General features: G+C 68.7%; 50 protein-coding genes, 2 pseudogenes and 1 other annotated feature. Of the genes and pseudogenes, 18 read left to right on the forward strand and 34 right to left on the reverse strand.

From position 1 onward, the window contains the following. The first annotated feature begins 24 nt into the window (after window positions 1–24). A protein-coding gene (locus QOZ89_RS40155; RefSeq protein ID WP_312629388.1) for an IS3 family transposase occupies window positions 25–1,283 on the forward strand; the annotation gives its coding sequence in 2 pieces (ribosomal slippage) (window positions 25–307 and window positions 307–1,283; 1,260 coding nt in all). Then, window positions 306–434, forward strand: a sequence feature (AL1L pseudoknot). It overlaps the preceding gene by 129 nt. A 922-nt stretch (window positions 1,284–2,205) precedes the next feature. On the opposite strand, the gene QOZ89_RS40160 is transcribed toward QOZ89_RS40155, so the two are convergent. From QOZ89_RS40160 to QOZ89_RS40210, 11 genes and pseudogenes are all read right to left on the reverse strand, one after another. Beyond that, a complete protein-coding gene (locus QOZ89_RS40160) occupies window positions 2,206–2,835 on the reverse strand; it encodes a hypothetical protein (RefSeq protein WP_071048121.1) in 630 nt (209 codons plus the stop codon). A 104-nt stretch (window positions 2,836–2,939) separates the two neighbouring features. Next, a pseudogene (locus QOZ89_RS40165) lies at window positions 2,940–3,104 on the reverse strand (IS6 family transposase); the annotation flags it as partial. 338 nt (window positions 3,105–3,442) lie between these two features. After that, window positions 3,443–4,216 carry an alpha/beta fold hydrolase gene (locus QOZ89_RS40170; RefSeq protein WP_241841636.1) on the reverse strand — a complete coding sequence of 258 codons (774 nt, stop codon included), beginning with the start codon at window positions 4,214–4,216 and terminating at the stop codon, window positions 3,443–3,445. Window positions 4,217–4,301: 85 nt separating this feature from the next. Next, a complete protein-coding gene (locus QOZ89_RS40175; protein ID WP_071048123.1) occupies window positions 4,302–4,877 on the reverse strand; it encodes a hypothetical protein in 576 nt (191 codons plus the stop codon). A 137-nt stretch (window positions 4,878–5,014) separates the two neighbouring features. Next, window positions 5,015–5,758, reverse strand: a complete 744-nt coding sequence (locus QOZ89_RS40180) for an SDR family NAD(P)-dependent oxidoreductase (RefSeq protein ID WP_071048124.1) — start codon at window positions 5,756–5,758, stop codon at window positions 5,015–5,017. A 13-nt stretch (window positions 5,759–5,771) separates the two neighbouring features. Then, window positions 5,772–6,620 (reverse strand): hypothetical protein, encoded by an 849-nt coding sequence (locus QOZ89_RS40185; protein ID WP_071048125.1) that lies wholly within the window; start codon window positions 6,618–6,620, stop codon window positions 5,772–5,774. Window positions 6,621–6,653: 33 nt separating this feature from the next. Then, window positions 6,654–7,400, reverse strand: a complete 747-nt coding sequence (locus QOZ89_RS40190) for an SDR family NAD(P)-dependent oxidoreductase (protein WP_071048126.1) — start codon at window positions 7,398–7,400, stop codon at window positions 6,654–6,656. 291 nt (window positions 7,401–7,691) lie between these two features. Next, a complete protein-coding gene (locus tag QOZ89_RS40195) occupies window positions 7,692–8,282 on the reverse strand; it encodes an isochorismatase family protein (RefSeq protein ID WP_083418435.1) in 591 nt (196 codons plus the stop codon). Between the two features lie 107 nt (window positions 8,283–8,389). Then, window positions 8,390–8,917, reverse strand: coding sequence for a nuclear transport factor 2 family protein (locus QOZ89_RS40200; RefSeq protein WP_071048127.1), 528 nt, complete (start codon window positions 8,915–8,917; stop codon window positions 8,390–8,392). A gap of 254 nt (window positions 8,918–9,171) precedes the next feature. Continuing rightward, complete coding sequence (locus tag QOZ89_RS40205) at window positions 9,172–10,473, reverse strand: ABC transporter substrate-binding protein (RefSeq protein ID WP_071048128.1); 1,302 nt, start codon at window positions 10,471–10,473, stop codon at window positions 9,172–9,174. Window positions 10,474–10,692: 219 nt separating this feature from the next. Further along, window positions 10,693–11,202: a MarR family winged helix-turn-helix transcriptional regulator gene (locus QOZ89_RS40210; RefSeq protein ID WP_241841637.1), complete on the reverse strand. Its 510-nt coding sequence runs from the start codon at window positions 11,200–11,202 to the stop codon at window positions 10,693–10,695. A gap of 185 nt (window positions 11,203–11,387) precedes the next feature. Between QOZ89_RS40210 and QOZ89_RS40215 the strand changes: the two genes are divergently transcribed. The 7 genes from QOZ89_RS40215 (at window position 11,388) to QOZ89_RS40245 (ending at window position 18,612) form a co-directional block, all read left to right on the forward strand. Then, a complete protein-coding gene (locus QOZ89_RS40215) occupies window positions 11,388–11,774 on the forward strand; it encodes a Zn-ribbon domain-containing OB-fold protein (protein WP_241841638.1) in 387 nt (128 codons plus the stop codon). After that, entirely contained in the window at window positions 11,771–12,943 is a 1,173-nt protein-coding gene (locus QOZ89_RS40220) for a thiolase family protein (RefSeq protein ID WP_071048130.1), read from the forward strand. The genes QOZ89_RS40215 and QOZ89_RS40220 overlap by 4 nt, the downstream gene beginning before the upstream one ends. A 10-nt stretch (window positions 12,944–12,953) precedes the next feature. Next, on the forward strand, window positions 12,954–13,799 hold the full coding sequence (locus QOZ89_RS40225; protein WP_071048131.1) for an SDR family oxidoreductase: 846 nt from the start codon (window positions 12,954–12,956) through the stop codon (window positions 13,797–13,799). Window positions 13,800–13,930: 131 nt separating this feature from the next. Continuing rightward, the gene (locus QOZ89_RS40230) at window positions 13,931–14,683 is read left to right on the forward strand and encodes an SDR family NAD(P)-dependent oxidoreductase (protein ID WP_071048132.1); all 753 of its coding nucleotides are present in this window, start codon (window positions 13,931–13,933) and stop codon (window positions 14,681–14,683) included. A 185-nt stretch (window positions 14,684–14,868) separates the two neighbouring features. Then, window positions 14,869–15,648, forward strand: a complete 780-nt coding sequence (locus tag QOZ89_RS40235; RefSeq protein WP_071048133.1) for an SDR family NAD(P)-dependent oxidoreductase — start codon at window positions 14,869–14,871, stop codon at window positions 15,646–15,648. Between the two features lie 13 nt (window positions 15,649–15,661). Further along, window positions 15,662–16,663, forward strand: a complete 1,002-nt coding sequence (locus QOZ89_RS40240; protein WP_071048134.1) for an NAD-dependent epimerase/dehydratase family protein — start codon at window positions 15,662–15,664, stop codon at window positions 16,661–16,663. A gap of 659 nt (window positions 16,664–17,322) precedes the next feature. Beyond that, window positions 17,323–18,612: an ABC transporter substrate-binding protein gene (locus tag QOZ89_RS40245; protein WP_071048135.1), complete on the forward strand. Its 1,290-nt coding sequence runs from the start codon at window positions 17,323–17,325 to the stop codon at window positions 18,610–18,612. Between the two features lie 406 nt (window positions 18,613–19,018). Here QOZ89_RS40245 and QOZ89_RS40250 read toward each other — a convergent pair whose 3' ends face one another. From QOZ89_RS40250 to QOZ89_RS40305, 12 genes are all read right to left on the reverse strand, one after another. Continuing rightward, window positions 19,019–19,186: a hypothetical protein gene (locus QOZ89_RS40250; protein WP_157910467.1), complete on the reverse strand. Its 168-nt coding sequence runs from the start codon at window positions 19,184–19,186 to the stop codon at window positions 19,019–19,021. Window positions 19,187–19,653: 467 nt separating this feature from the next. Next, entirely contained in the window at window positions 19,654–20,886 is a 1,233-nt protein-coding gene (locus QOZ89_RS40255) for a cytochrome P450 (protein WP_071048136.1), read from the reverse strand. Window positions 20,887–20,926: 40 nt separating this feature from the next. Beyond that, window positions 20,927–21,823: a carboxymuconolactone decarboxylase family protein gene (locus QOZ89_RS40260; protein WP_071048137.1), complete on the reverse strand. Its 897-nt coding sequence runs from the start codon at window positions 21,821–21,823 to the stop codon at window positions 20,927–20,929. A 124-nt stretch (window positions 21,824–21,947) separates the two neighbouring features. Continuing rightward, window positions 21,948–22,682 carry an SDR family NAD(P)-dependent oxidoreductase gene (locus tag QOZ89_RS40265; RefSeq protein ID WP_071048138.1) on the reverse strand — a complete coding sequence of 245 codons (735 nt, stop codon included), beginning with the start codon at window positions 22,680–22,682 and terminating at the stop codon, window positions 21,948–21,950. A 2-nt stretch (window positions 22,683–22,684) separates the two neighbouring features. Then, on the reverse strand, window positions 22,685–23,584 hold the full coding sequence (locus QOZ89_RS40270; protein ID WP_071048139.1) for a beta-keto acid cleavage family enzyme: 900 nt from the start codon (window positions 23,582–23,584) through the stop codon (window positions 22,685–22,687). Window positions 23,585–23,774: 190 nt separating this feature from the next. Then, window positions 23,775–24,149 (reverse strand): 2Fe-2S iron-sulfur cluster-binding protein, encoded by a 375-nt coding sequence (locus QOZ89_RS40275; protein ID WP_083418437.1) that lies wholly within the window; start codon window positions 24,147–24,149, stop codon window positions 23,775–23,777. A gap of 70 nt (window positions 24,150–24,219) precedes the next feature. Further along, window positions 24,220–25,902, reverse strand: coding sequence for an FAD-dependent oxidoreductase (locus QOZ89_RS40280; protein ID WP_071048140.1), 1,683 nt, complete (start codon window positions 25,900–25,902; stop codon window positions 24,220–24,222). Between the two features lie 43 nt (window positions 25,903–25,945). Next, entirely contained in the window at window positions 25,946–27,289 is a 1,344-nt protein-coding gene (locus QOZ89_RS40285; RefSeq protein ID WP_071048151.1) for an aromatic ring-hydroxylating oxygenase subunit alpha, read from the reverse strand. A gap of 48 nt (window positions 27,290–27,337) precedes the next feature. Continuing rightward, window positions 27,338–27,580 carry a lipoyl domain-containing protein gene (locus QOZ89_RS40290; RefSeq protein ID WP_071048141.1) on the reverse strand — a complete coding sequence of 81 codons (243 nt, stop codon included), beginning with the start codon at window positions 27,578–27,580 and terminating at the stop codon, window positions 27,338–27,340. After that, on the reverse strand, window positions 27,573–28,568 hold the full coding sequence (locus QOZ89_RS40295) for an alpha-ketoacid dehydrogenase subunit beta (RefSeq protein WP_198543194.1): 996 nt from the start codon (window positions 28,566–28,568) through the stop codon (window positions 27,573–27,575). The genes QOZ89_RS40290 and QOZ89_RS40295 overlap by 8 nt, the downstream gene beginning before the upstream one ends. Before the next feature lie 109 nt (window positions 28,569–28,677). After that, complete coding sequence (locus QOZ89_RS40300) at window positions 28,678–29,676, reverse strand: thiamine pyrophosphate-dependent dehydrogenase E1 component subunit alpha (RefSeq protein ID WP_071048142.1); 999 nt, start codon at window positions 29,674–29,676, stop codon at window positions 28,678–28,680. 44 nt (window positions 29,677–29,720) lie between these two features. Continuing rightward, on the reverse strand, window positions 29,721–30,524 hold the full coding sequence (locus tag QOZ89_RS40305) for a TauD/TfdA dioxygenase family protein (RefSeq protein WP_241841640.1): 804 nt from the start codon (window positions 30,522–30,524) through the stop codon (window positions 29,721–29,723). Between QOZ89_RS40305 and QOZ89_RS40310 the strand changes: the two genes are divergently transcribed. The 6 genes from QOZ89_RS40310 (at window position 30,426) to QOZ89_RS40335 (ending at window position 35,834) form a co-directional block, all read left to right on the forward strand. Continuing rightward, on the forward strand, window positions 30,426–30,680 hold the full coding sequence (locus QOZ89_RS40310) for a hypothetical protein (RefSeq protein ID WP_241841641.1): 255 nt from the start codon (window positions 30,426–30,428) through the stop codon (window positions 30,678–30,680). The genes QOZ89_RS40305 and QOZ89_RS40310 overlap by 99 nt on opposite strands. Window positions 30,681–30,856: 176 nt before the next feature. Next, window positions 30,857–32,077 (forward strand): CaiB/BaiF CoA transferase family protein, encoded by a 1,221-nt coding sequence (locus QOZ89_RS40315; protein WP_071048144.1) that lies wholly within the window; start codon window positions 30,857–30,859, stop codon window positions 32,075–32,077. A 122-nt stretch (window positions 32,078–32,199) separates the two neighbouring features. Continuing rightward, window positions 32,200–33,423, forward strand: a complete 1,224-nt coding sequence (locus tag QOZ89_RS40320; RefSeq protein WP_071048153.1) for an amidohydrolase family protein — start codon at window positions 32,200–32,202, stop codon at window positions 33,421–33,423. Window positions 33,424–33,635: 212 nt separating this feature from the next. After that, entirely contained in the window at window positions 33,636–34,076 is a 441-nt protein-coding gene (locus QOZ89_RS40325) for a VOC family protein (RefSeq protein ID WP_071048145.1), read from the forward strand. Further along, window positions 34,073–34,783: a GntR family transcriptional regulator gene (locus tag QOZ89_RS40330; protein WP_071048146.1), complete on the forward strand. Its 711-nt coding sequence runs from the start codon at window positions 34,073–34,075 to the stop codon at window positions 34,781–34,783. Before QOZ89_RS40325 ends, QOZ89_RS40330 begins: the two co-directional genes overlap by 4 nt. Before the next feature lie 262 nt (window positions 34,784–35,045). Further along, window positions 35,046–35,834: an aldehyde dehydrogenase family protein gene (locus QOZ89_RS40335; RefSeq protein ID WP_312629373.1), complete on the forward strand. Its 789-nt coding sequence runs from the start codon at window positions 35,046–35,048 to the stop codon at window positions 35,832–35,834. Between the two features lie 22 nt (window positions 35,835–35,856). Here the strand turns inward: QOZ89_RS40335 and QOZ89_RS40340 are convergent, their stop codons facing one another. The 9 genes from QOZ89_RS40340 to QOZ89_RS40380 form a co-directional block, all read right to left on the reverse strand. Further along, on the reverse strand, window positions 35,857–37,413 hold the full coding sequence (locus QOZ89_RS40340) for a carboxylesterase/lipase family protein (protein WP_071049068.1): 1,557 nt from the start codon (window positions 37,411–37,413) through the stop codon (window positions 35,857–35,859). A gap of 290 nt (window positions 37,414–37,703) precedes the next feature. Further along, complete coding sequence (locus QOZ89_RS40345; protein ID WP_157910504.1) at window positions 37,704–37,856, reverse strand: hypothetical protein; 153 nt, start codon at window positions 37,854–37,856, stop codon at window positions 37,704–37,706. Window positions 37,857–38,011: 155 nt separating this feature from the next. Continuing rightward, window positions 38,012–38,251: an ATP-binding cassette domain-containing protein gene (locus QOZ89_RS47935; protein ID WP_071049069.1), complete on the reverse strand. Its 240-nt coding sequence runs from the start codon at window positions 38,249–38,251 to the stop codon at window positions 38,012–38,014. A 676-nt stretch (window positions 38,252–38,927) separates the two neighbouring features. Beyond that, window positions 38,928–40,490, reverse strand: a complete 1,563-nt coding sequence (gene mhpA / locus QOZ89_RS40355) for a bifunctional 3-(3-hydroxy-phenyl)propionate/3-hydroxycinnamic acid hydroxylase MhpA (protein WP_312629377.1) — start codon at window positions 40,488–40,490, stop codon at window positions 38,928–38,930. 88 nt (window positions 40,491–40,578) lie between these two features. Continuing rightward, window positions 40,579–41,628, reverse strand: a complete 1,050-nt coding sequence (locus QOZ89_RS40360; protein ID WP_116271528.1) for a branched-chain amino acid ABC transporter permease — start codon at window positions 41,626–41,628, stop codon at window positions 40,579–40,581. Continuing rightward, window positions 41,625–41,858 (reverse strand): hypothetical protein, encoded by a 234-nt coding sequence (locus QOZ89_RS40365; protein WP_071049072.1) that lies wholly within the window; start codon window positions 41,856–41,858, stop codon window positions 41,625–41,627. The genes QOZ89_RS40360 and QOZ89_RS40365 overlap by 4 nt, the downstream gene beginning before the upstream one ends. Continuing rightward, window positions 41,855–42,604, reverse strand: coding sequence for an ABC transporter ATP-binding protein (locus tag QOZ89_RS40370; RefSeq protein WP_198543252.1), 750 nt, complete (start codon window positions 42,602–42,604; stop codon window positions 41,855–41,857). The genes QOZ89_RS40365 and QOZ89_RS40370 overlap by 4 nt, the downstream gene beginning before the upstream one ends. A gap of 171 nt (window positions 42,605–42,775) precedes the next feature. Further along, entirely contained in the window at window positions 42,776–43,702 is a 927-nt protein-coding gene (locus QOZ89_RS40375) for a VOC family protein (RefSeq protein WP_071049074.1), read from the reverse strand. A gap of 91 nt (window positions 43,703–43,793) precedes the next feature. Then, a complete protein-coding gene (locus tag QOZ89_RS40380) occupies window positions 43,794–44,642 on the reverse strand; it encodes a fumarylacetoacetate hydrolase family protein (protein WP_071049089.1) in 849 nt (282 codons plus the stop codon). 403 nt (window positions 44,643–45,045) lie between these two features. Here QOZ89_RS40380 and QOZ89_RS40385 point away from each other — a divergent pair, with 403 nt between their 5' ends. Continuing rightward, window positions 45,046–45,747: a GntR family transcriptional regulator gene (locus QOZ89_RS40385; protein ID WP_071049076.1), complete on the forward strand. Its 702-nt coding sequence runs from the start codon at window positions 45,046–45,048 to the stop codon at window positions 45,745–45,747. 96 nt (window positions 45,748–45,843) lie between these two features. Here the strand turns inward: QOZ89_RS40385 and QOZ89_RS40390 are convergent, their stop codons facing one another. After that, window positions 45,844–46,302 carry a MarR family winged helix-turn-helix transcriptional regulator gene (locus QOZ89_RS40390; protein WP_071049078.1) on the reverse strand — a complete coding sequence of 153 codons (459 nt, stop codon included), beginning with the start codon at window positions 46,300–46,302 and terminating at the stop codon, window positions 45,844–45,846. Window positions 46,303–46,375: 73 nt separating this feature from the next. Here QOZ89_RS40390 and QOZ89_RS40395 point away from each other — a divergent pair, with 73 nt between their 5' ends. The 3 genes from QOZ89_RS40395 (at window position 46,376) to QOZ89_RS40400 (ending at window position 47,931) form a co-directional block, all read left to right on the forward strand. Beyond that, complete coding sequence (locus QOZ89_RS40395; protein WP_083418683.1) at window positions 46,376–47,167, forward strand: SDR family NAD(P)-dependent oxidoreductase; 792 nt, start codon at window positions 46,376–46,378, stop codon at window positions 47,165–47,167. 399 nt (window positions 47,168–47,566) lie between these two features. Continuing rightward, on the forward strand, window positions 47,567–47,731 hold the full coding sequence (locus QOZ89_RS47940) for a fumarylacetoacetate hydrolase family protein (RefSeq protein WP_083418684.1): 165 nt from the start codon (window positions 47,567–47,569) through the stop codon (window positions 47,729–47,731). Beyond that, a complete protein-coding gene (locus QOZ89_RS40400; protein ID WP_312629386.1) occupies window positions 47,731–47,931 on the forward strand; it encodes a maleylpyruvate isomerase N-terminal domain-containing protein in 201 nt (66 codons plus the stop codon). Before QOZ89_RS47940 ends, QOZ89_RS40400 begins: the two co-directional genes overlap by 1 nt. Here QOZ89_RS40400 and QOZ89_RS40405 read toward each other — a convergent pair. Further along, window positions 47,932–48,184 (reverse strand): annotated as a pseudogene (locus QOZ89_RS40405) (hypothetical protein); the annotation flags it as partial.

Consider the following 48,184-nt stretch of genomic DNA (forward strand, 5'->3'; position numbering starts at 1 on the left):
TCAAACCAGGAGGAAGCGGACGACATGGGTGCGCCGAGGAAGTACCCCGATGAGCTGCGGGAACGGGCGATCCGGCTGGTGCTGGACGCCAGGGCCGAGTCGGGGACGAGCGCGAAGGGCGCGTGTCAGCGGATCGGCGCGCAGCTGGGGATCTCACCGGAGACGCTGCGGGTGTGGGTCGCGAAGGCCGAGGTCGACGCGGGCACGCGGCCGGGTGTGCCGAGTGAGGTGGCCGAGCGGCTGGCGCAGTTGGAGCGGGAGAACCGGGAGTTGCGGCGGGCGAACGAGATTCTGAAGTCGGCGTCGGCTTTCTTCGCGGCGGAGCTCGACCGCCCGCGCCGGTAGTCATCGACTATATCGACGGGCACAAGGAACGGTTCGGGGTCGAGCCGATCTGTGCCGTGCTGAAGGATGCCGGTATCCAGATCGCCCCGAGTACCTACTACACCTCGAAGAAACGGTCGCCGTCGCGACGGGCGGCTACCGATACCGAGACCTTGAAGGAGATAGAACGGGTACACACTGATAACTACGGTGTCTACGGTGTGCGGAAGGTCTATGCGCAGCTGGCCCGTGAGGGCGGGGTCGGCGGTCGCCACATTGCCCGCTGCACGGTGGCCCGTCTCATGCGCCACGCCGGCCTGCGGGGCGTCTCCCGGCTGCGGGCGCCGCGGACGACGGTGCGTGCCCAGGGGCCGGACACCCGGCCTGACCTGGTCAGACGGAAGTTCGTTGCCCCGGCGCCGAACAGGCTGTGGGTCGCTGACATCACCTACATCCGCACGTTTTCCGGCTGGGTCTACGCGGCGTTCGTCCTCGACGTCTTCTCCCGAAGAATCGTCGGCTGGCAGCTTTCCAGAAACCTCTACAAGGAGTTGGCGATCGACGCGCTGAACATGGCGGTCTGGACCCGCCGGCGCGCCGGCGCCGACCTGGCGAAGCTCATCCACCATTCTGACAGGGGCTCGCAATATATCTCGATCAAGTACACCGAGACGCTCGGCGAGGTCGACGCGGTCGCTTCGGTCGGTTCCGCCGGTGATTCCTACGACAACGCGATGGCCGAGGCGTTCAACTCGCTGTTCAAGGCCGAACTGATCCGTAGCAGAGGGCCGTGGACCGGCCACTCCGATCTCGAGATCGCGGTCGCGGAGTACATCGACTGGTACAACCACCGCCGGCTACACGGCGAGATCGGTCTGGTCCCACCCACCGAGCACGAGGCTGCCTGGGCGGCCAGCCAGACAGACCAGCAGGACGCCCGGCAGCTCGCCGGCGCGTGACAACTCAGTCTCCACCAAACCCGGCGCTTGACAACCTTGTGGGGGTCCAAGTCCGGGGGAGACTCGGACACTACGCACACGCCTTGCGGCGCCAACATCAACTTCTTCTCAACTGATGATGCTGGGGTTGAGCAGTCCGCCATGAGCGTTGAACCGCTGCCCGCGGAACCCGTCTCCTGGGACCAGTAGGAAAGCGGAACAGAGCCCGCGATCAGACAGTCCCCTGACTGGCCAACGCCGGGGCAGCTCCTGAGCATCAGGTCCCGCCGGTCCACCAGCCGCCGGAGCGCCATATCGAAATTGGGCATCCCGCCATCATCCCGATCCTCAGGTTGGCCTCATGCTGCCTTCAGGAATACCTGCGAATCACCATACCACAGAGTGGAGCACTCAACGGAAATCAAGTACGGTCTCTCGCAGCGGTATTGTAGCTCTGCGCGGCACGTGGTTGAGCGCGTTCACATCGCCGCCGACGGCGGGGAGATCTATCCGCGCCAAACGCTTTCCTGCTACTCCCGATAGTGCTGTCGCTGTTCCTCGACGGTCGCCAACTGGTCCGGCTCCGCTTCAGCAAAGATATCGACACGGTCCTCCCGAGTGCGTATGTCTCGCCCCAGCGCCAGCACATACACGTGCCGAGCACCGATCATGTCTCGGAGCATTCCGGATGCCCACGTATTTCTGCGAGCCCCCTGCACCGCGATAAACCAGCCCTGAGCCTCAAGCAATCTTCTGATCACATTCAACGCCCCGAAGAGATCACTTCCCGCGCCTTCTATCGTTCCGAATGGCCCGCTCACCGTTATCGAGTGTGACTTGTCCTTGTGGAACCTCCAGGTCAACGTACAGGGTGTCCGTTCGCCGGCGCGTACGACGGAAACCTCAAATTGTCCGTTCTCATACAGGTCTAGCATCGCGTCAACTACCCAGGGGGATGTAGTTCGGATTGGGTGCGATGCGTCGTAGACCGGCCGGCTCCCGTCAGCGTCCTCAGCCATGGTTGAGACGCGTGCCGCTGCCAACGCCACGTCTTCGTCCGCATCGTCACCCCGACAAACCGCAGCCTGCGCCGGACCACCGCCCACGAACCCCGCTCGTCGGCAACCCAGCCACGCACCAGCTCGAAGACGTAGGTGAACGTCGATCCCTCCCAGACCATATCCACAAAAGTGACGGGCCGGCTGCGCCGGGCCAACGAGTCCGGCGTGACCCCGAGCACGGACAGAAAACCCCGGGCCCGGGCCAGGTCATCGGCCGTCAGCGCACGCGTCACCCACCGGCCACCGGCCCACGAGGTCCGCGCGAACGACAACGGCAACCGGCCCAGCCATCGCGGCTCCGGCAGGCCGGCGAACGCCCCACCGAGAAAGTCGAACATCGAGTCGAACGACCGGCCGACGAACACCAGATCCCCGCCGCCGCTACGTGCCACCACCTTCCCCGCGCACCCGACCAGCGCGTCGAGGAACCACAGATCCGGCGCCGCCACCCCGGCCAGCAACGAACCAAGCTGGTCCGGCGTCACCAGGTCCCACCGAAACGGCCCCGCCACCTCACTCGAAAGATCCACGACACCGACTCTGCCACGCACGATTCCGGCAGGATGATGATCACTGCGCGCCCTAGCCGATGGCAGATCACCTGGCTACGCGGTCGCCACCGGTCACCTGTTCGAGCCACGGAACAACGCCCAGAGCGGGCGGCGTCGATCAGCAGCGATGTGAACCGCTGCACCCGATGGAAGATCCTCACATGGCCGACGTCAAGGCCGCGTTCGGCCAGCAGCTCCTCGACATCCCGGGACAACAACGCGAACCGCAGGGTAGGGTCGACCGCGCGGCGAGGTGCCCGCTGGTGGCGGGTCCTTTTCCGCGTGGCCTCCCTGGGCTGAATTCCGTGTACAGGCGAATCGGACCACGAAAACTGCGCCTTTCCCGACGCGCGTTCACAGGAATGGGTACGCCGCGCGAGTCGGCCGTCGTGGGCGTCAGTTCCCGAATCTGGGATATGGACGCGACGCGACTTCGGTCAGGGTTCTCGGGGGCGCGGTTGCCGACGACTCGGTCGGACCTCGGAGTGGCGTTCGCACGGCGCGGCCGCTCCGAGTTGTCCGCCGGTCCTGCTGGCGCCACGATCCACGCGGCGGACCCGATGAACTGTCAAGGTACAGGACGTAGCGACCCGACTGGCTTGGTCGTCGTGGCGTGGACCAGGAGCTCCGCCAACTCCGCTGGCCGGCTGAGGAACGGCGAGTGCGACGCGTCGATCGTCAGCGGCTCCACACCGAGGCGCCTCGCCACGAGGTCCGCCAGCCACCGTGGCTGGGAGCGGTCCTGGAGACAGAGGATGAAGCTTCGCGGCAACCCGGCCGCCCAGAACGTCGGGACCGACATCGGGACCGAGGAGATGTCACCGAGCTTCTCGGGCGTGAGACGTTCGAATGCCCATCGGGCCGTTTCCTCGTCGCAGTCGTGGTAGAAGAAGTCCCACGCTCCCTGGAAGTCCGCGAACGACATCGAACCGTCGTCGTCGAAACGTAGATGCCCGAGCATTCCGGTCACATCCAGATCTCGTTGTACCGTCCCGTCCTCCTTCATCGCGTTGGAGTCCGGCCCGGATCGTCCTTCGACCGGCAGCGCCGCCGCCAGGTAGATGACGTGGCTCACGAGCTCCGGTCTGGCATCGGCGGCACGCGTGATCTCGAAGCCGCCACCGGAGTGGCCCACGAGCACGTCGTTCGGCTCGAGAACGGAGACGACGGCTTCGAGCCGGTTTTCCATCGTTGCTTCTTCGTGCACGCGCTCGCCATGACCCGGGACGTCGACCGCGATCGCCCCGTGTCCGAGACGCTCGAGCTCGGGAATCGTACGTCCCCAGCACCAGGCACCATGGAACCCGCCGTGAACCAACACAAACCGCAAGTGTGCCTCCATTGTGAGACGGAATAGGCTCAGCGAACGCTCCCGCCGGACACCCGGCCGCGGCCTGTCGTGAAGCGTCGCGGCCGGGCGCACCGCTTCAGTCGAGCAGCGGGCGGTGCGCCTGGAGCTCGATGAGCTGGCCGAACGGGAAGAAGCCGGGGCCGATGACGTCGGTGAAGACGAAGACCTGACGGACCTCTGTGTCAAGCGCCCGCAGACCGACCTCGAAGGGTGGATACAGGGTGACGCGGCCGGCGAGCTCGGCGGGAAGCTGGTTCTGCAGGCGGTCGACCACCGCGTCGAGCTCCTCGTAGCTGGCATAGCGCAGGCCGAAGTGCGCGGTGGCGCCGGGCCGCTGGCGATCGGCGTCGTTCTGCTTGAGTTCGGCGCGTAGCTCGTCGTCGTCGCGCGCCCGGCTCTCGAGGAGCTCGCCGAGTCGCGAGCGCTGCCCACGCATCTCGGACAGGTAGAGGACGTTGTTGAGCGAGTCCCGCTCCCCCGTTGGCCCGAAGACGCCCAGGTAGGTGGAGCTTGCCCCGAAGTCCTTGGTGATGTCGAGGACGGCGCAGCCGAGCGTCTCGAAAAGCAGGACGGCGAGCTCGCGTTCGCCGGGCCGGTGCAGCAGTTCGGCGTGGTTGAGGAAGTAGCTGATGCTCGGGGCGGTGGCTTCCATGGTCTTGTGGCCTTCCCGGGGTACGGAGCGATCAGGATGTGAGATGGCGGCCCGTCTCACGGACCACCGTCCTAGCGTGCTGGGCCGGTCTGGGCCGGATCCGACCCTGGCGCCGTCCTGGCGGGACGATGCCGCCGTCACGGAATGGCGCCGCCATTGACGCCGAACACCTGCCCGGTGATGTAGTCGGCCTCGTCGGAAACCAGGTACAGGCAGGAAGCGGCGATGTCGTCACCGTTACCGAGCCGGCCCAGCGGGATGCGGCTAGCGCCGCCGTCGCCCGTCGGGTCGCCGACCTCGGCGCGGGACTGGCGGAACATCGGCGTGTCGATCATATGGGGCGCGATGACGTTGGCTGTGATTCCCTGCCGCGCGTATTCGAGGGCGACCGCCCGGGTCAGCGTGACGACGCCGCCCTTGGACGCGGCGTAGTGCGCGTGGTTCGGGGTGGCGATCTGCGCGGCAGATGACGCGATTGTGACGAGGCGGCCCCAGCCGGCGGCGGCCATGTCGGGGATGGCGGCCTGTAAGCAGTGGAACGTGCCGGTGAGGTTCACGGCGAGCACCCGCTCCCACGCCTGCAGCGTGAGCTCGGCGAACGGAGCGAACGGAGCGATCGCCGCGGAGGTGACCATGATCTCGAGAGGCCCAAGTTCATTGCGCACCTGAGCCAGGGCCTTGTCGACCGATGCCCGGTCGGCCACGTCCACGGCGCATGCCGTGGCGGCGGCGCCGGTTGCCCTCAGCTTCTCGGCGGCGCGGGCCGCCGCGTCCTCGTTCACGTCGAGCACGGCCACGCGGTCTCCGCGTCGCGCGAGCTGCTCGCAGATCGACAGGCCCATCCCGGAGGCGCCACCCGTCACGACCGCGACTCGGCTCATGGATATCCCTCGCTTACCGAGCCAGCGCGGCGGCGGTGCGCGCGAGCTCTAGCAGGTGGACGCCGCCAGGCCCGGCGGTGAGGTCGGGAAGCTTGGCGTCCGGCTCGACGAGCAGCACGTCGCCCGTGGCCAGCTCCGTGTCGCCGACGGTCGCGGAGCCGTCGAAGACGAGCACGCCTCGCCAGTCACCGACCGATATACCGGGACGGGTCGCGCCAGCGGCCAGCTTCACGTCGAAGGCGACCCCGCGCTCCGGGTTGTCCCGGTCGCCGAGGTCCCAGTAGGCCTTACCGTCCAGACGTCCCTTCCACAGGCCGGTCGTCTCGTCAATCGGGACGACCTGGCGACGCCCGTTCTCCACCAACCTCGGCGGCCGTGAGAAGAAGGCCGTGGTCTCCAGACCCTTCACGTACTTCAGGGTGGGATGGTCGCGGTACTCCTCGCCATAGCCACCGGGCGACAGGACGTCCTGAGCGAAGATCTCCAACAGCTCGCTGCCGCGTGGCCCGTTCACCAGTGGCCCGTACTCGACGCCCGGCGCGGCGAGGAGCACGTCACCGCGTTCCATCCACCAGTCGCCCATGAGCAGGCCGCCGTCAAGCACGACAACGACGGTCCAGCAGTCGTGCCAGTGCAGCGGCCAGATCTGGTTGGCCGCCATCCGGATGTCGGGGATCAGCATGCGCCACGGGTCCTCCGGACGGCCGAGCGACCACATCTGGCTCCACGCGCCGCCGCCGATCTGGTCCGAGTCGCGCACGACGCCGCCAGGGCCGGCCGCGCCGCCCGGCTCGAGCCGCGAGCGCGTGACCCCCGGCGCCACGGTGTCCGACGGGGCGCCGGCAAAGACGGTCACTGGCATGAGAGGACTTCCCTTCTTCGATGCGAACGCGCGTCAGACCATGCGGGCGGACCAGCCGCCGTCGACAGGGATGAGCACGCCATTGACGAACGCGGCACGGTCAGAGGAAAGGAACGCGATCATTTCGGCCTGGTCGACGGCGGTGGCCGCCCGGCCGAGCGTCGCCTTGGCCGACATCGCCGCGATCGTCTCCGCCGGCGCCCGGCCCGTCGTCTCCGTGAGCGTGAACCCCGGCGCGACCGTGTTCGCCCGGATGCCCTTCGGCCCGTACTCGACGGCGACCGACTTCGTGATCACGTGGGCACCGGCCTTCGCCGCCATGTACACGACAGGGGTGCGCGCCTCGATGTTCATCGTGCCGGCGACGGACGCGACGGTGACGATCGAGCCGCCGCCCGTGGTGAGCATGGCCCGGACCGCGTGCCTGGTGGCGAGGAGCACGCCGCGCAGGTTGACCGAGGTCATCGCCTCGTAGTGGTCGGCGTCGAGGTACTCAACCGGCCGGCTGCCGGGAGTGCCGGCCACGTTCACCAACGCGTCCACCCGGCCGAACGCCATCGCCGCGGTGTCGAACGCGGCGACGACGTCGTCCTCGCGGGTCAGGTCCGCGTGAAAGGGCACCACCGCCGGGCCCAACGCGGCGGCGACGTCCTTCTCCTCGCCGCTGACGTCGACGGCCAGCACCTTGGCCCCCTCGCGTACGAAAACCTCGACGCAGGCCTTGCCGATGCCGCGGCCGGCGCCCGTGATCACAGCGGCCTTGCCGTCCAGGGATCCCATCAGTTACCTCCGATGACACCGTGTTGGAGCAACACGTACCGGGCGACGTTCATGGCGTTGTGCCAGCCCGACCCGCCGGCATAGATACCGGCGGGTGATCGCCTCGGCGACCTGCTCGGACGTGCCCCCAGGCTCAGGGCGTTATTGACGTGAATGTCCGGTTCGTCGTTCTGCGACTGGGTCTGCAGAACGGCCATGTGATGACGCTTCTGATGCGCAGCTCAAGCCCCGGGCGGCCCCAGGGCTCGCGGCGCACCCGCTCATGGGCGGTCTCTCGCTGCGCCTGCGTCATCATGCGAGCGTGCCTCTCTGGGCATGCGCACTGATGGACGGTGTGGCCGGCGTTCCCGCCACGCCGTCCGGGTGCAGCGCGGCGATCTCGGCGGCCGGTGCCACGGTGGCGATCCGCCACAGTCCGACCCAGCTGGACGGGAAGACGCTCGCGTCGACGAGCGCGGCGTGGGCGTCGGGATCCGGGTCGTCGCAGGCGTCGGAGCAGACGGTTACCTGGTAGCCGACGTCGAAGGCCCACCGGGAGGTGGACAGCACCGTCCCGGAGGTCGCGATGCCCGCGACGATGAGCTGGCCGACCCCCGCGTCCTGGAGCCGGTCACGCAGGTCGGTGGTACCGAAGGCCCCGATGGTCGTCTTCCCCAGGACCGGCTCCCCCGCGGCGGGCGCCAGCGCCGGGTGGATGTCGTCGCGCATCGGCGCCGGCACCACGTGGAAGACGGGCACGCCCGCCCGGCGGGCCAGCCCGACCGCGTACGCCGCCCGGTCGACGACGGCTGGGTTGCGGCTGAAGCGCTCGACGATGAAGTTCACGAAGTCCAGGGCAACGAACGCGGTCGAGGGCGCCGTCGGAACGCTGGCCAGCGTCATGAGCTCCCTTCCCGAGCAGTTGTATACAAGCCATGACTTGCATCATTTGTATACACGATGGTTGAGATGCGCAAGAGCCCGCCGCGCGGCACTACGCGGCCGGCGGGTCAGGGCGAAAGCAGGGCGTAGGACGGGTCGGTCCGGTCGCGCCGGCCGAGCGGAGGCCTCGATGACAGCGCCGGGCCCGCCGGCGGGAGCAGATGGGTCAGGTCGACGACCACCAGCCGGTGGGCGATGCGCCATTCGCCCGCGCGGCGCTCGAAGCGGTCGAGGTAGCGGCCCGCGGCCACGAGCACGCCTTCCTCGCCGGCGACCTCGACGGTGCGCCAGACGGTGTAGTACGTCTCGCAGGCCGCCGTGCCATCGCCGTGCAGGGTGATCAGCTGATTGGTGAGCTGGTTCGACGAGACCCGTGCCGAGCTCGCCAGGTCGGCGATGCCCTGGCCGACCGTCTCGCCGGTGAACCGGGCCTCGCCGTGTTCGTCGACCGCGTCCGGGTGGTATGCCGAGCTGATGAGCTCGGGGTCGGCCCGGTCCACGCCTCTGCAGTAGCGCAGGGTCGCCTCGCGGATCGCCTGCTTGTCCAGCAGCTGCTGGACGGCGGTCGCCTCGATGTCGGCCCGGGACGTCGTCATGGATGGGTGGCCTCCGATCAGCTAGAGGCGAACCAGGGCTGGTGAGGGCGCGCGCTGGCACCCCGCAAGGGGTCGCGCGGCGGCCGCACCGCTCCAGAGCGGAACGCTGAGAGGTGAGCACTTACTTTTGAACTGAATGAGGGTCACATGTGCCGTTCAATCGCCCGGCGTGCTGGCCCGAGCCGGGGGCTGGCCGGCCCACCCCGCGCCGAGACGATGCCGGGCGGGGCGGGCTGGGCAGTTGCCTTGGCCCATCAGTCCTCGATCGGGGTGTCCTCCGTTGTCTCGTAGGTGGTCGGCTGGCCCTTGTCGTCGAGCTTGGTGACCAGGCCGCCGCGCACACAGACCGCCGGGGACAACGTGCTCGCCTTGCCGTTGCACCGGAAGTGCAGTCCGCCGGTGCCGGGTAGCTCCGTCAGCGGCATCGACTTGATCTTCGCCGCGACCGTCTGGGGCGTGATGTCTCCGGTGATTCCCTCGAGCGCGGTCCGGAGACCCATGACCACCGTGAACATGCCCATCCCGAAGGTCGGGTTCTCGGTGCCCACCGATCCCTTGTGGTACTTGTCGAGAATGGCGGTGTAAAGCTGGAAGCCGGGGTCCTTCTCGGCACCGATGGGTGCGGTCGCCGACACGCTGACCCCCTTGATGTCCTTACCAGAAAGCGCCTTGCGCATGGCGTCCGTGACGCACGCGCTGATGACCGAGATCGGCCCGGTGAAGCCCAGGAGATGCAGGTTCTTGATCGCCGGGATGCACGTCATGTCGTTGCCGAGGATTTGCACCTCGGTGGAGCCGCCGGACACGATCTGCTGCATCTGTGGCGCGATGTCCGGAGCGCCGAGGGGAACCTTGACGACGTCGAGCTTGATCCCCTCCTTCTCGAAGATTCCCGGCGCCACGGTGGTGTAGAAAGCCGTCGCGGCCGGAACGTCCACGACCACCACGGTAACCTTGGAAAGGTTGTTCTTCTTGGCCACGCTGATGGGCAGGGAGGCGAGCTGCGCCACCGGGTTGATGAGAGTGAAGGCGGTATCGTGGTCGCTTAGCACGTTCGGGTCGCTGGAGCCGTAGAGCACCATCGGGATGCCGGCGTCGTGGAGCGGCTTCCAGATGTTCGCGATGACCGCGGACTGGCCGATGGCGGTGGCCACGACGTTGTTCTGGACCATCTGGTTGGCGCAGTCGGTGCCCGTTCCCGGGTCGCCCTTGGCCTGGCATACGAAGAGCTTGATGGGCCGGCCGCCGATCCCACCCTTATGCTCGTCAACATAGGTCGCGACCGCCTTGGCCACGTCCAGTTCGAAGGTGTTGTCGTCGGCGGCGGTAGCACCGTCGCTGATGACGCCGATGTTGACCGGCGCGCCAGTCGCCTGCCGCTCCGGGCCGAGGATGTTCGCGGCCGGGGCGGTGCCCGCCGAAGGTTTTTCGTCGGAGTCGTCACCGCCGCCGCACGCGGCGGAGGTGACGACCAGGGCCGTCAGCGCGGCGACAAACGCCAATCGCCGAGGCGGGCGGCCCCGGCCCGAGCCTGGGCGGCGTGTCGTCTGTTCCATCAGATCTCCTTCTTGAGGAATGTGCAATGCCGGGAGAAGCCCCGGCGGGCGTGAGGCATGGCTCGCCGAAGGTGGGCCGCGGCAGGCAGTATCGAGGTACGGATGATTCCGGCGACGACCGGTCAGACGCCTCCGCGCGCCGGTCGACCGGCGGATCCGTCCCCGTGGCGGTCATAGTGGCCCGCGCCCGTGTCATCCTTGCCGCGGGTGCGTCGTGACCTACTCGTCGGCGGGCGGTGAGTCGCACATGTAACGCAGGAGAAAGTCGGTGAAGGCCTTTCGCTCGTCGGCGTCGAGGACGCCGAGGAGCCGCTGCTCGACCTCGAGGGCGTCGGCGCGGCATCCGGTCGCGACCTCTAGGCCGCGCGTCGTCAGGACGGCACGGAGGATTCGGGCGTTGTTCGGGTCGGCGCTTCGCTCGACGAGACCCAGGCCTTCCAGCGCGGTGAGCGTCTGCTGGGCCGCCTGCGGCGTGATGAACATCAGGCGGGCAAGGTCGGCGGCCGAGAGCCCTGGGCGTTGGGCGAGCCGGATCAGGACGCCACCCTGGGCAGAGGTGACGCCGTGGGCGCGCATCGCCTCGTCGGCGGCGCGCCGGGTGTAGTGGAAGGCCTGCTTGATGAGCCACGAGATGTGCTCTCGCGGTTCGAACTCCGCTCCCGTCGCGCACCCCCGATCTGGCCCGCTGGCCCGCCGCGCCGGTGCGGGGTGGTCGAGCCGCCCTCGCACCGGCTTCCAATCACAAGTTCTTGCGAAGCGCAGCGAGCGTATGCTGGCTCACCGGGACCGTCAAGGGCTCAGGCTCGGACTTGTATACGAGGCACTTCCTTGTATACAAATGCGGCATGGCGTTGGACCGAGTGACGCAGCCGACGGAACAGTCACGCCCTCCGGTGGCCGGCGAGAGCCGGCCTGTGCCGTTGGTCGACGACGGCAGCAGGGACTTCTGGCGGGGCGGTGCGGACGGACGGCTCCTGATCCGCGCCTGCGCTGCCTGCCACCGGCTGTTCCACCCGCCGGGGCCGGTCTGCCCGCACTGCTACTCGCGGTCGGTCACGTCCCGGGCCGTCTCGGGCCGGGCCACGGTCGCGTCGTACACGGTGACGCACCGCGGCTGGGTGCCCGGCTATGAGCCGCCCTACGTCGTGGCCCGGGTGGTGCTCGCCGAGCAGCCCGACCTGCATCTGCTGACCAACGTGGTGGGCTGCGACCCCGAGGCGGTCCACACCGGCATGGAGGTCGAAGTGATCTTCGAACAGCGAACAGACGTGTTCGTGCCCCTGTTCCAGCCGGTCGCATGACCATCGACCGTCAGGCCGTCGAGCGCCAGGCCATCGTCTCCGGCATCGGACGGTCGGCGACCGGCCGGCGACTGAACCGACCGGCCCTCGACCTCACCCTCGACGCCTGCCTCGCCGCCATCGCCGACGCCGGCCTGACCCCGCGCGACATCGACGGACTGACCTCCTGGCCAGACCAGGCCGTCCCGTTCGGCTTCAGCGGCCCCCGCGTCAGCGACCTGCACAGCCTCCTACGCCTCGACCTGTCATGGATCCTGGGCTGCGGCGACGGCGCCAACGTCACCGGCATCCTCGGCATCGCCGCCCACGCCGTCGCCACCGGGCTCGCCCGCCATGTACTCGTCTACCGCACGGTCACCGAGTCCACCGCCCAGGGCACCGGCCGCCGCCCGGCAGTGATGTCCCAGATGCCCGCGCCGTGGCGGACGACCTACGGGGTCGGCTCGCCGGCACAACTCGCCGCCCTCTGGGCGCGCCACCACTTCGACCGCTACGGCACCACCCGGGAGCAGCTGGCCTGGGTAGCCCTCAACGACCGCCGCAACGCCGCCGACAACCCCGACGCGATCTTCCGCGACCCGATGACCCTGGACGACTACCTCACGACCCGAATGATCAGCAACCCGCTATGCCTTCTCGACTGCGACGTCCCCGCGGACGGCGCGTTCGCCTTCGTCATCTCCCACGCCGACCACCGACACGACACCGAGCGACCTGTCTTCTTCGAGGCCGTCGGCGGCGGCCGGCCAATGACATCCAGCTGGGAGTTCTGGCCCGACCTCGACGTCATGGCCGCCATGAAGGCCGCCGACCAGCTATGGTCACGCACCACACTGCGGCCCACCGACGTCGACCTCGCCTACCTCTACGACGGCTTCAGCATCTTCGTCCTCTACTGGCTCGAAGCGCTCGGCTTCTGCGCCCGAGGCGAGTCAGGACCATTCATCGAAGGCGGCACACGCATCGCCCGCGACGGCGACCTGCCCCTCAACACCTCCGGCGGCCAGCTCTCCGAAGGCCGCTACCTCGGCTTCGGCCACGCCTACGAAGCCTTCCTACAACTACGCAACCAAGCAGGCCCCCGCCAGGTCACCGACACCCAGATCGCCCTCGTGACCGGCGGCGGCGGGCCGCTCGCCCAGGCATTCCTCTTCACCAACGACAGGTAGGGCGGTACACATGGACTTACTGGACCGGCTCGGCGCGGTGGTTGTCGGCGGCGGGAGCGGAATCGGGCGCGGGACCGCCTTAGCGCTCGCCGCGGAGGGAATGCGAGTCCTCGTCGCCGACATCGACGTCGAGACTGCGGAGGCGACCCGCGACGAGATCATCCGCCGCGGCGGTGACGCGACCGCCGCATACGTCGACGCGACCGACGAGGCCTCGTTGGCGAAGCTCACGGCGCGCGCGGAGGACCTGGGTGGCGTACGCGTGCTCATTCACACCGTCGGCGTCCATACCAATGCTCCGCTGACAACCGCCGACGAGAACCTGTGGGCCTGGTTCATCGAGTTCCACCTCATGTCGGCGGTGCGCGTGGTCAGGGCCTTCCTGCCGCTGCTGCGCGGGCACGACGGCGGGTCGCACATCGTCGTCACCTCATCGATGTCCGGCCTGTTGGCGCTGCCCGCGGCGGAGACGGGGGGCACGGACACCGGCGTGTACACCGCTCTGAAGCACGCCATCGTCGGGTACGGCGAAATGCTGCGGATGGAGGTGGCGCCCGAGGGCATCGGGGTGTCGGTGCTCTGCCCCGGCGCGGTGGTCACCAACCTGGGTTCGACCACTGCTCGGCATCGCCCGGCGCGTTTCGGTGGGCCGCTGCCCGACCCGATGGCCGGGCGCACTATGTCACCCGACATGATCCCCTCGGGCATGCTGCAGCATGAGGCCGTCGGGCCCTACGTCGTGCGGGGCATCCGCGCGAACCGCGCCTACATCATCACGCACACCGAGATGGCGGACCAAGTGCTCGCCCGCCAGCAGCGCCTGCTGGACGACATCGCATTCTTCGCAACGCCCTAGCGCCGCCACCACCGGCGACGGAAAGCGCCCCGCATGCCGGGGTGTCCTGCTCGATAGCGCTCGAAACCACTCTGGCTGGCGCAACGCCAGCAATGCCGCCAGGAAGTGTTCAGACAGCGAGGATTTTTCTGATGACGGGTCTGCTCGAGGGCAAGGTAGCGATCATCACCGGGGCGGGCCGTGGCATCGGCAAGGCCTGCGCGGAGGTGTTTGTCCGCGAAGGCGCGCTCGTTGCCGCGGTGGACATCACCGGCGCGGAGAAGGACGTGGCATCCGAATTAGGGGATCGTGTCCTGCCCATTCACGCCGATGTCGCGTCGGAGAACGACGTCACGCGCATGATCGACGCCACCGTGGCACGGTTCGGACGCATCGACGTCCTCGTGAACAATGCGGCGACCGTCGCCGGCCGCAAATGGGACGTCGACTACCTCAGCAGCGAGGAGTACGCGGTCCACACGGAGGTCAACTTCTTCGGTGTCCTGCTCTGCATGCAGAAGACCATTCCCGTGATGATCGAGAACGGCGGCGGCTCCATCGTCAACATCTCCTCGGTCGGTTCGTTCAACGCGGAGGAGCGGGCCCCCGCCGCATACGGGGCGTCGAAGGCGGCCGTGAACCACCTGACGAAGTCGGTCGCGGTCGAATACGGCGCCCGTGGCATCCGTGCGAACGTCGTCGCGCCGGGCTTCAACTACACGGAACAGACGAGACGCATCCCCGCGGAGAAGCTCGAGCCTCTGGCCCGGAAGGCTGCTCTGGGCCGCCCGGGCGAGTCCGCGGAGCAGGCCGAGGTGGTGGCCTTCTTCGCCTCCGATCGCGCCTCCTTCGTAAGTGGCGCGATCCTCCCGGTCGACGGCGGCTGGTCAGCACGGCTCGCCTGATCACACGAAAAGAGTTGCGGCGGTGCCCGTGACCCGTATGCTCGGCCGTCGCGTCCACGTGGTTCCCAGCAACGCTGCCGGGGCTGCCTGGACCCGACGGCCGAGCTAAACGTTGTCTGACGTGGCACCAGCGACCAGCCGCGGCAGGAATCGGAGCGGTCGCGCCATCAGAAGGAGAGAGTGCGTTGGAGCTGGCGGGCAAGGTCGTGATAGTCACTGGCGGCGCCGGGAATCTCGGGTCGGTGTGCGCGCGCCGCCTTGCGGAGGCGGGTGCTGCCGTCGTCGTCTCCGATCTTCCGGAGGCCGATGTCGAGAGCGTCGTCGACGGGATAGTGAAAGCGGGGGGAACGGCTGTCGGCCACGGCGGCGACGTCAGCGAGGAGGACGACATCGTCGCCATGGTCGGGACCAGTGTGCGCGAATATGGCCGCCTGGACGCACTCGTGAACGTCGCCGGCGCCATCGGTCTCGTCCGGCTGGATCGCGATCTCACCGAGATGCCCGTGGAGACCTGGGACGCGATCATGGCCGTCAACGCGCGCGGCCCGATGCTTGGCTGCAAGCACGCGATCCCGGCGATGCTGGCAACCGGCGGCGGCTCGATCATCAACTTCACGTCGCCCGCCGCCTTTCGCGGCGACGATCGGCTCTTCGCGTACTCCGCCTCCAAGGCGGCGGTCATCGGGCTGACCCTCACGGTGGCGACCGCCTACGGCAAACAGGGAATCCGGTGTAACGCGATCGCGCCCGGCTGCGTCTGGTCCGAGCGCTACCGGGAGCACATCCCGGCCGACATGCTCGACCTCATGGAGCGTGTCGCACTCACGCCGCGCCTCGGGCTGCCCGACGATATCGCCCACATGACGGTCTATCTGGCGTCGGACAAGGCCGGCTACGTGACCGGCCAGACGCTGGTCGTCGACGGGGGCCTCGGCTCCCACCAGCCATGGGTCGGCGCGCGGTAGGGGCTGCGTCCACATGGCGACTCTGATCACGGGCGGGACGGGCTTCCTCGGTTCCTACCTCACCAGACACATCGTTCAGGCACAGCCTTCGGAGCGCGTCGTCGTCCTCGACAACCGCGTCGATCGAGGACGGATCGCCGATGTCCTCGACCGGGTGAACGTGATCGAGGGCGACGTCACCGACCTGAACACCGTGCGCACCGCGATCGAGAGCTACGACGTAAGCCACGTTGCGCACTTCGCGTTCGTTCTCGGCGGCCCCGCTCCCGGCAAGGCGGTGCCATGGGTCGCCGTCCAGAGCCTCGGCATGGCGAACGTGCTGGAAGCCGCCCGCGCCGCCGGCGTGAAACGGGTCCTCTTCGGCAGCTCCGTAGCGGCCTACGGCAGGCCGAACGTGGACATCCTCACGGAGGACCTCGTCCCGGAGCCGGCCGACATCTACGGCGACTCGAAGGTCTGGGGAGAATCGCTCGCGCGGCACTTCACACGGTTCCTCGGTCTCGACACGGTCGTCCTCCGGTTCGGATCCACCTACGGACTCGGGCGAGCATGGCGGGGGTCGTACGACTCCGGCCTCATGACACCGCCACCCGACGTGCACTACATGGCACGCGTCGAGGACGCGGCCCGGGGCAAACCGATCGTGCTCCCCCACGAGGACGCCATGGCCGACTGGCTCTACGCGGCAGACGCGGCACGGGCGACCTGGCTCGCGCTCACCGCGGAACACCCGCCGCACCACCTGTACAACGTCGGTTCCGAACGCCGATCGGTCGGCGACTTCGCCCGCGCTCTACGGAAAGTCCTGCCCGATGTACCGATCACGTTGTCCGCGACCGAGATGCCCGGACACGCGCACCTCGCGATGAGCACTCGGCGGCTCAGGGAGGACCTCGGATTCGCGCCGGCGTACACCCTCGAAGACGGCCTGCGCGACTACATCGACCGCATCCGCGCATACGACCAGTTCAACCACGCACAGACAGTTCAGATCACCCGGGGAGCGAGCCGATGAGGCCAGCTCCAGAATCATGTCCAGCGGCGAACCGCGCGTCGCCCACCGACGGCTCGGCGAACGGAATGCCCGAAACATCCCGATTCGACCCTGCTGACGGCCAAGGACCGTGGCCGGGGCCGCACGGACCTGCGGTTCGGCGACCTCAGGGGACTCGGCTGTGATACCGAGAGCTCCTTCGTGGCTCGTCAATGCAGTCGTCGGCCGACGCTGGCCGGGCCGAACGGCCCATGACTCCTGGCTCGGCATGCTGCTCGGGACCGGGCCCTCGTAAGCCTCGGCGAACTCGTCACGATCAGCGCCCAGCTGGCCAACGCGAATCGCCGCCGCGGATGACTGCGCCTGCCCGCGACGTCACCGACGGTGCGTCCGGCGCCGTAGTGGCGTCCACCGCCGCTTGGCCTGCCGCCCTGATCGTGGGTCTACGCGAGTCCGTGTGCCGCGACCCAGAACGACCCCGGTGTATACGAGAGCTGGCTAGTGTTGTATACACCGGGGTCAGCAGGAAGAACCAGCCGCATCCAGGACGACGCACCGTCCGGCCGTACTCGCCATCTTCGGCACGGGACGACGCCGCGTCGGCATGAGGCCCTCCCCGCGCGATGGACGCTCACCCAGCCGGGCAGGCGCCGTCACGATGACGCCAAAGGAGCCGTGGCATGACGTCGCCAACCAGCAAGCGATTACTGAGAGCGGCAGCGCTCGCGGTCAGCACCAGCAGCTTGGCCGCATCCCTCGCCGCCTGCGGCGGACAGGGAGACACCAGCGCCGGCGGGGCGTGCTCGACGACGGTGCCCGGCGTCACGCCCACCGAGGTCAAGGCCGGCATGGTCTGGAGTGACACCGGCCCGGTGGCGCCCGCATTGCGCGCCTTCCGGGCCGGCGTGGACGCCCGTCTCCACGTCCTCAACGAGCAGGAAGGCGGCGTCTACGGGCGCAAGGTCACCTATGCCTGGCGGGACGACCAAGCCGACCCGACGCTCAACATGAGCATGGTCCAGGAACTCCTGGACCAGGAGAAAGTGTTCGGGCTCATCTACGCGCCCGGCGGCGGCAAGGGCTCTGCCGAGCTCCTACAGGAGCGCAACATCCCGGTCACGGGCGTCGCCAGCGACAGGGTCTGGCTGGGGATGAACAACATGTTCTCGTGGTTCTACCTCGGGGATGGCTCCAGCACCACCTGGGGCGAGTACGTCCACGAGCAGGGCGGGACCCGTGCGGCCGTCTTCGCCCTCGACGGGAACGCCACCAACGGGGACTTCACCCAGCAGGTCGTCGCGAGTCTGAAAGCCAGCAACGTCAAGATCGTCAAAACGTTCTACACCAGCCAGATCACAAACTTCCAGGCCGTCGCGCAACAGATCAAGGAAAACAACATCGACGCCCTCACGGGCGTGCTAATACCGGACGCGGTCGCGCAGTTGCTCCCCGAACTCACCAAGCTTGGCGTAACCCTAGGCGGTACCCTCAAGGTCGTTCTGCTGCCCCTGGGCTACGACAACAGCAGCCTCGCCAAGTACGGCCCCGCGCTCGCCGGCGCGTCGATCTTCACCGGCATCCAGCCTTTCGAGCTCGATACCGCCGGGCAGCGGAAGTTCAAGCAGGCGATGAGCGACTACGCCCCCGAGATCCAGCCGGCAACCCAGGACATGGCGGTGAACGGATGGATCTCGGCCGACCTGTTCATCCGCGGCCTGCAGGCCGCCGGACAATGCCCGACCAGAGAGTCCTTCATCACCGACCTACGCGCCGTCAAGAACTACAACGGCGCCGGCATGACCCCCGACACCCACATCGACCTGTCCACCAACTACCGCCAGACCTCCACCTGCTACTACATCGTCAAGGTCAGCCCGGACGGATCGAGGTTCCAGCCGACCAGCACCGCGGCCACCTGCGGAGACGTCATCACCCCGCAGCAGATGGCCGCCCTCAACCAACAGTCTTAACCGGAGGCTTGCATGCCGATGATCGTCTGGGTGGGGCGGAAGCGGATGCTGCCTCGCACGATCTCGGTGCGGTGGCGGGTGAGGTCGGGCAGTTGGCGGATCGGCTCGGGCGGGACGAAAACTGGACCGCACTAGGCCGTGCTCGACCAGTCGACAGATCTACTCCGCAGCCATCACGTTGGTCTTGCGGACCAGCGCCGTCTTCATATGAGGAGCACTGAGCGGCCAGAAGATCGGCTTCCGGTAGGAACCCGGTCGCCTCCATCCCGACCACCCGCCGGGCTGCGGCGGGCCGGGGCAGATGTTCCGGCGGGAGTGCCCGAGCCGCAGATATGGACGCGGTACGACTTCCATGAGGGCCTCGGATGGCGGTTGCCGACGATACCGTTGGACCTCGGAGTGGCCCTCACACAAAGTAGACGTGCTCGACGGCAATGCAGACGAGCCAGGCGCGCTCGTCTGCGTTCCCGAGCCAGGCCGGGAACAATACCAGCTCGGCCAGCCTCACACGGTACTCTTCAGAGACGGTGGCAAGCAGGGGCGTCTCAACGACTCCAGGCGCGATGATCACCACCCGGATCCCATGCCAGGCCAGGTCACCCGTCGTGGGAAGCGTCGGGCCAAAGACACCGCCTCACCAGCGACGAGTTCGCGAACACGGCGTGGAACATGCGCGGTCACGTCACGGCGTCGACGAACCTTCCCTGGCCCGTCAACAGCCGGTGGTCCTCGATCCTCGCCATCCGTTCCCCGACGAACCCCATAGGTCGGCCTCCTCTCTGCGCCTGGCCAGACGGACCTGCCGCCGAACTCGTCGAAACGCATGTCATACGCGCCGCCAGCGACCGTGGCGTGGGTCGCGTCGATGTCGACCGCCGCAGGGCGTCGCCGTCAGGGGACGGCGCCAGGTCGCCGATGCGAGACGGCGCTGGTCACCGGCCGGGCGAACCGCTCGCCCTGCCTTTCTCGTCGCCAACGTCCGCTGAGCCGCCGGGTCCCGGGCAGCTCAGCGGACGTGACCTCACCAGCGCACCTGTGAGTTCAGGGGGACGAGACGTGTGCTGGAGCACCGGGAGTGAAAGAAATCGGCACGGACAGCGGCGCGCGGTTGAAGGTCGAGTGGAAGTCGATATCTGTTCCCGTCCGTAGCCTGATGTCGTGGAGCCGTCGGACGATCTCGTCCAGAGCGATGCGCAGGTTCATACGGGCAAGGTTGGAGCCGGCGCAGCGGTGTGGCCCGGCGCCGAAGGCGATGTGGCGGTTTCGCGCGCGGTCGAGGTCGAAGTCGTCAGGGTCGTCGAATTCGGCCTCGTCGCGGTTGGCCGAGGCCCAGTAGAGCAGGACCCGTTCGCCCGCCTTGATCTGGTGGCCGGCCAGCTCAGTGTCGTGCCTGGCGGTGCGGGCGATGCAGATGAACGAGCCGTCGAGGCGCAGCAGCTCCTCGACGGCTGTCGGGATCAGCTCTGGCCGGGCGCGGAGCAATGCCGGGATCTCGGGATGCTTGCAGAACCGGAGCATCGCCATCCCGAGCACGCCGGCCGTTGTCTCGAGACCGCCGAGGATCAGCAGTTGGATGGTCCCGATGGCCTCCTCCTCGGTGATCGGCCGCCCCTCGATCTCGGCGTTGATCACGGCGTCCACCACGTCGCCGCGGGCCGGCTGCCCGCGCCGCCGGGCGATGAACCTGCCGATCCAGGCGGACAGTTTGCCCAGGCACTCCCTCGACTCCGGCAGGTGGGGCAGCGACGCCATGGTCGCGTAGTGGTTGACCTCCTCGAGGTCCTCGGTGGGCGCGTGCAGCGCCAGGTCGAAGAACGCCAGCCCCGGAAGCGGCCGGGCGAACTCCGTCATGAAGTCACACTCGCCGGCGGCGATGAAGCCGTCGATGAGCCCGTTCACCAGCTCACGGGTCCGCTGCTCCCACTCGCTGACCACCGAGGGCCGGAAATAGGGGTTGATCACGCGGCGGAACGTGCGCTGCAGCGGCGGGTCGATCCCGACCGGGAGGCTCTTCATCGGCGCGGCGACGTGCGGCACGGTGATGCCGAGCTCCGAGCTGAACGTCTGCCAGTCCTGGGCGATGCGCAGCACATCCTCGTACTGGGTGGCGACCCAGAAACCACCATACTGGTCGCTGTGCGCGACCGGGCACAGCGACCGGGCCCGGGCAAGCGTGGGGTGTAACTCACGGGCGAGCGCCGGGGACAGGTGGTCGAAATGCCGCTCCACCCACTCGTCGTCAATCGGGCCGGGATCCGATGTCGTTGTGTCCATGTCACCTCGCGTTCGTCGAACGTGTTGCCGTCGGGGATGACTACTGGCCCGCGAGCCTGCGTTGCTGGAAGACGTACCGAGCGACGTTCGCGGCGAGGTTCCAGCCGGAGGTGCCGCCGTAGAGGCCCGCCTGGACGAGCGCCTCCTGCACCTCGTCCTGCGTGATCCCGAGGTTCAGCGCGTTGTTCACGTGGAACTGCAGCTGGTCGTTCTCGTGCATCACCTGGAGGATCGCCATGGTGAGGAAGCTCCTCGTCCGCAGCTCCAGTCCGGGCCGTCCCCACACCTCGCCGTAGCCGTAGTGGCCGCCGATCCACGCGAGCTCCTGGCTGATGGCCGTGGTGTCGGTCCGCATCCCCACCGCCCCCGGCAATGCCTCGAGCGGGGGCGCATCAGGCGTCAGTCCAAGGCGGCCGGCGCCTACCGCGGCCATCATTCGCCCGGCGGCGGCCTTGCGGTCGTCGTGGTCCATCGGGGCCTTCAGCTCGACGGTGACACCGTCGCCGGGCGAAAGGATGCCGCGGGCGACGAACACCTCGTTGGCGACACCGACCCCCTGCTCCCATGCGGAGATGCCGCCGTAGACGCTGACCTGGATCAACGCCTCGTGGACCTCCTCGGGCGTCATCCCGACGTTCAGGGCGCTGTTGATCTGGCGGTACAGCTGGTCCTCGTGGCCCATGGCGGCCACGGCGGCGATGCTGATAAAGCACCGCGTCCGCAGGTCCAGCCCGGGACGGCCCCAGATCTCGCCGTACTCGTACAGCTTGACGGCGGCGTAGACCTCGGACTCGATCGGTAACGCCGACCCGCGCCGCGGTTCACGCCCGAGCCGCGGCGGCAACGGCGCGGCATCCTGCCCCGTGCCCATCATGTCGAGGCCGAGCTGCTCTCGGACCCGTTCGTATGCCATCTCCCGCTCTGCCTGAGTCATCATGTGAGCGTTCCCTCCTCGGCGAGAACCGTGCGTGAATTCGTCTTTCCGGCCGCCGGTCCGGGCCTCGACGATGGGTCTTCGCGCCATCGTCTTTCTCGTTTCCGATCACCCGGACGCGGCTGTGTCAGGCGAGCCTTGCTGTCCAGCCGCCATCGACAGGGATCACGACGCCAGTTACGAACGAGGCTCGATCGGAGGCGAGGAAGGCCGCGACCTCGGCGAGTTCCTCCGGTCTGCCGGCCCGGTTGAGGGCGGCTTTCGGGCCCATCTCGGCCAGGAGACGTTCGGGCATGATGTCGGTGAAGGTGAAGCCGGGCGCGATGGCGTTTGCGCGGATGCCTCGCGGGCCGTACTCGACGGCGACGGACTTGGTCAGCGCGTGGACACCGGACTTGGCGGCGGCGTACATGAAAGACGTCCGGTTCTGGACGTTGATCGCGGAGACCGAGGAGACGTTGACGAACGCCCCGCCGCCGCCCGCGAGCATCAGGGGAAGCGCGTGCTGCATGACCGACAGGACGCCACGCAGGTTCACCGCGGTCATCCTGTCGAACTCGTCGACGCTCAGCACGTCCGGGTGCCGGGTGCCGTGCGTGCCGGCCACGTTGATCACGGCATCGACCCGGCCGAACTCCTTGAGCGTGGCAGCGAACAGCGCGGCCACGTCGGTGTCGTTCGATACGTCGCAGTGGACGGGAAGCACGGCCTGGCCGACCTCGGCCGCGGTGTCCTTTTCGGCGCCGCTGATGTCGGCGGCCACCATCCTGGCGCCCTCGCGCACGAAGACCTTCGCTGAGGCCTTCCCGATCCCCGACCCCGCGCCGGTGATCACGGCTACCTTGCCGTCGAGGATGCCCATGGCTAGCCCTCACCTCCGGTCAGGCCGAGCATCTCGCGGGCCTCGGCCGCGGTGGCGACCTCCCGGCCCATGCTGCGAGCCAGCTCGACCACGCGGGCGACGAGCTCGGCATTGGTGGGGTAGCCGAGCTCCTTGAATGGGTGATCGGCGACGCCGATGGCGACGTGGCCGCCGGCCTCGATCGCGCCCGCGAGCGCCGGGAACGGGTTGCCGCCGATCACGCTCGTGAGCCACTGCCAGTCCGCCTGCTTCGGGAAGAAGTCAAGCAGCGCGTGTAGACCTCTGATCGTCGCCGGGTGCCCGAAGCTGACGAACCTGTCGCCGAACAGCGTGACCTCGCAGAACAGCGGATCCTTATAGAGCCCCATCTCGAGGAACGCCTCGGAGAGCCGCACTCCGGAAACGTCCCAGATCATCGACACCGGCCGCACCCCGATGGCGGCCGTCGTCTCGCAGAGGTACGTGAGCATCTGCGTCGTGTTCAGGTAGACCCGGTCAACACTGTTGAACGCCTTGCGCTCCGAGTCGTACCAGTCGAGGTTCGTCGTCAGCATGTCGACCGGGATGCAGTCGGGCCGTGTTGCCGGGTCCTTCGCCATCTCGACGATGTGTGCCAGCCGCTCCTGCGCGGTCGGCAGCATGCTCGCGCCCAGCGTCGGGAAGGTGATGAGATCGCTCTCCCGCCTGATCCGGCGCACCACGTCCGCGTAGAGCTCCACGTCCGAGGACGGCGCACCGGTCTCGGGGTCCCGGGCGTGGTAATGCACCACCGACGCGCCCTGTCGCCAGCAGTCGACCGCCTGGCCCGCGATCTCCTCCGGGCTGTAGGGGACATGTGGGCTGTTCTGTCTCATCGCCCCCTCGTTGACCCGGACCTCGATAATGAGCTTCTGCTTTGCCATGTGCACCTCGAGTTCGCGGTACTACAGTGCGATTTCAGCCGGCGGACGGCCGGCCAGCCTTGGCTCAGGAACGGCGAATGCGAGGTGCTCACCCACAGCAGCTCGACCCCCAGCCTGCTCATCGTCCGGTTCAGAGAAGCCAACGGATTCAGCAGAGGACCCCGACGTCGCCGACGTCACCGGGCCAGTTTCAGAGCGGGCCCGTTGGAGGGATGGGCACCGTCTGGGTGGGTCGTACGCCTTTCTTGCGTACGACGGCGTCGCCGGTCGCCCGCGCCCGGCAGGCCAGCCGGATTCTGGTGAGGTCACGGCGCTGCGCGCCGGGCAGCCGGGTCTCGAGCGCGTCCCGCTCCTCGTCGTCAGGCGGCACCAGGTGCTCGGCGCCGCTGAGCACCTCGACGTGGCAGACCGTGCAGGTCGCCTGGCCGTGGCAGGTCGTGGGCCAGTGGTAGCCGAGCCGCCAGGCGGCTTCGATGATCGTCTCGTCCGGTTCGAGTTCGAGCTCGGCGTCGACGGGGTCGACGTGGACCACCGGCCCCCGCCGTCCGGCCTGCTCCACCGTCATGAGGCCACCCGCGGGGCAGGCATCGGGCGCGGCGGAGGAGCAGGAGGGACGGGTTTGGGGGGCCAGCCGGTCACGTGGCGACGGTTTGTTCGGCGGCGACGCGCGCGGCGTGCTTCATCCCGATGTAGGAGAACACGAAGCTCGCGCCGATGCTCGCACCCGCGCCGGGGTAGCTGCGGCCCATCACTGACGCGGTGCAGTTGCCCGCGGCGTACAGGCCGGGGATGGGCTGGCCGTTGGTGTCGAGCACGCGGGCGTACTCGTCGGACAGGAGGCCGCCGCTGGTGCCGACGTCGCCGGGGTAGAGCTCGACGGCGTAGAACGGCGGCTTGGCGACCGGGCCAAGCGACGCGTTCGGCTTGTTGCCATAGTCGCCCTGGTAACGCTCGTGCCCGCCCTCACCGCGGTGGAAGTCCGGGTCGGTGCCCTGCACGGCGAAGCTGTTGAACCGCGCCACCGTCTCGACCAGCCCGGCGGGGTCGATGCCGCAGGCCCTGGCGAGCTCCTCCAGAGTGTCGGCCTTCTTCATGTAGCCGCTGGTGAGCCACTCGTCGGGAGTGTTGGTCCTGAACGCGAACAGGTAGCGGGCGCGGTGGCGGGAGTCGATGACGAGCCAGCTCGGGATGGAGCCGCCGTCGGTGTTGTGCGCGTACATCGCCCGGCCGGCAGCCATGTAGGAGTCGGCCTCGTTGAAGTACCGCTTGCCGGCCTTGTCGACGACAATCGAGCCGGGTTCGCTCCGCTCGCTGTTGTGCATGCTCGGCCGGCCGTTCGGCTGCACCGAGGCCGGCAGCCACCAGGCCTCGTCCATGAGGTCGACGGCGGCGCCCAGCTTCATGGCGACCTCGATCGCCTCGCCGGTGTCGCCCGGGTTCGCGATGGTCCAGGACCCGTCGTTGGGCTGCTTTCCGTACCGCTTGCGCATCTCCGGGTTGCGGGCGAACCCGCCCGAGGCCAGCAGCACGGCGTGGCGGGCGCGGATCCGCACCGTCTCGCCGTCGCGGGTGGCGACGACACCGACGACCCGGCCATCCTCGACGATCAGGTCGACCAGCGGGGTACCGGTCCAGACCGTCACGCCTGCGTCGAGGACCGCCTTGAGGGTCTGGGCGACCAGCGCCCCGCCGTTGGCGAGCCGCTTCTGGCGCCGCACCCTGCCGGCGGCCGTGCGGGCCCCGACGCGGACCGCCGCGGCCATCGACCTCGGCCGCCGCTTGACGGCCTGCAGGATGGAGGCCTCGCGGGTCTTCACCACGATCCCGAGCGCGATCGTCATGCCCGGCATGAGCTTGGCGAACCAGTCCCCGAGCGTCCTGCCATCGGTGACCACGGGCTCGATGGACCGCCCACGCGCCTTTCCGCCGCGGATGCCGGGCTGGCCCTCGTGATAGTCGCTGTAACCCTCGCAGCGCTCGAACCGCAGCCCTCGCTCCTGCAGGAAGCGGACCATGTTCGAGCCCTCGGTGAGATAGGCCAGCCGGCGCTGCGGCGAGGACGCCGGGCCGACGTCTCCGACCACGGCGTCGAAGTACTCGAGGGCCTCCTCCAGGGAGTCCTGAACGCCTTCGGCCTGCATGAGCGGGTTGTTCGGCAGCCACAGGATGCCGCCCGACATGGCGGTCGCACCCCCGATCATCGGCAGTTTCTCGATGACCAGGGTTTCCAAGCCGCTGGTCGCCGCGGTGAGCGCGCCGCACAGGCCGCCGCCCGACCCCACCACGACGACGTCGGTGGTGTACTCCGATTCCGACACGGTCGCCCCCTCTGATAAGCGGTCTTGTGTCATTGGGATGCCTTCAGCCGGCGAGGTACCGGTCGAGCTCGGCGTGCATGTTGCTGATGATCTGCTCCATCTCGGTGGCGAGCCGGTGCTGCTCGTAGCTGCGCGAGTGGAGGCCGCGTTGCATGCGCTCGATGTTGGAGAAGTCCTGGCGCGGGATCAGGCCCCAGTTCTCGTGGTCGTCGGGGGCGAACCGCCCCTTCAGCTTCGCCCGACCAGGCTCGTCGCCTTCGGGATACATGGTCAGCGACCACACCTCGAAGCGGCACCACTCGGGGTCGTCGTTGTGGGGGCGGATCCGATAGGACAGGGCGTTACCGAACTGGGGAAGCACCATGAAGTTCGGGAACAGGAACACCTCACCGCCCCACAGCCGCATGCCCTCCGGCGTCGGGTGGAACGGAATCCCGGCACCCTGCGCGTAGTCGGACAACGCCTTGATCGCCGCGGTGGGGAAGTCCTCGCTGGGCGGGACCCGGTTGCGCATGCCCCGGAAGACGTGCAGGTCGCGCTCGAGCGTCATCGCGTCCTGGCCTTCCCACAAGGTCCGGGACCGGTCGAGGAACGCCTGCGCGGGGCGGCCCTGGGAGACCCCACCCGCGGACGGGTCGAACCGGCCCTGGAACCGGCCGTGGCCGTTCTCGAACGCGGTGTACTCGGTGTTCGCGTACGGGTAGTCCTCGCCGAGGCCGGAGGTGAGCTGCGGATGGGTGGCCATCACGTGGTAGCCCTCGTGGAACGCCTCCTGAGCGGTCTTCCAGTTCGCGTTGAGGATGGTCTCCTTCCACCACCACACCCGCATGTTCTCGACGCCGACCGTGTCCAGCACGTCCGCCGCCGGCGCGAGGGCCTCCCGCAACGGGCGGGCGTCCGGGTCCAGGTTGATCCAGGCACAGGCGCCCCAGGTGTCGACCTGGCACTCCCGAAGGCGGATGTCGTCCGGCCGCAGGCACTCGGGCGCGAATCCGTCGGCGCCGTACACGAAGGAGCTGGTGCCGTCGAGGTTCCAGCGCCAGCCGTGGAACGGGCACACGATCTGCCCCCCGGGCAGCCGCCCGGAACCCTTGCACAGCTGGGTCGCCCGATGACGGCACGCGTTGTGGAACGCCTTCACCGACCCGTCCGGCTGGCGCACTACCAGGACCGACTGGTCACAGATCTCGTACTCGACGAAGTCCCCCGGGCGAGGAATCTCCTCCAGCCGGCAGGCCATCTGCCAGACCCGCGGCCAGAGATGCTCCTTTTCGAGCTCGAAGAACTCCCGGTCGTAGTAACGCTCCTTCGGCACGCGCAACCGGTCACGCATCCCGAACGGCACAGGACGAGCAGCGGCCTTTCGGCGCTCGTCGGTGACGGACATCGGCATCAGCCTTCTTCCATGCGGTCTTCGCGTCGGTTCCGGACGGCGTCAGTCCGCTGTGCGGATCACTCCGATCACGGCCCCGATGTCGTAGACCGTCTCGATCTCGCCGCTCCAGTGGACGGTGCCGGACGCGCCGGCGGCGATCTCGGACTCGACCTTGTCCGTCGCGACCAGGAAGAGCGGATCACCTTCGCTGACCTGCGCTCCTTCCTCCACGAGCAGGTCGAGGAGCTCCGCCTCCGAGATGGCGACGGACATCCGCGGAATACGGATCTCGAATTCAGCCATGAGCCCCTGCCCTGACAGTTGCCGGCGCCAGCGTGCGCTGGACGGCCGCGATGACACGGTCTGCGCTCGGGTACACCTGTGATTCGAGCGCCGACGGCCCTGGATTCGGGACGAACCGGGCACCCAGCCGCTCTACCGGTGCCTCCAGCACGCCGAAAAGCTCGCTGTGCAGAATGGAAGCGATCTCCGCTCCGGGCCCAGCGAACCGCACCGCGTCGTGTACGACGACGGCCCGCCTCGTGCGGCGCACGGACTCGACGATCGCCTCCACGTCAAGCGGGACCAGGGTGCGCAGGTCGAGTACCTCGGCGCTGATTCCCTCCTGCTCGAGGGTCGCGGCCGCGCCAAGCGCGTCGAGCACCGCGCGGCCGTAGCTGATCAGTGTGACGTCGGTACCCGGTCGCTTCACGTCAGCCTGGCCGAGCGGGATCGCGAAGGCGGGGTCGGTCGGGACCAGCCCGCGCTGCCCCCGCAGCCGGATCGTCTCCACGAAGATGCACGGGTCGTCGTCGAAGATCGCCGACGTGAGCAGGCCCTTGCCGTCGCGTGGTGTCGAGGGAACGATCACCTTCAGTCCGGGGACGTGCATGAACCAGGCTTCCAGCGACTGGGAGTGGGTCGCGCCGGTGCCCAGGCCGCCGTAGACCTGCACCCTGACCGTGATGGGCGCGGTTGTCCGGCCCCCGGTCATGAATCGCAGCTTCGCCGCGTGATTGACGATCTGGTCGGCGGCGATACCGATAAAGTCCATGATCATGATTTCGGCGACCGGGCGGAACCCCTCCATCGCCGCGCCAATCGCGGCGCCCACGATCGCCGCCTCGGAGATCGGCGTGTCCAGCACCCGGTCGACGCCGTACTTGGTGGAAAGCTTGGCGGTCGGCCCGGAGGCGCCTGGATCGGCGATGTCCTCGCCCAGGAGAAAGACGCGCTCGTCATGAGCCAGCGCCTGATCCAACGCCAGGTTCAGCGCCTGGGTCATTGTCATTCGTTGTTCGTCCACGTCCGCCTCTACACGGAACAGGTACCGGTACACGGAGCAGGTGCCGGTACGCCGAGCAGGTGGGTACACAAAGCAGGTAGGGGCCGCGTCGGCCCTATGCTGGGCAGTTGCGCGGGTCGGCGTACACGTCGCGGTCCAGCTCGTCGAGCGCCGTCGCCGGCGCCGCCAGCACCGTCGCGAGCGCCTCCTCCACAGCCGCGGCCGACGCCCGCTCGATCTCGTCGAGATCGAGCTCGCCAAAGTTCCCGGCCTCCAGCAGACGGGCCCGGAAGCGCGGGACAGGATCGGCCGCCGAAGCGGCGGCCAGTTGCCCTTCGGGCATGTAGGCCATGGGGTCGCCGAAGTAGTGGCCGCGCAGCCGGAACGTCACGCACTCCAGCAGCGTCGGGCCGCCGCCGCTCCTGGCCCGCTCGACCGCGTCCGTCAGCGCCACGACGAGAGCTATGGGGTCGTTGCCGTCGACGCGGACGCCGGGCATCCCGTACCCGGCCGCCCGGTCGGCGACGTGGGCAATCTTCATGGTGTGCTCGGTCGGCGTCATCTCGCCGTACTGGTTGTTCTGACACACCAGCACCACCGGCAGGTCCCACAACGCGGCCATGTTCGCCGCCTCGTGGAACGAGCCGGTGTTCGTGGCCCCGTCGCCGAAACTCGCGACGGTCACCCGGTCGAGACCCAAGCGCCGGGCGGCCATGGCCAGCCCGACCGCGACCGGCGGCCCCGATCCCACGATCCCGGTCGAGAGCATGACGCCGGACTCCGGGCGAGCGATGTGCATCGTCCCGCCCTTGCCCCGGGCGGCCCCCACCTGCCGGCCCAGCATCTCGCCATAGATCTCCACCAGCGGCACGCCCTTGCCGATGAGGTCGTGCAGCCCCCGGTAAGTCGTGACCAGCCGGTCGTCCTCACGAAGGCACACACCCGCCGCCGCGGCGATCGCCTCCTGTCCGCGCGACGGCCAGTACACGCAGACCAACTCGCCCGACGCGATCCCCTTGCTTAACCGATCGTCAGCCGCCTTCATCAGCGTCATCAGCTCGTAGAGCCGGCGCTGGACCTCGGGTGACACATCGACGGTCAGGTCCGTCGTCACATCTGATCCTTCCTTTCCGAATCCGAATCGGCCACAAGGGCGGCTCAGCTGGGGCCGTAGGGCCGGTCGCCCGCGAGGACGACGCGCTGCATCACCCGGGTGCTGCCGTAGTCGGGCACCGCGTAGTGCTGGACGGCGCGGTTGTCCCACATCGCCACATCGTTCGGCGCCCACCGGTGCCGCATGGTGAAGTCCGGCGACTTCACGTGCTCGAACAGCAGCGCGAGCAGGTGGGCGCTCTCGGCCGGCGTCAGCTCGACGATGCGGGTGGTCCACCCCTCGCTGACGAACAGGGCCTTACGCCCGGTCTCGGGATGCACCCGGATCACCGGATGAACGTGCTCCAGGCCGTGAGACGACGCGGAGTGGTTGGCATGCTCCGTGCCGGACTGGCCCATACGCTCGATCACCGGGAACACCGAATGCACCGCGGTCAGGCCGTCGAGCATGCCCCGCAGCGGCGCTGAGAGGGCGTCGTAGGCCGCGTACATACTGCCCCAGCAGGTGTCCCCACCGACCGGCGGCAGGCTGACCGCCCGCAGCGCCGTCAGGCTCGGCGGCTCGGTGACGTACGTCGTGTCCGAGTGCCACACCGACGTCGCCCGCCGGGCACCCAGGAGATCGTTCTCACTCACCACCTCGGATTTGCCGCCGGAGGAGAACGGCTCCGGGATCGGCGTGCCGAAGTTCGTCACGAACGCGTGCATCTGGTCCCGGGTCAGCTCCTGGCCGTGAAAAAAGATCACACCGTGCTCGAGGAGCGCCTGGCGCAGCGCACGCACAACGTCAGGGCCGAGCGGCTCACGGAGATCGACTCCGCCGATGACCGCACCGACCGCCGATGTCACTGGCTGTATGTCAAGCGCCGTTGTTGTTGGCATTTCGTCTGCCTCCCTGGCCTTGGAGATGTGCCGACCCGCGCCATCGCCCAAGCGGTGACGCACCGCCGCGCGGGCGGCGGGGTCACCCGCGCGCCGGCCAGAGCCGCCGTCTCGAGCACCTGAGCGGGGTCGTCGTCGGGCTGTCGGGCGGAGCGGGTCAGCGTGAACAGGTGGCCGAGTTTCAACTACCGATGTATACAACCATAGGGCGGTGCATACAACCACCGCGCCGCCTGTTGTATACAAGTCATGCGCAGAAGTCGCTGCTGGGGCGACATCGAGGACCGGGAGGATGACTCGTGCCGGATCAGCTCAGCTACGACCTGTTAGCGGGCGTCAAGGTGGTGGAGGTGGCGGCGTGGCTGTTCGCGCCGACGTGCGGCGCGGTCCTCGGGGACTGGGGCGCCGACGTCATCAAGATCGAGCCGACGACCGGCGGCGGTGACCCTTACCGCGGGTTCTTCCGCACCAGCGCGGTGAGCCCGACCATCGAACTCGCCAACCGAGGTAAGCGCAGCGTGGCCCTCGACCTGTCCACCACCGCGGGCCACGAGGCGCTGCTACGCCTCGTCGCGGACGCGGACGTGTTCGTCACCAGCCTGCAGCCCAGCTCGCGCTTCCGGCTTCGCATCGAGGCCGACGACATCCGCGCGGCCAACCCCTCGATCATCTATATCCGGGCCAGCGGCTACGGGACCCGCGGCCCGGACGCCGAGACCCCCGGCTTCGACGCGGCGGCCGCATGGGCACGCACCGGCATCGCCCAGTTCCTCACGGCCCCGGACGCGCCGGCTCCGACTGGACCGCCCGGCGGCATCGGCGACTGCGTCGGCGGGCTCTCGGGCGCGGGCGCGGTCGCCGCCGCGCTGTTCAAGCGGGAACGCACGGGCACGCCCTCGGAGATCGACGTCTCGCTGCTCGCCGGCGGGCTGTGGATGAACGCCACCATCCTGATGATGGAGGCGAACGCCGGGCCGGAGGGCTCGCTGATGCGCGGCCAGGACCGCCGGGCGCCGCGCAACCCGCTGTCGAACCCCTACCGCTGCAAGGACGGCCGCTGGCTGCACCTCGTCGTCATCCAGCCAGACCCGTACTGGCGAAGCTTCTGCGAGCACATCGGCCGGCCCGAGCTGATCGACGACCCACGCTTCGTGGACTTCCACGCCCGCATGGCCAACAACGTCGAGCTCGTCGATCTTCTCGACGAGGTGTTCGCGGTACGCACCCTCGACGAGTGGCGCGACGCGCTGGCCACGTTCGACGGGGTGTGGGACGCGCTGCAGACCCCGGCCGAGGTCGTGCGCGACCCGCAGGTCCTCGCCAACGGATACCTCCTGCCGGGCGAGGAGCCCGGCCCGCCGCTGTCGACCATCGCCTCGCCGGCACAGTTCGACGGCCACGCGCTCACCGCGTTGCGGCGGGCACCCGAGCACGGACAGCACACCGAGGAGGTTCTCTTGGAGTACGGCTACTCGTGGGACGACCTCGCGGCCCTCAAAGACCAAGGCGCCATCATCTGAGAGGAGTTCCCGTCGTGGAACACAGGACCCCAACGTCGGACAGCCTCGTTCTCGAACCCGCGGTCCGCAAGGACGACCTGATTCTCGTCAGCGTCGACGACCACGTCATCGAGCCGGCCGACATGTTCAAGGACTTCATCCCCGCCAAGTACGCCGACCGGGCTCCCCGCGTCGTCTCCGACGCCATCAGCGACAAGTGGGTGTTCGGCGAGGGCGAGGCCCGCAACTCCGGGCTCAACGCCGTCGCCGGCCGCCCGCCGGAGGAGTACGGACTGGAACCCCAGCGCTTCGACGAGATGCGCCGGGCCTGCTGGGACGTCCACGAGCGCGTGAAGGACATGAGCGCGAACGGCGTGCTGGCCTCGCTGAACTTCCCGTCGATGGCCCGGTTCTGCGGCCAGTTCTTCGCCACCCGCGCCGACCAGGACCCGGAGCTGGCGTTGGCGGTCGTGCGCGCCTACAACGACTGGCACATCGAGGCCTGGTGCGGGTCCTACCCCGACCGGTTCATCCCCTGCACCATCCCGCCCATCTGGGACACGCAGCTGATGGCCGACGAGATCCGCCGCACCGCGGCCAAAGGCTCCCACTGCGTGTCGTTCTCGATGAACCCGCACGCGCTGGGCTACCCGTCCCTGCACAGCGAGCACTGGGACCCGTTCTGGGCCGCCTGCGCCGAGACCGAGACCGTCGTGACCATGCACATCGGCTCGGGCACCACCGGCATCGTCACCGCGCCCGACGCCCCGATGAACGTCGAGATCACCTGCTCAGCCATCAAGCTCTACCCCACCGCCGCCGACCTCGTCTGGTCGCCGATCTTCCAGAAGTTCCCCACCCTGAAGATCGCGCTGGCCGAGGGCGGCATCGGCTGGATCCCCTACTTCCTCGAGCGCGCCGACTACGTCTACAAGCGCCACAAGGCCTGGACCCGGCCGAACCTCGGCGGCCACCTACCCAGCGAGATCTTCAAGGAGCACCTCATCACGTGCTTCGTCGTCGACGACTTCGGCGCCGCCAACCTCGACAAGCTGAACGAGGACCTGGTGACCTGGGAGTGCGACTACCCCCACTCCGACAGCACCTGGCCCGAATCGCCCGAGGTCATGGAACAGGCCATCCACGGCCTGAGCGCCGACCAGATCAACAAGATCAGCCATCTCAACGCCATGCGGCTGTTCTCGTTCGACCCCTTCGGGATCCGCCCCCGGGAGAACAGCACCGTCGGCGCCCTGCGCGCCGAGGCCGCCGGCCACGACATCTCGATCGTCTCCTACGGCCCGCGGGAGCGCACCCTCACCTCCCTCGCCGACTTCACCGCGAACGCGGCAGTGAAGACGGCCTAAGAGCCCCGGGCGTCCCGCCGGTGGGACGCCGCCCACTCCCCGAAGCCCGAGGTAGTCCCAGATTCCGCGGCCGGGGGGGGGGGGGGGGGGGGGCGGCGGGGGGGGCGCGGGCGGGCCCCCCCCCCCGCCCCCCCCCCCCCCCCCCCCCCCCCCCCCCCCCCGGCCCGCGGCGGCCACTGCTGACGCCGCCCACACGTGAAGGTGCGACAGATATGATCAACCCGAACCTCGACCACGTCGGCATCGTCGTGGCAGACCTCGAGACCGCGATGGAGGCCCTCTCGGGCAACCTCGGCGTGGAGTGGATGGGAGTATTCGATCGAACCCTGGCGATGCACGACGCCGAACACGGCACCCGGGACATCCAGCTTAAGATCGCGGTGACGACGCAGTACCCACGCCTAGAGGTGATCCAGACGATTCCCGACACACCGTGGGCACTCGGCGACGACCGGATGCTGCTGCACCACCTCGCCTACTACGCGGGCGACCTCGGCGAGGACAGCAGCCGGATCGCCGGGCCATGCCCCATCGAGATCGCCGGTGTCGGCGACGGCGGGGAGATCCCCAGGACGTTCACCTACCACGTACACGCCGGGCTGCGGTTCGAGCTGCTGGAACCGCGCCCCGGTGTGACGGTACCCGGACAGTGACCGAGCCGGCACCGACGAACGGGCCGCTGCCCCGGCGCAGCTTGAGCGAGCTTGTCGAGGCGATCCGCGAGCGGATCACCCGCGGCGAACTCGCGCCCGGTGAACGCCTCTGGGAGGAACGGCTCGCCGCCGAGCTCGGCGTGTCGCGCATCCCGATGCGGGAGGCGCTGCGGGCGCTCGCGTCCGAGGGATTCGTCCGATCCGAACGCTACGGCGGCACCTTCGTCGCCGCCCTCGACGCCGACGCCGCCCACGACCTCCTCGACGTACGGGCGGTCCTCGAACCGCTCGCCGCGGCGCAGGCGGCGACACGGCGCACACCCGACCAGCTCGCGGAGCTGCGCAGGCTCCTCGACAACGGCATCTGGGCGAGACGGGACCAGCGGTACGAGGACATGCGCACCCTGAAAGGGCAGTTCTTCGAGCAACTGGCCATCGCGTCCGGGAACAGCACGCTGGTCGCGCTCATGCACGTAGTGCGCTTCAAGATCGAGTGGGCGACCTCGATCGAGCTCATCAAGCGTGCTCCGCGCGAGACACGGACCCTAAGGGCAAACATCCTTCGCGAGATCGTCGATGCCGTCGCCGACGGCGACCCCGCTCGGGCAGCAACGGCAGCGGCGGCCAACGTCGACGCGGCATACGCATCCCAGGGCTGGCGGCGCGTCGTCGACACACGGTTCGAACCCGCCACCAAGTCCGTCTAGCAAGCACGGGCGCCCTATGCGCCGGCCGCTCCGCCACGTCAACAGGACAGAGCGGTACCTCGCGGCGTAGACGCCCGAGCATCCATCCGGTCATGCTGCCCGCGAGCGAGTCACGCTGCTCCGCAGCCCCCGGTTGTGATGCCGTGGGACCGCATCCGTCATCCGATCACGCGGGGTTTGTCGGCGACGGGCTCGTACCGTGATCAGGAACCCTTGATGACACTCACCTACGCACAAGTGAGGCGCGCGCCAGGTGGAGGGGGTGCTGCGCGACCCGCGGGTCGCCGCCGCCGCGGTCACCGGCAGCGAGCCCGCAGGCCAGTCGGTCGCGTCGATCTGCGGCGACGAGATCAAGAAGACGGTGCTCGAGCTCGGCGGGAGCGACCCCTACGTCGTCATGCCCTCGGCCGACCTGGAACGGGCCGCCACGGTCGCCGTGACGGCCCGCTGCCAGAACAACGGCCAGTCCTGCATCGCCGCCAAGCGGTTCATCGTCCACGACGCCGCCTACGACGAGTTCGCCCGGCTGTTCACGGAGAAGATGGCCGCGCTGAAGGTCGGCGACCCGATGGCCGACGGCACCGACGTCGGGCCGATCGCCACCGAGCAGGGCCGCGTCGACCTGGAGGAACTGCTGGCCGACGCCGTCGCCAAGGGCGCGACCGTGCTCTGCGGCGGGAAGGCGCCGGACGGGCCGGGCTGGTACTTCCCCCCGACGGTCGTCGCCGACGTCACCCCGGCCATGCGACTGCACCTCGAGGAGGCCTTCGGCCCGCTGGCCACCCTCTACCGGGTGCCGGACCTCGACACGGCCCTCGAGATCGCCAACGCCACCTCCTTCGGGCTCGGCTCGAACGCGTGGACCAACGACCCGACCGAGCAGGACCGCTTCACCGACGAGCTCGCCGCCGGCGCCGTCTTCATCAACGGCATGACGACCTCCTACCCGGAGCTCCCCTTCGGCGGGGTGAAGAGGTCCGGCTACGGGCGCGAGCTCGGCGCCGTCGGGATCCGCGAGTTCTGCAACCAGAAGTCCGTCTGGATCGGCTGACCCGACCGACCAGAGCCGGCCGCTACGCCCCCAGCAAAGGGAACGCCGCGAAGGTCTGCTCCTGCCACAGCCTCCGGGAGGTCTCTTCCGGGTAGGCGGCGACCGCGGGTTCGGCGTCGAAGACCTGGACCAGACGCCGCTCATTGTCGTAGGCAGTCCAGCCGGGATCACCCGTGGCGGCGAACGCCGTCCAGGACCCGCGCATCCGCGCCGCGAGCGCATAGGCCTCGGTCGGCGGCTCGGCGCCGAGCACTACCGGGCCGAGGTGATGCTCGAATGTGCCGAACACCAGCGGCCCATCGATTCCGTGGGAGGCGCCGAAGATCCCACCATGGCCCGGAGTAGCCCAGGCAAGCTCGTACACGTACGCCCGGCCGCCGCCGGCCGCCTGCGCCTCGGCGAGACGCAGCGAGGGCATGCGGAACAGCCAGTCGGAGTGGACGAGCTCGTACAACTCCCCCGCCAAGGCGTCTGGAAAGGCCTCGCGATATGCGCGCTCGCCATCCGGGCCGGGGCCGAGCGCACGCAGTGCCGCGGCGGCCTCGTCGTCGCCGACCCTGCCGTACTGCCCACTCAGCACGACGAACAGCCGGTACTCGTCCCGGTTATGCCCGCTGATCAGCTCGACCTCGCGCCCGGCACCCGCCGCGAGCGCCTCCCACGGCGTCATCGGCAGCACCTCACCGTCGACCACGGGCGCGAACAGCTCGCTATAGGCGACGGGCCCCCAACGGTTCTCGTGCTGGCGTGCCTTGGCATGCACCGCGCCGCCCGCGGCCGGAAGCTCGCGCGGATCCACCATGGACAGGTCGGCCACCGTGGGGCGCAGCCCCAACTCGGCGGCGATGGTGGAGGCGACGTCGTCGGCCAGCTCGCGAGAGTGGAACAGGCTCGGCACGCTCTGCGCGATCGCCCGCCGGAACAGCCCCGCCGCGCACGGCATGGCCAGCAACGCCGCGATACTTCCCGCTCCCGCCGACTGGCCGAACACCGTGACCCGATCGGGATCGCCACCGAACGCCGCGACGTTGTCCCGCACCCATTCCAGCGCGGCGACCTGGTCGAGCAAACCCCGGTTGGCCGGCGCCCCCTCGATGGCGGCGAACCCCTCGATGCCCACGCGGTAGTTGAAGCTCACCACCACCGCATCACCCTCGTGGGCAAGCCGCCCTGCGTCGTACGCGGGGTTGCCGGCGAAGCCATGTTTGTAGGCGCCGCCGTAGATCCACACCATGACCGGGCGGCGGGCCGCCGGGTCAGGATCGGGCGTCCAGACGTTGACCGTCAGCCAGTCATCGCCCGCCGTCGTCTCAGCCAACCATGCGTCGGCCGCCTGCCGCCTGCTCGGCCACGGGGTGCTGACGTCCTGCGGGGGCGGCGGGCCGAACGAGAACGCCTCCCGCACACCGCCCCACATGCGCGCCGCCCGAGGGGCCGCGAACCGCGCGTCGCCGACGGGCGGCTCGGCGAACGGGATGCCCCGGAACACGCTCAGCCCATCCGCCCGGCGGCCGCGGACCGTGCCCGCGGTGGTACGGACCTCGGGCTCGGCGGCTTCAGACGCGTCCGCTGTGGTCATCGAGAGCTCCTCCCTTGTTGACGATCTAAGCTGCGGCGATTCCGGCAGGCAATCCCGACGGGCTCCATTGGGCATCGCCCGGCGGCGGGGTCAGGCTGGTGACCAGCCGCGCACGGCTCTGGAGCAGGTGCCAAAGCGGATATCGGCACCCCGATGTATACAACAACAAGGCATCCTTCGTATACAAGTCGCTAATTACCGGCCGCGCGACCGGCACCCGGGGCTCGTCGGCCAGGTGAGCGCGCACAAGATCGGTGCCAGCGGGAGGAGCCGTCGCGCCGGTCGCCGCGTCAACCACCACCTCCGACGCCCTCGTTCCAATCAGCGATCTTCACGCCCCGCGCGGCGCCGATTCCTGCGTCAGCCCGGACGATCTCACTCTTGTGATCCAGCCCGAAACCGCCGGTGAGCAGCAAGGTGGCCGCCATGAACGCGACGGACAAGATCACTGCCAGGTCGTCATCCCGTAACGGGCCCGGTGCGCCCAGAGGTTGCGTAGCGCTGCCACAAGCACGACCTCACCGCCCCACATTCTTGATCTGGTCGAGCACCCGCTCGGCCGTCGGATTCTCGATCGTGTCGACGATCCGCCCGTCCTTCAGGAACACGGCCAGGTCGGCGTAAGACGCGGTGATCGGTCGTGCATGACCATCACGACGGTCTGCTTCATCTCCCGGGCGGCGATCTTCAGGAAGGCCAGGACGTCGGCCCCGGCGTTGCTGTCGAGGTTTCCGGTGGGCTCGTCCGCGAAGACGACCTCGGGCCGGCCGACCAGGGCCCGCACCACCGCTACCCGCTGCTGCTGGCCGCCGGATATCTCCGACGGCCGGTGGCCCAACCGAAGCGGCGACCGCCAGCCGGCCGCCTACGTCGTCCCGCGAGGCGTAAAAGCCGCGGTGACGATCATCCGCTCGATGCCTGCCGGGTGGTAGGTGTCGGGGGACGGCCAGAGTCAGTCCGACGGACCCAGCGCCAGCCACGATCGGCACACCGCGTGCGTGCAGATGGCTGCTGAAGGTTCGGTTGACTCAACGAGACCTTCGGCAGCCCGGCGCTTGCGGCCACGTGGTGAGGCGGGAGATCTCAAGCCACACTCGTAATCGCAACGGGACGGGCGAGCAGAGGGACCTCCGGTCGATGCATAACGATGCCGCACCGTACACTGTTAAACAATCGATCAGCGTGACGCCGAGCGGCGCCACACAGCGTACCGTGCCTACGGCGAGCCTGCTTACGATGAGGCCAGCCACGGCCCACCAGTGTCGGAACTTCACGGTTGTTCACCCACCCTTCGTATATGCGGATAGCGCGCGGGCTGCCGGATCCGGCGAACAACACCAGATGTCGGTTTGAGAGGATGAAGTTCTACCAGGTCAGTCAGTCACGTCGCCGACCGCACAGACCCGGACAGGTAGTCCGAGCCGTCGGGGGCCATCCAGCTTCCAGTTCGGCCCATCGTCGATCGGCGAAGGGTCGGCCCGTTCGCGGCAGCCACCTGGCCCGAATGATCACGATCAGTGGGCTACGGGCAGTTGCTGACCAAGTCTTTCCAGCACGTCGGACAGGCTGCCCAGATCTGCGACATGGGCGTATATGTAGAAGTCGGGCCGGACGACGACGGCCTGCGCATCCAGGTCCTTGAACCACTGGCCATAGCGGCCGTCCACGTCGACCAGGTCCACCCCATCCGCGGCGACCGGGCCGACACGGAGTGTCCGGATTCCCAACCGGTCGAGCACGACCTGAGCCGCGGCCGTGCACTCGAGGATCGGCACGGACGTCAGAACGAACCACCCGTAACCCACGAGGTCGTCGTAGAGACCCTCGCGGCCCTGGTACCCGACCCGCGACTGGATGGACAACAGCCCGGCGATAGTGTCGTCGTCGGCGAGGATGCCCGGGCCCAGACGGGGCGGTGCGGCCGGAGGCGGCGCCTGGTTGGGATCCTCGATGGCGGCGATCATGGTCCGGTCTCGTTCGGCCGCCGCCGCGCGGTCGGGGACGCAGATGACCCGGCCGAGCTCCATCGACAGGTCGATGAAGTACCGGACGTGCGGCTCCCGCTCCGGGCCGTAGGTGTCGAGGACCGCATCGGAGGTCGTACCGCGCAGAACCAGATCGAGTTTCCAGGCGAGGTTGTAGACGTCCCGCACGCCGGCGCACATGCCCTGGCCGGCGAACGGCGGCATCAGGTGGGCGGCGTCCCCGGCAATCAGGAGACGGCCGTTGCGCCACCGCTGGGCCCAACGGGCCTGGAAACGGTAGACAGTGTGCCGTTCCAGCGTCGCGTTGTCGGGAGTGACGCCCCACGGACGGAGCAGCTCCCAGGCTTTTTCGGCCTTGTTGAGATCGTTGACGTCCTCGCCCGGCAGCGCCATGAACTCCCAGCGACGCCGGCCCGGGCCGCCCGGCACGATGGTCGTCGGCCGGGTGGGATCACACAGCTGCCATGCTGGCGGGTCGAAGGTCATCGGCTGGTGGGGAACCATGTCGAGGATGAGCCAGTCGTAGAAGAAGCCGAGGTCGGTAACCGGAAGCCCGGCCAGGCTCCGGACGACGCTGTTGGCGCCGTCGCAGCCGACGACGTACCGGGCCCGTAACCGCTGTTCCCCGACCGTCCCGAAGCCGGGGCCCATCGGGCCCGCGGTCACCGTGACGCCGTCGGGGTCCTGCTCCACGCCGCTGACGTTCATCCCTCGGATGAGGGTGACCGTCGGCTGCTTCTGCGCCCGCAGGTCGAGCTCGCGCTCCAGCTCCGGCTGGGAGAAGAAGTTCGAGGTGTGCCACCACGAGGGTCCGACCCCACGCCAGTCCACCTTGAGCAGGGTCTTGCGTGCGGCGTTTCGCCACTCGTACCAGTTGTCGTAAGGCTCGATGACAGGGTCGCGATCGGAGCGCAGGTCGACGGCCTGAAGAATTCGGGCCACCTCGTGGTCGAAGTGCACCGCGCGGGGCAGCGGGTAGGCTTCGGGAAAGCGTTCCAGGACGACAGTCCGGTATCTGCGCTGGCCAAGGAGTGTCACCAGCAGCTGGCCGACGGGGCCGTAGCCGACGACTGCCACATCGTAGGTCTCCATCACGCGGGTCCTTCGTGTCTATGAGTGCCGGACGGCCGTTGAATGACGGCGGTCGGATCGCCGGTGAATAGGGTTGTGCGGCGGCGGCTCACGGCCTCGGGCGGGCCCTCGCGCGCTGTCGAAGGAGTCGGTTCGCCTGTGCGGGTAGGCCGGTAATCAGCGGCCATAGTCCCCGCGGCGCGAAACGGACGACGCCGATGAGCAGGACACCTTCGATCACGATGCTGAGGCTCTGGAAGCCGGCCAGTTGTTTGGTTAGGAAGTAGTAGACGACAACGGTGCCGACGACGGGGCCCACCAGGGTGCCGATCCCCCCGACGATCGTCATCAGCAGGGCGTTGACGGTCCAGCCGAGTCCCAGCATGCCGACCGGTTCGAAGCTCACCTGTTGCATGGCGACAACGCCGCCGACGAGCCCGCCAAGGACACCGCTGATAACCAGTGCGGCGAGACGGTGCCCGAAGGCGGAGACACCGAGCCCGATGGCCGCGGCCTCGTGGTCACGGACCGCTTTCAGACGCAGACCGAAGTGGGAGCGCGCAACGTAGAAGGTTGTCGCCAGGGCCAACCCCGCCACGACGCAGGCCAGCCGGAAGACGGCAACTGGTCCGGGGGTGGACTGCAGGGGCAGGCTGATGCCAGTGGACCCGCCGGCGAAAGACCAGTTGATCACCCATGCCTGCAAGGCCAGGGCGGCGGCGAGCGTGCCGATGGTGAAGTAGTCCCCCCGCAGACGCAACAGCGGCCAGGCCAGCACCAGAGCAAGCAGGCCGCCGCAACCACCGGCCACGACCATGGCGACCGGGTAGGCCAAGCTGAGGTGGAGCTGGCTCAGGCCGGCTGCGTAGGCGCCGGTACCGACGAATGCGCTGACACCGAGGGAGAACTGACCGCCGTATCCGGCCAGGACGTTCCACCCCTGGGCCAACGCGACGAACGCGAGCAGCGTCGTCGCGACATCCAGCTGGTAACGCGACAACGCGACGTCGGCTCGAGTCCCGACGCCCGCGAGAACCGCCAGCCCGAGCACACCCGTCCAGGCGGGCAGCGGCCAAGGAAATGGGCTGCCTAACAGCCTGACGCCGCGCCTGGCCGTCGGTGCCGTCGCAGTCGTCGTGGTCGTGCTCGTGGCGTTCACGCGGCGGCCCTCCGAGCGAACAAGCCCTGCGGCCGGACCGTCAGGACACCGAAGAACAGCAGGTAGACCGCAAGATCCCGGTAGCCGCCACCGAAGGAGGCCGCGGCCACCGACCGGGCGACTCCGAGGAACAGCGCTCCCAAGAAGGTGCCGAGGACGTTTCCGACGCCGCCCAGTACCACCACCGCGATTCCTACGAGGAGGTACTGCGTGCCAGCGGTCGGGGTCACGCCTCGCGGACCCGCGGGTCGGCGGCGACGTCGGTCGGCGAGCCCTCGGCGATGACGCGGCCCCAGTCGAGGACGACGACGCGATCCACCAGAGTCCCAACAACGCCCTCGACGTGCTCGACGAGCAGCAGGGTGCGGCCCTGCGCGTGGATGCCGCGGATGAGCTCGATGACGTCGCGAAGGTCGCTGCCGTTCAAGCCGGCGGTGACCTCGTCCAGCATGATCAACGAAGGGTTCGTGGACAGCGCGCGAGCGAGCTCCAGCCGCTTGAGGTCGAGCAGGCGCAGGCGTATCGCGGGAACGTCGGCCTTACCGGCCAAATCGCAGAGGGAAAGTATCTCCTCGACGCCGCCGATCGCACCTTGGCGGTGACCGGGCCGGCCTGACAGCGCCCCGATCATGACATTCTCCCGGACGGTCAGGTTTGGGAACGCGCGCGGCACTTGGTGGGCAAGGCTGACGCCATGACGCGCCACTGCCTGTGGAGACAGCACGTCGGTGCGGCGGCCGGCGACGTGGATGCGGCCGGAGTCGGGGCGGTACGTCCCTGACAGCACCTTGAGCAGGCTGCTCTTGCCCGCGCCGTTGGGCCCGATCACCGCCACGGCTTCCCCGGCGGCGACGGCGAACGAGACGTCGTCGACGGCGACGACCCCGCCAAAGCGCTTGCTGACGTGCTCGACGCGGACCTCGGCTCCGTTGGCCGTCACCACCGGGGCGACAGCGCTTGCCAAATGCGCCTTCACGCACTCACGCTCCTGACGGACGAGATGCGGACATAGGGTGGGGAAATCTGGCCGACGGGAATGTCGAGCCGCAACCGGGGCGCGGGGAAAAGATCGAGCGTGGACTGTCGACACCGGTACCAGGTGCTGGGCGGCCGTCGAAGATTGAACGCGACGCGTAACCGGCCGAGGTCAGGCCGCGGAATGGGATCCGGTCATCAGGGCGGCGAGGTCCTCGGGGTGGAGGAAGGACGGCGGCGGCGGCGGGCCCCACGCGAACAGACCACTGGCGCCCGCGCACTCCTCGGGCTTCCAGAGCTGGTCATCGACAATGCAGTCCATGTCGGAGAAGTACTCCGAGAAGTTTCCCGCCGGGTCTTTCAGGTAGTAGAAGAAGTTGGAGCCGGCGTAGTGGCGGCCAAGCCCCCACACGTGCCGTTCCGGGTGGTCCGTCAGCATGTTCATCGCGCCGCGCCCGACCTCGTCGACGTCGTCGACCTCCCAGCTGGAATGGTGCAGGAAGGGCACGGGCGCGCCGAGGACGAGTAGGTTGTGGTGATCGGTGGAGCAGCGCAGGAACGCGCCGTGCCCGGGGATGTAGTCGCTGACCTTGAAACCCATACCCTCGGTGTAGAACCGGACGGTCGCCTCCTGGTCCGGTGTACCGAGGACGACGTGCCCCAACCGTCGGGGCCGTACAGCACCATGACGACCGGTGGCGGGGGCTCTTTGACCGGACGGGCGGCCGACGACTCCCGGGGCATTCGCGCCGGGAGCGGGACGAGCCGGCATCCGCATCGGCTCGCTGATCATCACCACCGTCCGTACTCCGGTAATCGGCTCTACCGCGACGAACCGGTCCCGAGCCTTGTCGAACGGCAGGCCCAGACGGTGCAGGCGGCTCGCGCAGCGCTCGATGTCGTCGGCGTCCTGGGCCCGTACGGCGACCTCCACCAGGCGCCGGCGGGGAGTCTCGACCAGGGTGAGCTGCTCACCGCCGTCTGTGGAGGCGAGGACAGCAGGACGTGTCTGCTCCAGGCCGAATTCCTCGTAGTAGGCGACGGTCTCGGCCACGTTCGGTACGCCGACGGTAATCGAGGCCAGTCCGTGTAATGCCATGTCTCGCTCCTCATTCACCGGTGGCGTCCGGGTGATGGGCGGTGCATCGGTCGTCCAGCAATGAAAAGGCCGGCAAGCGGCGTGCCGTAGCTCAGTCGTTCGGGGCGACGAATCGGTGCCGCATCTCGCCCAGGCCTTCGATGAAGGTGACGAGCTCCTCACCCGCCTGGATGAACCGCGTGGGCGTGCGTCCCATCCCGACACCGGCTGGCGTTCCGCTGAAAATAAGGTCGCCCGGGAACAGGGTGACGACGTCAGAGAGCCGGGACACCAGCTCGTCCACGGGGAAGATCATCCGACTGGTGCGACCGTCCTGTACCTTCTCCCCCGCCAGGACAGAGCCGATCGCCAGGTCGTCGGGATCGGCCAGCTCGTCGAGTGTGACCACGGCGGGACCGATCGGCCCGAACCCGGGGTGAGACTTTGCCAGGCCGAACTGGGGAGCGGGCCCGGAACGCTGGCGGACCCGCTCGGAGACGTCCTGGCCGATCGTGTAGCCGGCAACCAGGTCCCGCGCCTGCCCGAGGGGAACCTCGTGGCCCCCACGGCCAAGCACGATGACGAGCTCGGCCTCCCAGTCGACCTCCCCGGGAACCAGCTCGATCTCGCCAACCGGCCCCGTGAGGCATGAGACGTATTTGGTGAACACAACCGGTTCATCAGGCACGGCTAGGCTGGCCTCGGACGCGTGCTCCCGGTAGTTCAGGCCGATTGCGAAGATCTGCCGCGGGTTGGGCACCGGGGCACCGAGATCGGCGATGTCGTACGGCCGTCCGTCGAGGTCGACGTTGGCGACAGCGGCCCAGCCCACGAACTCCTGCCAGCAGGCATAGACGCTCTGTGGGTCGGGGCCGAACCGCCCCTCGCTAGCCGCCGCGACATCCACCGCACCTCCGCCGGCCAGCAGGACCAGCCGGCCCTCGAGGTTTCCGATGCGCATGAGTTCCCTTCCCATCTCGGGGGATGGCGTGACCACGAGCCGGAGCGTCAGCGACCGCACGGGCAGGGTCAGCGACTGTGAAGCGGGGCGAGGGCGTCGCGGTGGCGCCACGCGGTCTGATCTGTGGGACGGCCGGACCATGAGACTCCGACGCGCATCCGCGCCCCCGACTGTCGCCCACGGAGCCGGTCGGCCCCCGCACAGCTACCTTGTACGCCCCCCGACTTCGACACGTCAAGATATTTTCGAAAACAGCTATGAGGTTCGCGTTCAGGCCTGATCAACGAAGCACGCCGGGTGCTTCGGCCACTTGAGTCGAAGCCTGGTGATCACGGCGGAACGAGGGTCCAGGGGAAGGATTCGAACGTTTGCCTGATTTTCGCACGCTCTCTAGACTGAGACCGTGCCTCGGCAGACCCAGACCGATCGCGTCTACGACGTCCTGCGCGCGGACATCCTTGCCGGCCGCCTACCGCCCGGAGCCAAGCTGCCCTTCGCCGACCTCTGCACGCGCTACTCCACCAGCGTGGGCGTCGTCCGCGAGAGTCTTTCCCGGCTCAGCGCCCAGGGCCTGGTCGTCAGCGAGCCCCAGATCGGCTTCCGCGTCACCCCCCTGACCCACACGGACCTGCTCGCGCTGACCGAAGCGCGGATCTTCGTCGAGGGGCACGTCATCCGGCTGTCCATCCAGAACGGCGACGTCGAGTGGGAGGCCGCCCTGGTGGCCGCCCATCACACCCTCGAACGAACTTCCCAGACAGTTCCCGAGGATCCCCACCGCCTCAGCGAGGAGTGGGCCGCCGCGCACGCCCGGTTCCACGCCGTGGCCCTGCAAGCCTGCCCCAATCGACGACTGCTCGACATCGCGGAGAGCCTTCGCGCCTCCGCAGAGCTCTACCGACGTTGGTCGGTGCCCCTGGGGGCAAGCACCCGAGATGTCCCCGCGGAGCACCGGCGCATCCTCGCGGCCGCGCTCGCGGGCGAGGCCGAGGAGGCGGCCGCGGCCCTCTGTGACCACATCGCCCGCACGACGCAACTGCTCGACGACGCCGCGACAGCCGACTCACCCGAATCGGACGAGGTCAGTAGAGCTCCCTCCCGCTGACCTCGCAGATCACATCGCCGCTGAATCGACCTCCAGACCGTCGAGCTCCGTCTCCCCGACTCTCGGCAGCCGTCCAGCCTCACAGAAGCCTCGCTCCTACTCCGTGTCGCGGACCGCGTCGATCACCTCGCCGAGCAGTGCGGTGAACCGCGCAGCGTTGTCGGGCCCCAGCCGCGTGGTGATCTGTTGCTCTATCGACGCGATCACGGCGTCCGCGGAGCTCAGTGCCTGGCGGCCGGCGTCGGTGAGGTGCAGTTCCTGGACATGCCGGTGCCGGGGATGCGGGCGTCGCTCCAGATGACCCCGTTCGGTCAGCCTCGCGACCAGCGACGCCACGGCCTGTGGTGTGAGGTGGAGCCGGCGGGCCAGCTCGGCACCGGTGAGGCCGGGTTCGACGTGAACTGAGATCAGCAGGGAATAGTGCGCCGGCGCCATGCCGAGCGGCCGCAGCTGCTGCTCCTTGACGGCCCGCACCGTCAGCTCGGCCCGGCGCAGCGCCCAGATCACCCGGTCCAGCGCAGCGGCACCGACCGACTCGCCCTCGTCCCGCGTCATGCGGCAACCTTACAACCAGGTGATCTATATCAAACACTTGATGACTCACAGGCAATTGACCAACAATCGGCTTGTGACTCGAACTCTTGCCTTGATCACGGGCGCCTCGTCCGGCATCGGTCTTGCCTATGCCCGGGCTCTGGCTGCCGACTGCGATTTCGTCCTGGTGGCCCGGCGCATGGACCGGCTGGCCGACCTAGCGGGCGAACTGCGTGACGCCGGCGCCACCGCGGACCTACTGTCCGCCGACCTCGGTACGCGCGCTGGCGTGGCGACGGTGACCGATCGCCTCGCCGCCGGGGACGTCCGGCTACTGATCAGCAACGCCGGCGCGGGCGGTTACGCCCGGCTGGCGGAGGTGGACCCGGTCGACGTCGACCGCCTGCTCAGCCTCAACGGCGTGGCGCCCATCGAGCTGGTGCGCGCTGTGCTTCCCGGAATGCTGGCGGCCAACGAAGGCACGATCATCACCGTCGCCTCACTGCTGGCGTTCAGCGCGGCGCAGACGGACGGACGATTCCCGCGGCGCACCCTGTACGCGGCGGCGAAGGCGGCCACCGTGGCGTTCACCCGGACTCTCACCGTGGAACTCACCGGAACCGCCATCCGGACCCAGGTGGTATGCCCTGGGATGGTCGCGACGGAGTTCAACGAGGGGGCCGGACTCACCGCGCCGTTCGCGATGTCGGCGGAAGGCGTGGTTCAGGCCAGTCTCGCCGGCCTGCGCCTCGGCGAGTCGATCTGCATCCCGGGTCTGGAGGACCAGTCCACCGCCCTGGGCGCACTGGTCACGGCTGAAACCGCCCTGATCGTCGGCAACCGGCCGGTGCCCGCAACCCGCTATCAGCAATCCGGGGACAGCTGACAACAGCCAGGCGTGCGGCCCGGTTGTGCGCGCTGACCGGGCTGTCACCGTCCCCGATCCCGGCACCGCGGGAGGCCTGAGCAGGCGCGGTTGTGAGCTCGCGCAGGGCCACAGCGTCGCCTCAGCTGGCGAAGCGCTGTGCCGCCCCCAAACGGAGAAACCAGCACACGGTCGTAGATGGCTTCCGCGCGAGTCAGGTTCCGGCCCCGCTCCAGGGTTCAGGCCAGTGGCCAACCCGACACGGCCAGCTCAGTGGTGAGGGCGTGCGGCATCCGTCGCCGGTTCATGATTCGGCCTCCACCATGCTGTGGTACCCGCGGTTGACGGCCCGGGTCTGGTATGCCTGCCGGGCCCACCCCCACCGCGCCGCGGGGAACACGCCGTTGACATGCCTCGACGATCGTGCGCCTGCGCCCAGGCGACATCATCGCCACCGGGACCCCGGGTGGCGTCGGCCACGCACGCAACCCACCGCGCTTTCTGGTAGGCGGCGAGAGAGTGGTCACGGAGATCGAGGGCCTCGGCCGCCTGGAGAACATGGTCGTCAAGGAGCCCTCGAGCTGATGCGCCGGACCTTCGCCGATGCCCGACGGTGGATGCAACAAGGCACGGCGCTGCTCGCCAAGGAGGCGGACCTCGACGACGATGCCCTTGACGCCCCGAGCTCGCTGCCCGGGTGGAGCCGCGGGCACCTGCTCGCCCACATCGCGGCGAACGCCGATGCGCTAGTGCGTTGTCCGCGAATGCGGGTCGGTTCTTGTTGATCAGGCGGCGTTTCTGGTGTGGCCCCAGCGGTGCTGGCGTTCGGAGTGGATACGGGCGCGTTCGCGGCGCTGGGCTTCCAGCACTGCTGGGTGGCGGCGGTGGGTGTTGCGCCAGCGCAGGTAGGCGTGCAGGTCGCGAGCGAGTGCCGGGTGGTTGGGCGGGTCGCTGTTACCGAGGGCGAAGCCGCGCAGCGGGCCGAAGTGGGCCTCGATCGGGTTGGCCCAGGACGCCTGGGTCGGGGTCAGGCACAGC

The organism is Pseudofrankia coriaricola, assembly GCF_032027725.1.
GTDB lineage: Bacteria > Actinomycetota > Actinomycetes > Frankiales > Frankiaceae > Pseudofrankia.

Excerpts from the sequence above, each read along its gene's own strand:
- QOZ89_RS40170 (WP_241841636.1), bottom strand. The coding sequence starts at position 4,216 with ATGGAGGCACACTTGCGGTTTGTGTTGGTTCACGGCGGGTTCCATGGT.
- QOZ89_RS40175 (WP_071048123.1), bottom strand. The coding sequence starts at position 4,877 with ATGGAAGCCACCGCCCCGAGCATCAGCTACTTCCTCAACCACGCCGAA.
- QOZ89_RS40180 (WP_071048124.1), bottom strand. The coding sequence starts at position 5,758 with ATGAGCCGAGTCGCGGTCGTGACGGGTGGCGCCTCCGGGATGGGCCTG.
- QOZ89_RS40185 (WP_071048125.1), bottom strand. The coding sequence starts at position 6,620 with ATGCCAGTGACCGTCTTTGCCGGCGCCCCGTCGGACACCGTGGCGCCG.
- QOZ89_RS40190 (WP_071048126.1), bottom strand. The coding sequence starts at position 7,400 with ATGGGATCCCTGGACGGCAAGGCCGCTGTGATCACGGGCGCCGGCCGC.
- QOZ89_RS40195 (WP_083418435.1), bottom strand. The coding sequence starts at position 8,282 with ATGACGCTGGCCAGCGTTCCGACGGCGCCCTCGACCGCGTTCGTTGCC.
- QOZ89_RS40200 (WP_071048127.1), bottom strand. The coding sequence starts at position 8,917 with ATGACGACGTCCCGGGCCGACATCGAGGCGACCGCCGTCCAGCAGCTG.
- QOZ89_RS40205 (WP_071048128.1), bottom strand. The coding sequence starts at position 10,473 with ATGGAACAGACGACACGCCGCCCAGGCTCGGGCCGGGGCCGCCCGCCT.
- QOZ89_RS40220 (WP_071048130.1), top strand. The coding sequence starts at position 11,771 with ATGACCATCGACCGTCAGGCCGTCGAGCGCCAGGCCATCGTCTCCGGC.
- QOZ89_RS40225 (WP_071048131.1), top strand. The coding sequence starts at position 12,954 with ATGGACTTACTGGACCGGCTCGGCGCGGTGGTTGTCGGCGGCGGGAGC.
- QOZ89_RS40230 (WP_071048132.1), top strand. The coding sequence starts at position 13,931 with ATGACGGGTCTGCTCGAGGGCAAGGTAGCGATCATCACCGGGGCGGGC.
- QOZ89_RS40240 (WP_071048134.1), top strand. The coding sequence starts at position 15,662 with ATGGCGACTCTGATCACGGGCGGGACGGGCTTCCTCGGTTCCTACCTC.
- QOZ89_RS40245 (WP_071048135.1), top strand. The coding sequence starts at position 17,323 with ATGACGTCGCCAACCAGCAAGCGATTACTGAGAGCGGCAGCGCTCGCG.
- QOZ89_RS40255 (WP_071048136.1), bottom strand. The coding sequence starts at position 20,886 with ATGGACACAACGACATCGGATCCCGGCCCGATTGACGACGAGTGGGTG.
- QOZ89_RS40260 (WP_071048137.1), bottom strand. The coding sequence starts at position 21,823 with ATGATGACTCAGGCAGAGCGGGAGATGGCATACGAACGGGTCCGAGAG.
- QOZ89_RS40265 (WP_071048138.1), bottom strand. The coding sequence starts at position 22,682 with ATGGGCATCCTCGACGGCAAGGTAGCCGTGATCACCGGCGCGGGGTCG.
- QOZ89_RS40270 (WP_071048139.1), bottom strand. The coding sequence starts at position 23,584 with ATGGCAAAGCAGAAGCTCATTATCGAGGTCCGGGTCAACGAGGGGGCG.
- QOZ89_RS40275 (WP_083418437.1), bottom strand. The coding sequence starts at position 24,149 with ATGACGGTGGAGCAGGCCGGACGGCGGGGGCCGGTGGTCCACGTCGAC.
- QOZ89_RS40285 (WP_071048151.1), bottom strand. The coding sequence starts at position 27,289 with ATGTCCGTCACCGACGAGCGCCGAAAGGCCGCTGCTCGTCCTGTGCCG.
- QOZ89_RS40290 (WP_071048141.1), bottom strand. The coding sequence starts at position 27,580 with ATGGCTGAATTCGAGATCCGTATTCCGCGGATGTCCGTCGCCATCTCG.
- QOZ89_RS40295 (WP_198543194.1), bottom strand. The coding sequence starts at position 28,568 with ATGACAATGACCCAGGCGCTGAACCTGGCGTTGGATCAGGCGCTGGCT.
- QOZ89_RS40320 (WP_071048153.1), top strand. The coding sequence starts at position 32,200 with ATGTTCAAGGACTTCATCCCCGCCAAGTACGCCGACCGGGCTCCCCGC.
- QOZ89_RS40325 (WP_071048145.1), top strand. The coding sequence starts at position 33,636 with ATGATCAACCCGAACCTCGACCACGTCGGCATCGTCGTGGCAGACCTC.
- QOZ89_RS40340 (WP_071049068.1), bottom strand. The coding sequence starts at position 37,413 with ATGACCACAGCGGACGCGTCTGAAGCCGCCGAGCCCGAGGTCCGTACC.
- mhpA (WP_312629377.1), bottom strand. The coding sequence starts at position 40,490 with ATGGAGACCTACGATGTGGCAGTCGTCGGCTACGGCCCCGTCGGCCAG.
- QOZ89_RS40375 (WP_071049074.1), bottom strand. The coding sequence starts at position 43,702 with ATGGCATTACACGGACTGGCCTCGATTACCGTCGGCGTACCGAACGTG.
- QOZ89_RS40380 (WP_071049089.1), bottom strand. The coding sequence starts at position 44,642 with ATGCGCATCGGAAACCTCGAGGGCCGGCTGGTCCTGCTGGCCGGCGGA.
- QOZ89_RS40390 (WP_071049078.1), bottom strand. The coding sequence starts at position 46,302 with ATGACGCGGGACGAGGGCGAGTCGGTCGGTGCCGCTGCGCTGGACCGG.
- QOZ89_RS40400 (WP_312629386.1), top strand. The coding sequence starts at position 47,731 with ATGCGCCGGACCTTCGCCGATGCCCGACGGTGGATGCAACAAGGCACG.